At 42.5% G+C, this 57,671-nt stretch carries 55 protein-coding genes and 1 riboswitch (2 of these 56 cut by a window edge); of the genes, 17 read left to right on the forward strand and 38 right to left on the reverse strand.

Annotated elements, in window-relative coordinates:
* The 5 genes from glmM to MST18_RS14845 form a co-directional block, all read right to left on the reverse strand.
* On the reverse strand, positions 1-1,307 hold the 5' portion of the coding sequence (glmM, locus tag MST18_RS14825) for a phosphoglucosamine mutase (protein ID WP_180131185.1). Its footprint begins 25 nt before the window's first position; only the first 1,307 of its 1,332 coding nucleotides appear in the window; it begins with the start codon at positions 1,305-1,307; the stop codon falls past the left edge of the window.
* A 118-nt stretch (positions 1,308-1,425) separates the two neighbouring features.
* Positions 1,426-2,892, reverse strand: a complete 1,467-nt coding sequence (gene guaB / locus MST18_RS14830) for an IMP dehydrogenase (protein ID WP_078190562.1) — start codon at positions 2,890-2,892, stop codon at positions 1,426-1,428.
* 220 nt (positions 2,893-3,112) lie between these two features.
* A complete protein-coding gene (locus MST18_RS14835) occupies positions 3,113-3,478 on the reverse strand; it encodes a YkgJ family cysteine cluster protein (RefSeq protein ID WP_078193208.1) in 366 nt (121 codons plus the stop codon).
* 98 nt (positions 3,479-3,576) lie between these two features.
* Positions 3,577-4,374: an MBL fold metallo-hydrolase gene (locus MST18_RS14840; protein WP_078190564.1), complete on the reverse strand. Its 798-nt coding sequence runs from the start codon at positions 4,372-4,374 to the stop codon at positions 3,577-3,579.
* Positions 4,375-4,569: 195 nt separating this feature from the next.
* A complete protein-coding gene (locus MST18_RS14845; RefSeq protein WP_180132799.1) occupies positions 4,570-5,148 on the reverse strand; it encodes a TMEM165/GDT1 family protein in 579 nt (192 codons plus the stop codon).
* Between the two features lie 74 nt (positions 5,149-5,222).
* Positions 5,223-5,365: riboswitch (yybP-ykoY riboswitch) on the reverse strand.
* Between the two features lie 58 nt (positions 5,366-5,423).
* Between MST18_RS14845 and MST18_RS14850 the strand changes: the two genes are divergently transcribed.
* Entirely contained in the window at positions 5,424-6,134 is a 711-nt protein-coding gene (locus MST18_RS14850) for a methyltransferase type 11 (RefSeq protein WP_180132800.1), read from the forward strand.
* 48 nt (positions 6,135-6,182) lie between these two features.
* Here the strand turns inward: MST18_RS14850 and MST18_RS14855 are convergent, their stop codons facing one another.
* The 3 genes from MST18_RS14855 to MST18_RS14865 all read right to left on the reverse strand — a co-directional run bounded on the left by MST18_RS14855 (position 6,183) and on the right by MST18_RS14865 (position 11,835).
* A complete protein-coding gene (locus MST18_RS14855; RefSeq protein WP_180132801.1) occupies positions 6,183-8,153 on the reverse strand; it encodes a 2-oxo acid dehydrogenase subunit E2 in 1,971 nt (656 codons plus the stop codon).
* Positions 8,154-8,155: 2 nt separating this feature from the next.
* Positions 8,156-10,858, reverse strand: coding sequence for a pyruvate dehydrogenase (acetyl-transferring), homodimeric type (aceE, locus tag MST18_RS14860; protein ID WP_180132802.1), 2,703 nt, complete (start codon positions 10,856-10,858; stop codon positions 8,156-8,158).
* Between the two features lie 281 nt (positions 10,859-11,139).
* Positions 11,140-11,835: a M23 family metallopeptidase gene (locus tag MST18_RS14865; RefSeq protein ID WP_078193213.1), complete on the reverse strand. Its 696-nt coding sequence runs from the start codon at positions 11,833-11,835 to the stop codon at positions 11,140-11,142.
* A gap of 106 nt (positions 11,836-11,941) precedes the next feature.
* Here MST18_RS14865 and MST18_RS14870 point away from each other — a divergent pair, with 106 nt between their 5' ends.
* The gene (locus tag MST18_RS14870; RefSeq protein ID WP_078193214.1) at positions 11,942-12,382 is read left to right on the forward strand and encodes a DciA family protein; all 441 of its coding nucleotides are present in this window, start codon (positions 11,942-11,944) and stop codon (positions 12,380-12,382) included.
* A 97-nt stretch (positions 12,383-12,479) separates the two neighbouring features.
* Here MST18_RS14870 and lpxC read toward each other — a convergent pair whose 3' ends face one another.
* From lpxC to gshB, 8 genes are all read right to left on the reverse strand, one after another.
* A complete protein-coding gene (gene lpxC, locus MST18_RS14875) occupies positions 12,480-13,382 on the reverse strand; it encodes a UDP-3-O-acyl-N-acetylglucosamine deacetylase (RefSeq protein ID WP_078193215.1) in 903 nt (300 codons plus the stop codon).
* Positions 13,383-13,507: 125 nt separating this feature from the next.
* Positions 13,508-14,698, reverse strand: coding sequence for a cell division protein FtsZ (gene ftsZ / locus MST18_RS14880; RefSeq protein ID WP_078193216.1), 1,191 nt, complete (start codon positions 14,696-14,698; stop codon positions 13,508-13,510).
* A 159-nt stretch (positions 14,699-14,857) separates the two neighbouring features.
* Complete coding sequence (gene ftsA, locus MST18_RS14885; RefSeq protein ID WP_180132803.1) at positions 14,858-16,120, reverse strand: cell division protein FtsA; 1,263 nt, start codon at positions 16,118-16,120, stop codon at positions 14,858-14,860.
* A 68-nt stretch (positions 16,121-16,188) separates the two neighbouring features.
* Positions 16,189-17,043, reverse strand: a complete 855-nt coding sequence (locus MST18_RS14890; RefSeq protein ID WP_078193218.1) for a cell division protein FtsQ/DivIB — start codon at positions 17,041-17,043, stop codon at positions 16,189-16,191.
* Between the two features lie 3 nt (positions 17,044-17,046).
* Positions 17,047-17,976, reverse strand: a complete 930-nt coding sequence (locus MST18_RS14895; protein ID WP_180131195.1) for a D-alanine--D-alanine ligase — start codon at positions 17,974-17,976, stop codon at positions 17,047-17,049.
* 59 nt (positions 17,977-18,035) lie between these two features.
* Positions 18,036-19,484: a UDP-N-acetylmuramate--L-alanine ligase gene (murC, locus tag MST18_RS14900; protein WP_078190576.1), complete on the reverse strand. Its 1,449-nt coding sequence runs from the start codon at positions 19,482-19,484 to the stop codon at positions 18,036-18,038.
* Positions 19,485-19,498: 14 nt separating this feature from the next.
* Complete coding sequence (gene murG, locus MST18_RS14905) at positions 19,499-20,560, reverse strand: undecaprenyldiphospho-muramoylpentapeptide beta-N-acetylglucosaminyltransferase (protein ID WP_218952688.1); 1,062 nt, start codon at positions 20,558-20,560, stop codon at positions 19,499-19,501.
* A gap of 338 nt (positions 20,561-20,898) precedes the next feature.
* A complete protein-coding gene (gshB, locus tag MST18_RS14910) occupies positions 20,899-21,843 on the reverse strand; it encodes a glutathione synthase (protein ID WP_180132805.1) in 945 nt (314 codons plus the stop codon).
* Between the two features lie 326 nt (positions 21,844-22,169).
* Here gshB and MST18_RS14915 point away from each other — a divergent pair, with 326 nt between their 5' ends.
* Together MST18_RS14915 and MST18_RS14920 are read left to right on the forward strand one after the other, a co-directional pair.
* Positions 22,170-23,072: a GGDEF domain-containing protein gene (locus tag MST18_RS14915; protein WP_180132806.1), complete on the forward strand. Its 903-nt coding sequence runs from the start codon at positions 22,170-22,172 to the stop codon at positions 23,070-23,072.
* 125 nt (positions 23,073-23,197) lie between these two features.
* On the forward strand, positions 23,198-23,395 hold the full coding sequence (locus tag MST18_RS14920; protein WP_180132807.1) for a DUF3565 domain-containing protein: 198 nt from the start codon (positions 23,198-23,200) through the stop codon (positions 23,393-23,395).
* Positions 23,396-23,436: 41 nt separating this feature from the next.
* Here MST18_RS14920 and MST18_RS14925 read toward each other — a convergent pair whose 3' ends face one another.
* The 3 genes from MST18_RS14925 to pyrE form a co-directional block, all read right to left on the reverse strand.
* Positions 23,437-23,901: an SMI1/KNR4 family protein gene (locus tag MST18_RS14925; protein ID WP_076753373.1), complete on the reverse strand. Its 465-nt coding sequence runs from the start codon at positions 23,899-23,901 to the stop codon at positions 23,437-23,439.
* Positions 23,902-23,986: 85 nt separating this feature from the next.
* On the reverse strand, positions 23,987-24,709 hold the full coding sequence (locus MST18_RS14930; RefSeq protein WP_180084441.1) for a hypothetical protein: 723 nt from the start codon (positions 24,707-24,709) through the stop codon (positions 23,987-23,989).
* A gap of 291 nt (positions 24,710-25,000) precedes the next feature.
* Complete coding sequence (gene pyrE / locus MST18_RS14935; RefSeq protein WP_180132808.1) at positions 25,001-25,651, reverse strand: orotate phosphoribosyltransferase; 651 nt, start codon at positions 25,649-25,651, stop codon at positions 25,001-25,003.
* Positions 25,652-25,691: 40 nt separating this feature from the next.
* Between pyrE and MST18_RS14940 the strand changes: the two genes are divergently transcribed.
* Entirely contained in the window at positions 25,692-26,510 is an 819-nt protein-coding gene (locus tag MST18_RS14940; RefSeq protein WP_078193225.1) for an exodeoxyribonuclease III, read from the forward strand.
* A 629-nt stretch (positions 26,511-27,139) separates the two neighbouring features.
* The gene (locus MST18_RS14945) at positions 27,140-27,487 is read left to right on the forward strand and encodes a Spx/MgsR family RNA polymerase-binding regulatory protein (RefSeq protein WP_078193226.1); all 348 of its coding nucleotides are present in this window, start codon (positions 27,140-27,142) and stop codon (positions 27,485-27,487) included.
* 103 nt (positions 27,488-27,590) lie between these two features.
* Here the strand turns inward: MST18_RS14945 and MST18_RS14950 are convergent, their stop codons facing one another.
* Positions 27,591-28,028, reverse strand: coding sequence for a DUF2147 domain-containing protein (locus tag MST18_RS14950; RefSeq protein ID WP_078193227.1), 438 nt, complete (start codon positions 28,026-28,028; stop codon positions 27,591-27,593).
* 155 nt (positions 28,029-28,183) lie between these two features.
* Between MST18_RS14950 and MST18_RS14955 the strand changes: the two genes are divergently transcribed.
* Positions 28,184-29,095, forward strand: coding sequence for an alpha/beta hydrolase (locus tag MST18_RS14955; RefSeq protein ID WP_078193228.1), 912 nt, complete (start codon positions 28,184-28,186; stop codon positions 29,093-29,095).
* Between the two features lie 88 nt (positions 29,096-29,183).
* On the opposite strand, the gene MST18_RS14960 is transcribed toward MST18_RS14955, so the two are convergent.
* Entirely contained in the window at positions 29,184-29,753 is a 570-nt protein-coding gene (locus tag MST18_RS14960) for an FMN-dependent NADH-azoreductase (protein ID WP_180073355.1), read from the reverse strand.
* 254 nt (positions 29,754-30,007) lie between these two features.
* Between MST18_RS14960 and MST18_RS14965 the strand changes: the two genes are divergently transcribed.
* A complete protein-coding gene (locus tag MST18_RS14965) occupies positions 30,008-31,201 on the forward strand; it encodes a GGDEF domain-containing protein (protein ID WP_180024635.1) in 1,194 nt (397 codons plus the stop codon).
* A gap of 34 nt (positions 31,202-31,235) precedes the next feature.
* On the opposite strand, the gene MST18_RS14970 is transcribed toward MST18_RS14965, so the two are convergent.
* From MST18_RS14970 to MST18_RS14990, 5 genes are all read right to left on the reverse strand, one after another.
* A complete protein-coding gene (locus MST18_RS14970) occupies positions 31,236-31,904 on the reverse strand; it encodes a glutathione S-transferase family protein (RefSeq protein ID WP_180121078.1) in 669 nt (222 codons plus the stop codon).
* Between the two features lie 2 nt (positions 31,905-31,906).
* Positions 31,907-33,703, reverse strand: coding sequence for a protein-disulfide reductase DsbD (gene dsbD, locus MST18_RS14975; protein WP_180132809.1), 1,797 nt, complete (start codon positions 33,701-33,703; stop codon positions 31,907-31,909).
* A 54-nt stretch (positions 33,704-33,757) separates the two neighbouring features.
* Positions 33,758-34,528: a transporter gene (locus tag MST18_RS14980; RefSeq protein ID WP_180054175.1), complete on the reverse strand. Its 771-nt coding sequence runs from the start codon at positions 34,526-34,528 to the stop codon at positions 33,758-33,760.
* Positions 34,529-34,542: 14 nt separating this feature from the next.
* Positions 34,543-35,085, reverse strand: coding sequence for an ankyrin repeat domain-containing protein (locus MST18_RS14985; RefSeq protein ID WP_180132810.1), 543 nt, complete (start codon positions 35,083-35,085; stop codon positions 34,543-34,545).
* 128 nt (positions 35,086-35,213) lie between these two features.
* The gene (locus MST18_RS14990; protein ID WP_111885127.1) at positions 35,214-35,579 is read right to left on the reverse strand and encodes an HPF/RaiA family ribosome-associated protein; all 366 of its coding nucleotides are present in this window, start codon (positions 35,577-35,579) and stop codon (positions 35,214-35,216) included.
* 496 nt (positions 35,580-36,075) lie between these two features.
* Between MST18_RS14990 and MST18_RS14995 the strand changes: the two genes are divergently transcribed.
* Together MST18_RS14995 and MST18_RS15000 are read left to right on the forward strand one after the other, a co-directional pair.
* Complete coding sequence (locus tag MST18_RS14995; protein WP_078190594.1) at positions 36,076-36,813, forward strand: outer membrane protein OmpK; 738 nt, start codon at positions 36,076-36,078, stop codon at positions 36,811-36,813.
* A gap of 100 nt (positions 36,814-36,913) precedes the next feature.
* Entirely contained in the window at positions 36,914-37,414 is a 501-nt protein-coding gene (locus tag MST18_RS15000; protein WP_111885126.1) for a GNAT family N-acetyltransferase, read from the forward strand.
* Positions 37,415-37,431: 17 nt separating this feature from the next.
* Here the strand turns inward: MST18_RS15000 and MST18_RS15005 are convergent, their stop codons facing one another.
* From MST18_RS15005 to MST18_RS15040, 8 genes are all read right to left on the reverse strand, one after another.
* Complete coding sequence (locus MST18_RS15005) at positions 37,432-37,911, reverse strand: DUF1877 family protein (RefSeq protein WP_180132811.1); 480 nt, start codon at positions 37,909-37,911, stop codon at positions 37,432-37,434.
* A 355-nt stretch (positions 37,912-38,266) separates the two neighbouring features.
* Complete coding sequence (gene urtE / locus MST18_RS15010; protein WP_180132812.1) at positions 38,267-38,965, reverse strand: urea ABC transporter ATP-binding subunit UrtE; 699 nt, start codon at positions 38,963-38,965, stop codon at positions 38,267-38,269.
* Positions 38,966-38,975: 10 nt separating this feature from the next.
* Complete coding sequence (gene urtD, locus MST18_RS15015) at positions 38,976-39,797, reverse strand: urea ABC transporter ATP-binding protein UrtD (protein WP_180132813.1); 822 nt, start codon at positions 39,795-39,797, stop codon at positions 38,976-38,978.
* Positions 39,794-40,867 (reverse strand): urea ABC transporter permease subunit UrtC, encoded by a 1,074-nt coding sequence (urtC, locus tag MST18_RS15020; RefSeq protein WP_180049715.1) that lies wholly within the window; start codon positions 40,865-40,867, stop codon positions 39,794-39,796. The genes urtD and urtC overlap by 4 nt, the downstream gene beginning before the upstream one ends.
* A 4-nt stretch (positions 40,868-40,871) precedes the next feature.
* Positions 40,872-42,506, reverse strand: coding sequence for an urea ABC transporter permease subunit UrtB (urtB, locus tag MST18_RS15025; RefSeq protein WP_180132814.1), 1,635 nt, complete (start codon positions 42,504-42,506; stop codon positions 40,872-40,874).
* Positions 42,507-42,601: 95 nt separating this feature from the next.
* Positions 42,602-43,888 carry an urea ABC transporter substrate-binding protein gene (urtA, locus tag MST18_RS15030; protein WP_180078537.1) on the reverse strand — a complete coding sequence of 429 codons (1,287 nt, stop codon included), beginning with the start codon at positions 43,886-43,888 and terminating at the stop codon, positions 42,602-42,604.
* Positions 43,889-44,262: 374 nt separating this feature from the next.
* Positions 44,263-46,143: a DNA topoisomerase IV subunit B gene (gene parE / locus MST18_RS15035; protein ID WP_180066486.1), complete on the reverse strand. Its 1,881-nt coding sequence runs from the start codon at positions 46,141-46,143 to the stop codon at positions 44,263-44,265.
* Between the two features lie 188 nt (positions 46,144-46,331).
* On the reverse strand, positions 46,332-46,931 hold the full coding sequence (locus tag MST18_RS15040; RefSeq protein WP_180132855.1) for a YqiA/YcfP family alpha/beta fold hydrolase: 600 nt from the start codon (positions 46,929-46,931) through the stop codon (positions 46,332-46,334).
* Between the two features lie 243 nt (positions 46,932-47,174).
* Between MST18_RS15040 and MST18_RS15045 the strand changes: the two genes are divergently transcribed.
* Positions 47,175-48,506: an alpha/beta hydrolase gene (locus MST18_RS15045; protein ID WP_078193243.1), complete on the forward strand. Its 1,332-nt coding sequence runs from the start codon at positions 47,175-47,177 to the stop codon at positions 48,504-48,506.
* Between the two features lie 65 nt (positions 48,507-48,571).
* Here the strand turns inward: MST18_RS15045 and MST18_RS15050 are convergent, their stop codons facing one another.
* Together MST18_RS15050 and gshA are read right to left on the reverse strand one after the other, a co-directional pair.
* On the reverse strand, positions 48,572-49,099 hold the full coding sequence (locus MST18_RS15050) for a disulfide bond formation protein B (protein ID WP_078190602.1): 528 nt from the start codon (positions 49,097-49,099) through the stop codon (positions 48,572-48,574).
* Positions 49,100-49,120: 21 nt separating this feature from the next.
* Positions 49,121-50,698, reverse strand: a complete 1,578-nt coding sequence (gene gshA, locus MST18_RS15055; protein ID WP_180008631.1) for a glutamate--cysteine ligase — start codon at positions 50,696-50,698, stop codon at positions 49,121-49,123.
* Between the two features lie 210 nt (positions 50,699-50,908).
* Here gshA and MST18_RS15060 point away from each other — a divergent pair, with 210 nt between their 5' ends.
* From MST18_RS15060 to MST18_RS15075, 4 genes are all read left to right on the forward strand, one after another.
* Complete coding sequence (locus MST18_RS15060; RefSeq protein WP_078190604.1) at positions 50,909-51,448, forward strand: DUF924 family protein; 540 nt, start codon at positions 50,909-50,911, stop codon at positions 51,446-51,448.
* Between the two features lie 59 nt (positions 51,449-51,507).
* Positions 51,508-52,065 (forward strand): hypothetical protein, encoded by a 558-nt coding sequence (locus tag MST18_RS15065; RefSeq protein ID WP_078193246.1) that lies wholly within the window; start codon positions 51,508-51,510, stop codon positions 52,063-52,065.
* A gap of 26 nt (positions 52,066-52,091) precedes the next feature.
* Positions 52,092-53,402: a DUF445 domain-containing protein gene (locus tag MST18_RS15070; RefSeq protein ID WP_180132815.1), complete on the forward strand. Its 1,311-nt coding sequence runs from the start codon at positions 52,092-52,094 to the stop codon at positions 53,400-53,402.
* A gap of 106 nt (positions 53,403-53,508) precedes the next feature.
* On the forward strand, positions 53,509-54,102 hold the full coding sequence (locus MST18_RS15075; RefSeq protein ID WP_180132816.1) for a hypothetical protein: 594 nt from the start codon (positions 53,509-53,511) through the stop codon (positions 54,100-54,102).
* Between the two features lie 59 nt (positions 54,103-54,161).
* Here the strand turns inward: MST18_RS15075 and MST18_RS15080 are convergent, their stop codons facing one another.
* Positions 54,162-54,449, reverse strand: coding sequence for a DUF2798 domain-containing protein (locus MST18_RS15080; protein ID WP_372491143.1), 288 nt, complete (start codon positions 54,447-54,449; stop codon positions 54,162-54,164).
* A 177-nt stretch (positions 54,450-54,626) separates the two neighbouring features.
* Here MST18_RS15080 and argS point away from each other — a divergent pair, with 177 nt between their 5' ends.
* On the forward strand, positions 54,627-56,417 hold the full coding sequence (gene argS / locus MST18_RS15085) for an arginine--tRNA ligase (RefSeq protein WP_078193315.1): 1,791 nt from the start codon (positions 54,627-54,629) through the stop codon (positions 56,415-56,417).
* Positions 56,418-56,661: 244 nt separating this feature from the next.
* Positions 56,662-57,261, forward strand: coding sequence for an SPOR domain-containing protein (locus MST18_RS15090; protein ID WP_078193250.1), 600 nt, complete (start codon positions 56,662-56,664; stop codon positions 57,259-57,261).
* 145 nt (positions 57,262-57,406) lie between these two features.
* Here MST18_RS15090 and asd read toward each other — a convergent pair whose 3' ends face one another.
* Positions 57,407-57,671 carry the 3' end of an archaetidylserine decarboxylase gene (asd, locus tag MST18_RS15095; RefSeq protein ID WP_078193251.1) on the reverse strand. The gene runs 587 nt beyond the window's last position, so the window shows 265 of its 852 coding nt (coding positions 588-852); its start codon lies off the right edge, out of view — the gene reads right to left on this strand; it ends in the stop codon at positions 57,407-57,409.

Below are 57,671 nucleotides of genomic sequence, written 5' to 3' on the forward strand. Positions count from 1 at the left end.
TCGGCCAAATGATTTGCTAACGCTGTGACTTCTTCAAGGTCATTACCTTCAACCATGACACGAATGACCGGCTCTGTGCCTGATTTACGAATCAAGATGCGACCACGCCCTTTAAGCTGAGCTTCAGCTTTTTCAAACTCGCTCACCAGTGCAGGTACAGTGTAGGGATCAAACATCGCAGCCAAGCGAACATTCACCAAGACATTTGGTAATAACTCAAACCCTTCCACCAATTCATGCAAAGCTTTACCTTGCTCAACCATCACCGTTAACACCTGAAGTGAAGCAATGATCGCATCACCTGTGGTGCTCTTGTCCAAAGTCAGAATATGACCTGATGGCTCACCGCCCGTTACCCAACCCTTTTCTTCTAGGCCTTGTAATACATAGCGGTCACCAACTTTGGCACGAAGCAAAGGCACATTGGCTTGATCTAAAGCAATTTCAAGCGCCATATTACTCATCACAGTACCCACGATACCCGCAGGCTTTTGACTCGCTTGAGTGGCTAAAATATACAGAATATGGTCACCAGTAATTTGCTGACCGTTTTTATCCACCATAATCACACGGTCGGCATCACCGTCAAAAGCAATCCCTAAATCCGCCTGATGTTCAACCACTGCTTTTTGTAAAAACTCAGGATGCGTCGAACCACAGTCTTTATTGATGTTTAAACCATCCGGTTCGTTAAACAGCGCAATCACTTTTGCACCCAGTTCACGATACACCGAAGGGCCGACGCTATAGGCTGCACCATTGGCACAGTCCACCACAATTTTTAAGCCTGTCAGGTCAAAATGGTACGGGAAGGTTGATTTACAAAACTCGATATAACGACCATTGGCATCTTTTACACGCACACTTTTACCTAAGTTTGCAGGGTCTTCAATCACCAAGTCATTTTCAAGTTCTTTGTTAATGGCTTCTTGAATTTCATCCGGCAATTTTTTACCTTCGCTCGAGAAGAACTTAATGCCGTTGTCAAAATACGGATTATGCGACGCCGAGATCACGATGCCTAAACTGGCATGTAATGCACGGGTTAAATGGGCAATTGCGGGTGTAGGTAATGGACCCAACAAATGAACATAAACACCTGCTGCGTTTAAACCGGCTTGTAATGCTGACTCTAAAATATAGCCCGATAATCGGGTATCTTTACCTAGTACAACGATGGGCTTTGCTTTTTTACTGTATTGTTTTAATACTTTACCTGCGGCAAATCCTAGTTTTAATGCAAATTCAGGGGTAATAGGCAATTCACCGAATTTGCCACGAATGCCATCTGTACCAAAATAACTCATGTTGTACTCACTTCTTAATGGTGATCTTAATCATCACTTTTTACTGCAAATACTTTACACCAAAAACAAAAAGGCCGTCATATTAATGACGGCCTTTTCGGCTAAAAGCTACTAAATATCAACCAACACGGTAGTTTGGTGCTTCTTTAGTAATAGTCACGTCATGTACGTGAGATTCAGACATACCTGCCGCAGTAATTTTGACAAACTGTGCATTTTTACGTAAGTCATCGATCACCGCAGAACCGGTATAACCCATAGATGAACGTAAACCACCCATCATTTGATGAACGATGTTACCCATTGGGCCTTTGTACGGTACGCGACCTTCAATACCTTCTGGTACAAGTTTTTCAGCGCCTGCTTTTGAGTCTTGGAAATAACGGTCAGCAGAACCTGTAGCACCTGCCATCGCACCCAATGAACCCATACCACGATACGCTTTGTAGTAACGACCTTGGAAGAATTCAACTTCGCCCGGTGCTTCTTCTGTACCAGCCATTAATGAACCTACCATGATGGTACTCGCGCCTGCACCAATCGCTTTTGCCATATCACCAGAGAAACGGATACCACCGTCTGCGATCAATGGAATTTGATCTTTTAGTGCATTGGCAACGCTGTCAATCGCAGAGATTTGCGGCATACCAATACCAGCCACAATACGTGTAGTACAGATTGAACCTGGGCCAATACCCACTTTCACTGCATCTGCGCCAGCATCTAATAATGCAAGTGCTGCATCACCAGTCGCGATGTTACCGCCAATCACTTGAACTTGTGGATAGTTGGCTTTTACCCAACGTACACGTTCAATTACACCTGCAGAGTGACCATGTGCTGTATCAACAACAATCGCATCAACACCCGCTTCCACCAATGCTTCTACACGGCTTGGTGTTTCTGCACCTGTACCAACTGCAGCACCAACGCGTAAACGACCTAAGTCATCTTTGCAACTGTTTGGATAGTTTTCAGCTTTACGGAAATCAGTAACCGTGATTAAACCTTTCAGTTCGTTGTTGTCATTTACAACAAGGACTTTTTCAATACGGTGTTTTTGAAGTAATGCTTGGATGTTTTCTTTTGATTCGTTTTCACGAACAGTCACCAAACGATCATGGCCTGTCATGATGTTACTAACAGGTTGCTCAAGATTGGTTTCAAAACGAGTGTCACGACCAGTAACAATACCCACCACTTGACCGTCTTTCACCACTGGTACACCGCTGATGTTATTTGCTTGAGTTAAAGCAATCAGCTCACGTACAGTCGTTTCTGGTGTAACGGTAATTGGGTCTTTCACCATACCTGCTTCAAATTTTTTCACGCGGCGAACTTCTGCAGCTTGTGCAGCAATATCCATGTTTTTATGCAGGATACCGATACCACCGTTTTGCGCCATTGCAATCGCCATACGTGATTCAGTCACAGTATCCATCGCAGCAGAAACAAGTGGAATATTCAAATTGATGCCACGTGTGAAACGTGTCTTAAGAGAGACATCTTTTGGGAGAACAGTAGAATAGGCAGGGAGTAATAAGACATCATCAAAGGTTAGGGCTTCTTGAACGATGGTCAACATAACAGTCTCGCTGGTAATTTCCGTGAGCCATTATATACAAATTTCCGTTCAATTTTCATTTTAATTGCGGCAATTCCTTACGGAGTTTTCAATATTAACCATCGAATATGCTGTTTTCAGCAAGAATACTCTGGGGGTTGGTCAGCATCCAGTGCAATACAGGCAGAATCCGAAGATTCTACCTCTTAGATTTCAATAAATTTATTCTGGAAATAAAGCCTTAACTGACTTGATCGAAATCTTCGTCATTTTCAGCGTCATGCAGTGGAATACTGATCAATGGAATCATTTGATGCGCGATGCGTGCTTTATTACATTGCTCATCGGCGATTTGAACTTCTTTACAAGATGAACTACGTGCCTCATACATGTTACAACTCACCTGTTTGCCTACTTCTCCACCTAAAGCAATACAACGTGGATTTGCCTGATTCGTACCCACCATACATGAATACACCGATGTCACAGGTTCCGTATAATGTTCAGGCATATTTAGCCCTTCTGCCCAATAAAAAGAAACGCGATAGTGAGCACAACATGCTCCACAGGTTAAACATGCATCCTGAGTCGGTATTTGAGACAACATTTTTATCTATTCTCGTCATCTAAAAGCTTATTTTATGGACGAAAAATATTAAAAAATGTTATCTGCAAACTCAATTATTTTTTGAAATTTTCAAGTCATTATACTGGGCAAGTAAAAACTGTCTCATCCATTAAATCGACACCACATTGTAAGGTTTCGATCCAATCTAAGAATTGATTGATCTGTTCTTTACCAATAAACGGCGTGCCGTGCTGCGGTACGATCATTTCCACATCCATCGTCCGTACCATGTTGACCCACAGACGGATCACTTTGTTTGAACACATATAGCGCTGATGGAAGCCTTTCATTTTAGGAATATGAGCGGCAAAATTTTCTAAAGGTTTAGAGGCATCATCCACCATAGATGCGCCCATATCCCCTGAGAATAAAATTTTGGCAATCGGGTCATAAAATTGGAAGTTACCAACTGAATGTAGGAAGTGTGCAGGAACAGCCACCAAATGGCTATTGCCTAATGGAATCACCTGACCATGATCTGGCAGTTCGATCAGACGATCCAACCAGTTGCCTTTCATTCGGTCACTCATAAATGCAGAGTTTAAATGCGGTAAGAAACGCGCCCACAGCTTAGATGCCACCACTTTGGCGTCGGTATAAACCAACCAACGCGGCATCGAGGTAATAATGTCTGGGTCCTGATGCGAAGCCATCACATAGTCAAGATTGGTCAAACGGGTATATTTATTCAGTTCCATAGTCAGTGGGACATAAGTCAAGTCACCACCTGGATCAAGCACCGCTGCGCGCTCATTATCCAAAATCAGGAACTGGTTCGCCTGTACGCCCTCGCCTTTTACCAAACTGGTAAAGCTAATACATTTATGCTTTCCATCATCATAAAGTACCTGTGATGTTGTGCGTTCGAAAGCCATTCCCATTCCCCAAATTTTTTATCAAAAAATATATATTCTATAGGTGAATAACATATATTTATTTAGGGAAACTTACAATAAATATTCAGTCAATATTATCTGAAATATCAGTGAATTGAGTCTCATTTATTGGCAAATAATCCTGAGTTTTTAACTCAGGATTTCATGTATTTTTTAATATGGTGAGGTTAGCATTTAAAATAAATAGTGTTGTGCCAACGCAGCCAAACCAATCACCAAGAATACCAAGACGCCAATTTTATGAATCAGTGAAATCGGTAGTTTTTCTGCTAGTTTGTTGCCAATAAATACCGCAGGCGCATTAACCAACATGATGCCTAGCGTCGTCCCCAATGTCACCCAGCCAATACTGTCAAATCGTGCTGCCAGTGCAACTGTAGCAATTTGGGTTTTATCCCCAATTTCAGCCAAGAAGAACAGAACAAAAGTGGCACCAAAAACCCCATATTTTTGCCATTTATTGATACTTTCAGATTCATCATCCAATTGATCGGGGATCAACATCCACACCGCCATAGCAATAAAGCCCAGAGAAACGATCCACAATAAAACGATTGGGCTTAAAACGGTGGTAATCCATTGACCCAGCACAGCAGAAACCCCGTGGTTCACCACAGTCGCTAGGAAAATTGCAATTAAGATCGGAACGGGTTTACGAAAACGTGCAGCAAGCAGTAAGGCAAGTAATTGTGTTTTATCGCCCATTTCTGACAGGGCAACAACAGCAAGGGAAATGAAGAAAGCGGTTAACATGGTGCATTTCTCTGGCTAGCAATAACATATACCGATGACTTATCCCTCCTGCTAGCCAATGTGCAGAGTGATAAATCAAAGGTCTTGCCAACAAAAGAAAGCTACGAAGAGCTCATTTGGTTCTTTGCTATGATGACCATGCTCGTTTTAGAGCAAATATGTTGACCATCACCTTTTTACTTTGCGTAAAAAGCGGCTACTCCCCAATGAAGTAATGCTATTCTAGCGAGGAATGCATGTTTTCGCAATTTTAATTTTCGATGACTCAATTTGATATGCAAAACAATAATCAAAAATTTCAAGAATTTATTCAACACTATATGCATGTGCAGGATGTATTAATCATTGCAGGCGGCCCGTCTCAGCTCAGTTTTGACTTAACCACCATTCAGCCCTCAAAAAAGCTGCTAATCATTTGCTGTAATCAAAGTTTTCTTCAACTTCCTCAGGCTCAAATTGCCCATCATTCAGATTATGCATGGTGGTTACACTATCAACCCATGCTCAAAGCCTGCTTTCAAGGTGACATCATTAGCGGATGTGGTTTAGGTCACAACCGTCCATATCCTGAACATGAAGTGATTAACTTTAAAACCGTGCGTATCGATACGCAAGCGGAGTTATTTCATTCACCGTACTTTGTTTATGGTAATAATTGCGGCCTTCAAGCCTATTCACTCGCACATCTCTTTCAACCGCAGCGTATTTGGCTGATGGGCTATGACTTTCAGCACCAACACGGTCAAACACATGCATATCAGCATCAACATGTGCAAGAACTGGGGCATTATGAAAAGTTTTGGGGTTTATTTTTAAAAGACTTCCAACGCTTTGAACATTTACGACATAAGCTTTGGTCGACGGCGCAGCCACATCGTACGCTTCCACTCACCTATAACCTCAACGCAAACTCAGCATTAAAGCTCTACCCTTCACCCATTGAACTTCCTGATTGGCTTTGTCAGTCCACCACCACCACGCCATAAAAAAACCCTGCCAAAGCAGGGTTCATTTTGAAACTTAAACAGGTCAGATTAGATCAATAAAGTTCGGATATCTTTGAGCAGCTTCGTCAGTTTATTGGCAAAACGTGCAGCATCCGCTCCATTAATCACACGGTGATCGTATGACAATGACAACGGCAGCATCAAACGTGGATCAAAGCTTTCACCATTCCATACTGGCTGCATGGTTGCAGGTGAAATACCCAAAATCGCCACCTGTGGCCAGTTGACCAACGGTGTAAATGCCGTGCCACCAATTGAACCCAAACTGGTAATGGTAAAATTCGCACCTTGTAGATCTTTTGGCGAAAGTTTTTTGTCACGTGCTTTTTGACTCAGCTCACCCAACTCAATTGCAATCTGCTTAATGGATTTTTGATCTGGATTACGCAGTACAGGCACGGTCAAACCATCAGGCGTGGCAACGGCAATCCCCATATGGATTTCATTACGTAACAATACTGACTTGCCATCATCAGACAAATGACCTGCAAATTCACGCTCTTCTTTCAACAAATAAGCCACTGCTTTGATGATGAAAGCCATAATGGTTAAGCCAATACCTTCTTTCTTAAAGTTAGCTTTTAAATCATTACGCCAAGCTTCAAGATCGGTAATATCCGCTGCATCGAACTGCGTCACTTGCGGGATAAAGTTGTTTAAAGACAATTGCGGGATCGACACTTGTTGTAAACGTGTCAAAAGTTTCTCTTCGACACCACCAAAAGCATCAAAACTTGGCAACTTCGGCAAACCTGAAACCTGTGCCACAGCTTGCGCTGCTGGTGCAGCTTGCGGAGTGGTCAAACGGGTTTTTACATAAGCGAATAAATCTTCTTTCATTAAACGCTCATGCGGGCCAGATGCTTTGACTTCTGCCAAAACCACACCCAATTCACGTGCAAGCTTACGAACGGCCGGACCTGCATACACTTTGGCATTGGCAGCATTTTGCTCTTTGGTGAGCTTATCTGCGCCTTGTGGTTGCGGTGCTGCTGCTTCAACATTGCTTTTAGCTTTAGGTGCAACTGTCGCAGGCTGTGCTACAGCTGGTGCAGGTTTCGCTGCTGGCGCGGGTGCTGCAACAGCTTGACCTTCAGCTTCAATCGTCACTAAAGCGACGCCTTCAGAGACACTTTGCCCTAACTGGACATGAATCGCGGTGATTTTACCAGCTGTAGAGCTTGGCACTTCTACCGTTGCTTTGTCTGATTCCACCACGATGATGCTTTGGTCTTTTTCAACCACATCACCCACAGCGACTAAAATTTCAGCCACTGCTGCTTTATCAACACCTAAGTCAGGCACTGCAATTTCAACAGGTCCAGACGGCGCTGGTGCTGCTTCTGCAACAACAGGTGCAGCAACAGGCTGTGCAGTTTCTTGCACAGGAGCCGATTCAACCGCAGCAGATGAAGCCGCCGTTTTCACCGTTAAAATCACTACACCTTCTTTCACTACATCGCCAGCGCTGATCGTGATCGATTCGACACGGCCTGATACAGTACTTGGGACTTCGACTGTCGCTTTATCTGATTCCACCACGATAATACTTTGATCAACATCAATCTCATCACCAACAGAGACCAAAATATCACTTACCGTAGCTTTTTCTACTCCAATATCAGGGACTTGCACATCGACACTTTGCGACTGAGGAGCATTGGCTGCAACAGGTGCTGCTGCAGCTTGTTCTGCTTCCACAACCGGAGTTGGTTCTGCTGCTTGGTCTTCAGTTGCATTTTGTACTGACTCAACGGTAGCAGTACTTTGACCTTCTGCTTCCAACTCGATCAGCACAGCACCTTCAGCAACACTGTCACCTAGATTGACTGCAATGCTTTTCACCACGCCTGCCGAAGTGCTTGGCACTTCAACAGAGGCTTTGTCAGACTCTAACAACACAATGCTGTCATCAACGCTAATGGTGTCGCCGACTTTCACTAAAATCTCAGCGACCGTTGCTTTATCTACACCAATATCAGGAGTCGTAATTTGCATGATTAGTTCTCCTCTTTGTAGTCAGCCACAGCATGCAGTTCCGGCGTTTCCTGCGGAGCCCATGCCATTGGACGGTCAGTATCTAGCTCAAAGCTTGAGATGGCATCTTTAACCAAACGTGCATCAACTTCGCCTTCATCCGCGAGTTTTTTCAATGTTGCTACCACAATATGTGCGGCATCAACACCAAAATAGCTACGTAAGTTGCCACGTGTATCTGAACGACCATAACCATCTGTACCTAATGCAACGAACGGACGATTGTCTGGAAGATAAGCACGGATTTGTTCGCTATAAGCACGCATGTGATCGGTTGCCGATACCACAATACCGTCTTTTTCACGAAGTAATTGAGAGATCCAAGCTTCTTTCGTATCTTCAGCCAATGGATGTAGGCGGTTGTATTCTTCACACGCCATACCATCACGAGCTAATTCATTAAAGCTAGTGACGCTCCACACATTTGAATGAATTTGATATTCATCACGAAGGATTTTCGCTGCTTTAATCACTTCACGCAGAATCACACCTGAACCCATCAATTGAACCGTTGCTTTCTCATCTTCTTCGAAGAGATACATACCACGTTTAATGCCTTCTTCAGCACCTTCAGGAATAGCTGGATGTTCGTAGTTTTCATTCATTACTGTTAAGTAGTAGAACACACGCTCTTGGTTCACGTACATGCGTTTTAAACCATCATGTACGATTACTGCCAACTCATAACCAAAACATGGGTCATAAGAAATACAGTTTGGAATCGTATTTGCCAAGATATGTGAATGACCATCTTGGTGCTGTAAACCTTCACCGTTCAGTGTTGTACGACCCGCAGTTGCACCGAGCAAGAAACCTTGCGCCTGTGCATCACCTGCAGCCCATGCAATATCGCCAATACGCTGGAAACCGAACATCGAGTAGTACATATACATCGGAATCATTGGCAAGTTATTGGTTGAATAACTGGTTCCTAACGCAGCCCAAGCACTCATCGCACCCGCTTCGTTAATCCCTTCTTGTAACATGTGACCATCTTTAGCTTCACGGTAATGCATCAACTGTTCTTGGTCTTCAGGGGTATATTTTTGACCATGCGCAGCATAGATCCCTAACTGACGGAACATACCTTCCAAACCGAAAGTACGCGCTTCATCTGGCACAATTGGTACGACACGATCTTTAATGGCTTTTTCTTTCAATAATGATGAAATCAAACGTACCATCAACATGGTCGTCGATTGCTCTTTACCGCCACTGCCTTTGAGTACCGCATCAAACACAGACAATTCAGGAATCGCCAGCTGTTCACTTTCTTTACGACGTGCAGGTAAATAACCACCCAATGCCTCACGACGCGCCTTCATGTATTTCAATTCAGGCGAGTTTTCACTCGGACGATAGAATGGCACTTCTTCAAGCTGTTCATCGGTAAATGGCAAGTTGAAACGGTTACGCACGTATTTCAACGACTCAAGCTGCATTTTCTTGATTTGATGCGTCTTATTTACTGCTTCAATCTCTTCCGACAAACCATAACCTTTGACTGTTTTTGCCAAGATAACTGTTGGCTGACCCGTTTCCTTCATCGCTTCGGCATAAGCCGCATACACTTTGAATGGGTCATGACCACCACGGTTCAGGTTATCAATATCTTCATCGCTTAAGTTGCGCACCAACTCTTCAGCTTCAGGATACTTACCAAAGAAATGTGCACGCGTATACGCACCGCCTTTCACTTGATAGCGTTGGAAGTCACCATCGACCGCTTCTTCCATCACCGCTTTTAAGGCACCTGAATCATCTTTTGCCAGTAGCGGATCCCAATGACGACCCCATACCACTTTAATCACACGCCAGCCTGCACCACGGAACAATGATTCAAGTTCTTGAATAATTTTACCGTTACCACGAACTGGGCCATCTAGACGCTGTAAGTTACAGTTCACGACCCAAATCAGGTTGTCGAGCTTTTCACGGCCTGCAAGTGAAATGGCACCTGTACTTTCAGGCTCATCCATCTCACCATCACCGAGGTAAGCCCAAACTTTACGGTTTTCTTCTTTGATCAGGCCACGGTTCATCAAGTACTTTTGGATGTGTGCTTGATAGATCGACATGATTGGGCCTAGACCCATCGATACGGTTGGGAACTGCCAATAATCTGGCATCAAATATGGATGTGGGTATGACGGCAAACCTTTACCCCCCACTTCGCGACGGAAATTATTTAAGTGTTCTTCAGTCAAACGACCTTCTAAGAACGAACGTGCATAGATACCCGGTGCACAGTGACCTTGATAATAGATCATGTCACCGCCAAAGCTGTCGCTATTGGCACGGAAGAAGTGGTTAAAGCCCACGTCATATAAAGTTGCAGATGATGCAAAACTTGCCAAGTGACCACCTAAGTCATCACCTGTTTTATTGGCACGCAGTACCATCGCTAAGGCATTCCAGCGGATCAACGCACGAATACGGCGCTCCATATCCGAATCACCTGGCATAGGTGGCTGTTCTTCAACTGAAATGGTATTTAAGTAAGGAGTATTTAGTCGCTGAATGGGAACGTGCTTAGCAATCGCTTGTTGATAGAGTTTTTCAAGCAAAAATGCAGCGCGGTCAGTTCCCATGTGCTGTAAAACTGAATCAAATGCGTCCTGCCATTCTTGGGTTTCTTGCGCATCTGTATCGCCATAAAACGCCATACTTCACCTATCCTATGTGCTAAATATATGGCTCTATTAGTACCATATTTTGGCTAGGCTCAGTTATCGCCACAAATGAATACGAAATAGCTCTGTTATTTATTTACTAAATACTCATTGATTAACAATTACACAAATTTACATTTTTGGGTCAATTTTCGCCATTTTTCATACAGACAATATTTTTTAAAATGATAATTTTATAGTTATTAGCGATAAATAAAAAAGCCATTGTCTGTAGAGGTTCAGACAATGGCTTCGTATATAGATGTTATATGTGCTTATGGTAACATCGCTAAATACGTTGATGGGTTTTTACGTTGACCATCTTTCACTACTTCGTAATGCAAATGTGGGCCAGTACAACGACCAGTACAACCAACGTTAGCAATATGCTCACCCGCAGCAACACGGTCGCCTACACGTGCAATTAAGCGTGATGCATGTGCATAACGTGTCAGGTAACCATTACCATGGTTAATTTCAACATATTGACCATAACCTGTGCCCCAACCTGACTTTGTTACAATGCCTGGACCCGTTGCATAAATAGGTGTGCCACTAGCCGCAGAAAGATCTAAACCTGAATGATTCTCCGCACGGCCACCCATGGTACGACCACCATAGTTTGAACTTACACGCTTCATGTCTGGAAGTGGGTGGGCAATTAACCATGAATATGGATTATTTGAACTTGCTGAATAGTTTTTAGAGGAATTGCTTGAACCGTATTTTTTTGCGATTGTCGCATTGTTGAGCTCAATTGATTTTTCACGAATTTTAACATTCAACTTAGTTTCTGCTGGAATATCAATATCATTGCTTTCAGAGTAAGCACCTTGAGACAAAGTGCGAGTTAACTGTTCAATACGATCTGATGATGAATCTGCTTGATTTAATTCAACTAAATCTGCAAAAGCGACTGAAGCAGCCGAAGCAGCCAATGAAAACGCCAATAAAATACGTCGTAAATGCATAAAAAACCTCTATAAACTGTTCTCTTTTGTTCCTTGTGTGATTTCGTCCTTGATATCAGCCAAAAGGAGCGCATAAGATTAAGACATAAACATGTAGGAAATATGTATGTCAGAACCTGTCAACGTCTTTCAACCAACAAGAAAACACATAAAAACAGGAAACTTTTCGTTTCTCTCAACGCAAGTTGCTGCATGGCAGAAGCTTACGAAAATTGTCCAACCGCTATTGCCCCAACCGGATCAATGGCAAGTCGTTTGTTATATAAATGGTGTACTTATATTAACTGGAGAAAATCAGGCACTGATAAGTCAGTTGGCCTATTTACAAAAGCAATATATTGCACAGTTATCACAAATATACGAATTCAAGGATTTACACAAGATTCAAGTTCGTCTGAGAACTCCGTCTCCAACGCCCCATTCCCCTGAAAAAATTTCAAGAACCCTCAGTACAGAAACTCAGGATTTACTCCGTAGTGCTGCTGACTTTGTGAGCGACCCTAAGCTTAGCCAAGCAATGCTGCGTTTGGCAAGCAATAAAAAGTAACTACCGAGTTGTAACAGATAAATTTGAATATTCAGAATGTGACAGACTTAACACTTGCAAATGATATAATATAACATCACTATTATAAGACAATGACTTATGTCACATTCACATAACTAATTGGGCAATCTTTAATGTCATCAAATGTTACAATTTCATAGCTGTCTGGATCACTTTTGACATTGCGTAATAACTGATTATTTAATGCATGACCCGACTTATAGGCATCATATTTCGCAATAATTTGATGACCGAGCAAATATAAATCACCCACGGCATCTAATATTTTGTGACGAACAAACTCATCTGAGAAGCGTAAACCTTCTTCATTGACCACACCATTGTCATCTACGCCAATGGCATTTTCGAGACTTGCCCCTAAAGCCAAATTATTGGCTTTGAGGTAATCCAAATCTTTCATAAAGCCAAAAGTCCGCGCTTCACTGACTTCATAAACAAAAGTTTCGGTTGAAAAGTCGATAGTTGCCGACTGAAATTCTTTCTTAAATGCAGGATGGTCAAAATCAATCGTAAAATTTAATTGGAAACCATCATGCGGTTGGAAGGCAGCACGTTTATCATCGATCAGTGCTTCGACAGGTTTGCGTATTTTTATGAATTTTTTAGGTGCATTTTGTTCTTGTAGTTCACCTTGCATAAGCAAATAAATGAACGGGCCGGCACTCCCATCCATAATGGGCACTTCAGACGCCGACACTTCCACGATCAGGTTATCAATCCCTAAACCAGCAATCGCACTCATAATGTGCTCAATTGTGCCCACCTTGGCATTTTCTTGCACCAAGTTAGAACACATGAATGCTTCTTGAATCAGCATAGCATCGGCTGGAATATCAATCGGTGGATTTAAGTCGATACGACGAAACACAATCCCCCCATCGGCATGATGTGGCACAAAGTTTATCATCACTTTTTGCCCACTATGCAGTCCGATGCCACTCGCTTTCACGATGCGTTTCAGGGTACGTTGTTTCAACATGTGTCTTCTATCATCAGTTCACAAAACCGCTATACGTTAGCATATTTAGCCATTGATAAAAAACAAAAAGGTAGCTGATCAGCTACCTTTTGTAATCAACAGACATTTAAGTCATTGAATTTATGTTATTTACGCTGCTGATTTTTCAAATAGTCTTGAATACTCATTGGCGTAGGGCGTGAATTGGATGCTGACGCCGCTGCTGCAGCTGGAGCTGCTGCTTCATTGTGCTGACGTTGAATCGCTGGCACATCATCTTCATCTACAGGTACTTGTGCAGAAGCGACTGTACGCGTTGCTTGTGCGACAGGGCGTTTCACTGGCTCAGCAGAATCGGCAGAATTACGAGTTAAACCCGTTGCGATCACCGTTACACTAATTTCATCACGTGCATCTGGATCAAATACCGTACCGTAGAATACTTGACCTTCATCAAGATCCACAATTTGGTTCACCACATCAGTGATTTCTTCAATTTCACCGAAGGTTACGTCATCGCCACCTGTAACGTTAATCAAAATGCCTTTTGCATTCATGATGGTCACGTTATCTAACAACGGGCTACGGATCGCTTGTTCAGCAGCTTGACGCGCACGGTTTTCACCACGACCAGAACCTGCACCCATCATTGCATAACCACGTGTACTCATCGCAGTCTTCAAATCGGCGAAGTCAAGGTTGATATGACCTGGACGCACGACAAGATCAAAGATACTACGTACAGCATTTAACAGTACGTCGTCTGCTTTTTTGTAAGCATCTTTCATTGAAATATCGCGGAATACTTTAAGTAAACGTTGGTTCGGAATAATAATCAGAGAATCAACATGTTGCTCAAGTGCTTCAATACCTTTCTCAGCAGACTGCTGACGACGTTTACCTTCAAAGTTAAACGGAGTCGTCACCACACCTACAGTTAAGATACCCATTTCTTTGGCAATTTCAGCAACAACTGGCGCAGCACCTGTACCTGTACCACCACCCATACCTGCAGTCACAAACACCATGTCCGTACCTTCAAGGTGTTGGCGAATCAACTCACGGCTTTCTTCAGCAGCAGTTTGACCCACTTGTGGATTTGCACCTGCACCCAAACCACGGGTACTTTGCTCGCCGAGTTGGATTTTAAATTGTGCATTCATGCGGTCGAGTGCCTGTTTGTCTGTATTGGCACAAACAAATTTTACACCTTCGATATCTGATTCCAACATATGTTGCACAGCGTTGCCGCCAGCACCACCTACACCGAATACTGTGAAACGGGCTTGACCGTTGCTGTCGCTTTGATCATCTTCTAAAAATTCAAATGAGGCCATGCCTAAAAAATTCCTAATCCATAATTGGCAGACACTTCAGCCCGTATACTGCCTTGATCTTAATAAAAATTGTTTTTTAGAATGCTGTCCAAGTTCCAGCTTGTCAAGTACAAGCAATAATCCGTACAACTTCCCAACAATATTCCCAAATATTTCAACTTAAAAGATCGACTTCAAGGTGTCATTGAAGCCCCACCATGCACGTTTTACCCGATTCAATACTGAAAGTTTTTCCGTATCTTCTGGCTCAACGATCGTATCTTGTGTTTCACTTTGACTGAAAATTAACAGACCTGCGGCAGTCGCGTATTGTGAACGACGTAAAGCGGCTTGCTGTTGATCATCAGCATACACTTGCATAGGTGGATTACCTAAATGTGCAGAAACACCTAACATCCGACGCGCAAATGTCACCATTCCTTCAATTTGGCAGGCATCACCTGTGAGTACAACACCATGGTATAAACCATGAATCGCACCATGATCGACCAACTCATTACGCACTTGATTAAGAATTTCTTCATAGCGCGCAATAATGATTTCGGTCAGTTCAATACGACTAATGGTTTGTGGACCATCAATACCTTGGAACTGAATCATACTTTCAGGTTTAACCACTTTCAGATCAACACAACCATACAACAGCTTAATACGTTCAGCTTCTTCTGTTGTGGTTTGCAATACAGCAGCAATATCACGCGTTACATGCTCACCGCCACGTTGCAAAGTGTGTGTCATCGCCAAGCGACCATCTAAATACACCGCAATATTGGTCGTACCAGCACCAATATCAACCAAGCACACACCATATTCTTTTTCATCTTTAAGCAAACTAGCTTCAGCAGTTGCTAATGATGAAATGACCATGCGTTCAACACCAATATTGGCACCTTTTAATGCACGATCCAAATTCTGCATGGTGCTGATGGGCAACATCATCAAATGATAATGTCCTGTCATACTCCGTGCTGACATGCGAATCGGGTTTAACACCCATTCGGGTTCATCATCTAGTTCAAAACCTAAAGGTACAGCACTCACCAAATAGTGGTCAGACGTTAAATGACTGGCTTTGGCCAGTTCTAATGCACGCACCACTTCATTGGTGGTAATCGCATGGTCATTATTTTCAATTGGAGTGCGACCAGAGGCATAAAAACTTTTTAGTTCAGCACTTGGAATAGAAATCCACGCAGAATGTACACGACATTCCGCCATATCTTCTGCTTCCTGCACTGCATTTTTAATTGCGGTAACAACTTTATCGAGACTGACAATTTTCCCTTTATTCATGCCGCGGTTACGAGCGGTCGCCATCCCTACCACTTGGATATTGTCTGGCGCGTGTACCTTACCAATCAAAACTGAAACTTTGTGTGTCCCAATGTCAATCGCAACAACCGAGGGAACAGCTTCATTCATTATTTACTACTACCATTCACATGTTTGTTTAATTTATGGCTTAAAGCCTCTACTTATAAAGCCGATCATTATGGCTTTACAGGCGCTGCATTCGCAATGCCTATGTCATCACTGGTTACAACAAACTGACCATTTACCGACTTTGCTGGCACAGAGTTTTTCCATTGAATCGCTAAACCATTTCGGTAGCGCAAATCGATGGCAGAAATTCGTGGCCAAACAGGTTTTAAGTCACTGTGTGCGAGATAACTTAAACGCTGCAACTTACTCATGGTCTGATCTTGATCGACAATCACGCGTAAGCCTGAATCAAACTGCATAAACCAAGTCATTCGTTCGGTTAAATATAATTCTTTTAAACGAATGCCAACAGGTATAAATAGTTGATTAATTTCATTATAGCGACGCATCATCATTTTGGACTGACTCGTCGGCCCATGCAATAACGGTAAATTCTGATGATTGGTCGGAGTTAATTCAGCAAATACATCACCACTGTCGCTTAACAGTCGCCCAGTTCCCCAACGTGCAATCGCTTGACGCGGCATCACCCGTACACGAATTGCATTCGGCCATGCACGCGATACCACCACGCGATCGACCCAAGAGATTTCTAAAGTACGGTCACGAATGACACGTAAATCAGAGGTAAAATAGTTTTCAGTCATCATCGGTGAAACGTATGATATGACTTGTTGTTTTTCTTGGGCGCTCCGCACACCCACCACATCAAGTTCAGCCACACGTGCATCCGTCATGACTTTATATAGCCCCCAAATTCCGGCAATCAAAACCACACATGCAATAAACAACAACAGCCATCCACCCACATTGGTAAGCTTTTCCTTACGTGTCGGTGGTTTGTCATGTATCGATGTCGTTGCTGCACGTTTACGGCGCATAGACGCAGGAAGTTGAGCCATAATTTAGTGTGCCGCACCTGTTAAGGTTTGTTCCAAAATTGCAACACAAAGATCTTCAAAACTATAACCTACAGCATTAGCAGCTTTTGGCACTAGAGAATGACTGGTCATCCCCGGAACAGTATTTACCTCAAGTAACCAAAAGTTTCCTTCTGCATCCTGCATCGCGTCAATACGCCCCCAACCACTCGCACCTACCGCTTGGAAAGCGCGTAAAGATAAAGCTTGTAGACGCTTTTCTTCATCTTCAGTTAAGCCACATGGAATACCATATTGCACATCGTTACGGTTATATTTCGCTTCGTAATCGTAAAAAGCCACATCTGCAGGCGGTTCTAAACGAATCACCGGTAAAGCCTGACCATTTAAAATCACAATGGTAAATTCACGTCCGGTAATCCATTTTTCAGCCATCACGACTGCATCATGCTGGGTCGCTTTTGCAATTGCGGTTGCAAAGTCTTCAATTTTTTCAACTTTGCTCATACCAATGCTTGAACCTTCATGCACGGGCTTGATGATAAATGGCAAACCAATTGAATCTACAATTTCTTGTAAATCTGAATCTTTACTGACAATACGATATGGTGCTGTCGGTAGTTCTGAACCTTGCCAAACTTGTTTAGTTTTGACTTTATCCATACCAATCGCCGAGCCTTGAACGCCCGTTCCAGTGTACGGAATGTTTAACCATTCCAAAGTACCCTGAATTTGACCATCTTCACCACCACGGCCATGAAGTACGATAAATGCACGGTCATAAGCCACCAACTCAGTCACACTGCGTTGCTGCGGATCGAATGCTTCGGCATTTACACCCGAATGCACCAATGCTTCAAGTACAGCTTTACCACTATCGAGAGAAACCTCACGTTCGGCAGATTTCCCACCTAATAACACGGCAACTTTGCCGAATTTTGAAGCATTTGACACGTTTATATCCTTAAACTTTTATCTACGGTCTAAACAAACTTTGGATCACCAAGCGGTGATCATTTTACATAGAGATTGTTTTGAGCAAGTTCGATTGAGATTGCTCCAACATTACCTGCGCCCTGTGTTAATAACAAGTCATTTGCTTGTAACACTTTTTTCATTACTGCTTGTAAGTTGCCTTCTACTGGATCGATGAGAATCGGTTCAACTTCACCACGTAGACGAATGCTTCGAGCCAATGCACGACTATCTGCACCCACAATTGGTTTTTCACCCGCAGGATAAACTTCTAATAACAACAGTTGATCGACTTGTGACAAGACATCGACGAAGTCATCAAAACAGTCACGCGTACGGCTAAAACGGTGCGGTTGGAACATCATCACTAAACGACGATCTGGATGACTTGCACGTGCCGCTTTAATGGTCGCTTCGACTTCTTTTGGATGGTGACCATAGTCATCGACCAATTTCACCAAGCCATCTTCAACTTCAAATTCGCCTTGTACTTGGAAACGACGACCTACACCACTGAAGCTTTCTAAGGCACGCGCAATCGCAGCATCAGAAACACCTTCATCCGTTGCAATACCAATCGCTGCCAAGGCATTTAAGATATTATGAAGACCCGGCAAGTTAATGGTTAAACGTAACGGCTCACGGTCTTTACGCAAAACGGTAAAGTGTGATTGCATGCCTTCTTGAGCCACATCAACAGCACGAATATCGTTGTCTTCATTGAAACCATAAGTCACGACAGGACGACCAATACGCGGCATAATTTCACGGATGTTGGCATCATCACCACACATCACAGCTAAACCGTAAAATGGAAGGCGCTGTAAGAATTGTACGAAGGTATCTTTCAATACATCGAAACTACCGCCATAGGTATCCATATGGTCAGCGTCGATATTGGTGACAATCGTTGCCATCGGCTGTAAATGCAGGAATGACGCATCTGATTCGTCCGCTTCAGCCACGATATAACGGCTTGCACCCAATGCAGCATTCACACCTGTACGATTTAACAAACCACCAATGACATAAGTTGGGTCTAGATTTTCTTCTGCCAACATGCAGGTCACAAGACTTGTTGTCGTAGTTTTGCCATGCGTCCCCGCAACAGCAATACCATGACGGTAACGCATTAATTCACCCAACATTTCTGCACGACGCACGACAGGTGTACGAGTTTCAATCGCCGCTTTCACTTCCGGGTTTTCAGAATCAATAGCTGTTGATACCACGATCACATTGGCGCCTTGAATATTTTCAGCAGCATGACCGATGAAAACTTGAATGCCGTTTTCTTCAAGCTGAGCCGTGGTTTTCGACGCTTTAATATCTGAACCTGAAACTTTATAGCCTTGGTTTTTCAATACTTCGGCAATACCGCACATGCCCGCACCACCAATCCCAATAAAATGGATGTGTTTAATACGGCGCATTTCTGGCACTTTAATGAGCTTTTTCGCTTGATCGGCAGGCGTTGATGGAGACATAGATTACTCGAATTTTACAAATCTTGAATTAAACTAACCACGTGCTGTGTCGCATCGGGTTGTGCCTGTTGTCGAGCCTTAACCGCCATTTCCATAAGTCGTTGGCGATTCATCAGCGGCTTCAACAACGCTGTTAAACTTTCTGCGGTCATGTCCGCTTGTGGGCAAATTTTTGCGGCATTGATATTGGCCAAGAATCCGGCATTTGCAGTTTGATGGTCATCCACTGCACTTGGCAGAGGAACAAACACGGCTGCTACACCCGCTGTCGCAATTTCAGTGACGGTTAGCGCACCAGCACGGCAGATAATCAAATCCGCTGCAGAATAGGCTGCTGCCATATCTTCAATAAACGGCTGAACTTCAACTTGTATATGTTCAGGTGCGTTTGCATAACGAGCCAATGTGCTTTCAGCATTATTTTGACCACACTGATGATATACACTCAGGGGCTGTTCTAATTGCTGCAAAGCAGCCGGCACACATTCATTTAAGGCACGTGCCCCCAGTGAGCCCCCTACAATTAAAATCCGTAATGGCAAACCAGCTTTTTCACGCTCTTGGTAACGCCATGACGGATTTAAAATTTCTGTAATTTCTTTACGTACAGGATTACCTGTGGTCACGATTTTATCTTGTGCAGGAAAGGTATTTGGAAATGCCTGACACACCGTTTTCGCCACACGCGATAATTGCGTATTGGTAAAACCTGCCACCGCATTTTGTTCATGGATAATAACCGGAATACCCAATGCACGAGCAGCCAAACCACCCGGTCCAGCCACATACCCCCCAAAACCTGCAACAGCATCGACTTTGAGTTGTTTCATATAACGCATGGCACTCAATGTAGCTTTGAGAATTTTAAACGGTGCCATCAGCTTACGCACGACTCCATTGCCGCGCACGCCTTGGATATCAATTTGATAAATTGGAATATTATGATTTTTAAGCAGGCGATTTTCCATGCCTGTTGGCGTTGCGAGCCAAGAAACTTCACAGCCTTGTTGTTGCAACTCTTTGGCAACAGCGAGCGCTGGAAAGACATGGCCACCGGTTCCGGCAGCCATCATCATGACATGTTTCGGCTTTACTTGCGTTACTTCGGTCACTGTCTAATTCTTCAATTCTAAAAAGAGGCTAATGATATTCGATTTTAAGCAAACAATTGTAATCACAAACGCATGACCGTGAAAGGTAATTTACTTTTTTTCAACAGGCGTATGATTGTTTTTTTCTACTATTTTAAAAGTTTAAACTAGTTTTATTATTAATCTATGAGAATTGAAAAAAAATCCGACAATTTTTCACTTTAATTGCATTCACTTACAGTTTTTTGCTTTTTAAGCTCCCCTCCCCTTAGCGCAGGACAAAAAAAGAGCCCGTGGAGGACTCTTTTAAATCTAGTGCAAAATTAAGCTTTTAAACCTGCCTCAAGGCCATCAAATAAATCATCGGCAATCGAGGTGCCAAATTGCGCATCAATTTCACGTACGCAGGTTGGACTGGTGACATTGATTTCAGTCACGTAATTACCAATCACATCCAGACCGACAAAGACTAAACCTTTTTCACGAAGGAATGGCCCGACTTTGGCTGCAATGGCTTTATCATTTTCGGTCAATGGACGCGCCTCGCCCAAACCACCTGCCGCCAAGTTGCCACGCACTTCACCGTTTTGCGGAATACGCGCCAAACAATACGGCACTGGCTCTCCATTGATCATCAAAATGCGTTTGTCACCATCCACAATTTCAGGGATGTATCTCTGCGCCATAATCGGCTGTGTGCCGTTATTGGTCAGGATTTCAATGGTTGAACCAATATTAACGCCATCTTGGTATAAACGAAAAATGCCCATACCGCCCATGCCATCTAATGGTTTCACGATCACATCGCCATGTTCTTGTAAAAATTCACGAATCAGACTTTGCTGTGAAGTCACCAAGGTCGGTACTTGAAGTTCAGGGAATTGCGTCGCGAACAATTTTTCATTGCAGTCACGTAGGCTTTGTGGCTTGTTAATAATCCATGCGCCTTCGCGTTCAGCCTGTTCCAAAATATAGGTGGTGTAGACAAAGTTCATATCAAACGGCGGATCTTTACGCATCAAAACCACGTCATAAGCTGCAATTGATTCTTTTTGTTTTTCGCCGAGTTCGTAATAGTGGTTGTAGTCTTCAAAAACTTTTAGCGGTGAAATCAAACCAAAGGCTTTGCCTTGATCGATATATAAATCTTGCTGTAATGCATAGCCTAGCTCATGTCCACGACGTGCTGCAGCCCATAGCATCGCCATTGAGGTATCTTTTTTTAGGTTTACATTTTCGATGGGATCCATCACAACAAGTACACGCATTATTCAGTGCTCTGTTCATTATCAATTTATGAACGAGTATAGCCGAGATTTTTCTTTTGTTTATTCTGATTTTGCATGTGTATGTATGGATTCGTGTGATGCAGGCGATAATTCAAAACATTTCTATCATCGGCTTTATCTCAATAATGGAAATAAGCCATGAAAGCATTATGGCGTTAGGCCTGTGTAAATCGACGCCAAGCAATTGAGACAGATATTCATCACATCTACATCTCGCCCATCACTATTTTTGGTGAAAAAACACGTGCTTTTTATTTCTTTAGCTATTGTGTTAATTATTGTAAATAAAAAAATAGAATTCATTGATGATCAACATTGAGCAGATGGCTATCATTCTTGATGCTTTACCAGACCCTGCATTTGTCATATCACGTAGTGGAAAATACGTTGCAGTTTTTGGCGGGCGCGATAATCGTTATTATCACAATGGTTCCGGTCTTGTTGGTACCTATATTTCAGATGTGATCAAGCCAGATAAAGCCAACTTGTTTATGCAACTGATCGACCAAGCTCTAGCGTCAGGAAATCTACTCATCGAAGAGTACGAATTGAGCAATAGGGATGTAAAAGGTCTGCCCGATTATGGTCCTGAAGAGTCCATTTGGTTTGAGGTGCGCATCCAAGCTCTCAGTTTTTCGGTAGATGAAGAAGACGTTGTACTTTGGGTCGCAAGTAATATTTCAGCGCGTCACAACCTGGAAATCAAGCTGAAAGAACTCAGCCATACAGATCAGTTAACCGGTCTTTTCAACCGAAGAAAATTAGAGCATGACTTAGCATTACATTATGAATCATACCTACGGCATTCCATACAGACCTCGATCTTGATGTTCGATCTTGATAACCTCAAAAAGATCAACGACAGCAATGGCCATCATGTTGGTGATGAGGCAATCCGAGCAGTCGCAGATATTCTTCGTTTAACGCTGCGTAAGACCGATTGCGCCTGCCGCTTAGGTGGAGATGAGTTTGTGGTCGCCTTGCCCAACACGGGCTGCGAGCAGGCCATCCAGTTTGCCAAACGGATTCATGAACATTCCAGAAAAGAATTAAGTCGGTTTTCAATAGATAACGCGCATGTCACCGTGAGCATAGGAGTGACAACCATCATGCCTGAAGATTGCACCTACGAAGATACAATTCAACGTGCTGATCTAGCGCTGTATAAAGCTAAACATGGCGGGAAAAATAGAATTGTCGCGGCCTAAGTGTGCGCCAGAAATAAACCAAATTTCACAGTCTATTTTGCAATTCGATATTCAAGCCGTTGTGATTGCTCAACATGAAACCTTTTCCCTTTTCAGCATCATTTTAATTTAGATAGGTGTTTAATATGCAGCAAGCCATTGTTGATTTTGCCTTGGATGATAAAAATCATTGGTATGCCATTTTAGCTTGTGGTCATACACAGCATGTCCGCCATGATCCTCCATGGCAAAACCGTCCTTGGGTTATCACTGAGCAAGGACGGAAAGAAAAGTTAGGGGTAATGTTGGAATGTAAGAAGTGTGATGAAGAGAGTTTCGTATAAGAGATTTTATGTTAAATATAGTCTCAGGCTAATAATTTAAGCTATCTTAGTAAGTTCAAAAAATTATCAAAACTATCACATACTTCTATCAATTCTAATTTAGGCTGTCCATGTTGATCCTTGATATATTGATCATGGTACATAAGAACTACTTTCGGATTATTAACGTCAGATCTGTAGTCAAATCCGATATAGTCACCACAACCATTTAGTCCAAAGACGACTATCTTATCATGGCCATATATATCCTGATCTTGACAGTTTTCAATATGATCACCTCCTACCCCTTGTCCAAAACAACAAAAGGCTATGCTAGATTCTCCAACTTCATTGTTAGAATCAGAATATTCAAAGCTATTCTCAATAAATTGCACCCCATTGTGGGAAGCAATCAGCTTTTTATAACTTAAAGGAAAATTAATTTTATTATCTTGCTCAAAAATTTCTATGACCTTTACGTCGATTGGTCCGAAGTCATACATAATATTTAAGTTCTGATAAGGCATATGATTGTTTTACCTGCTAGGAATAACGAAATTTCGTATAATCGCCATTATGTTAAATAAGAAAATTAGTAATTTATTTCTTATATTATTTATAGGCAGTATTATTAACCCACAATCCTAGCTTCGTAATAAAGCAAGTATAATCATCCTCAACGTCAAAGCTGTAAGTTTTTAATCGGAATGCCTCTGAGAGAACGTGAACACTTTCACCATTAACACATATTGGACTAGGTACATTATCATCACCTATACATTCGATAGGTCCTTCTAAGCCATATTTGATAAAAGTAAAATATTCAACATTTTCAATATCAAAACCTTTTTTATCCGCATTAAATATATTGCTAGGATGGTAACTTCCAGCCACATTTTCCATACTTGTTTTTCGTAATGGATTCACCATAAAAACAAGACCAATGATTTCTTGATCAGATGTTTCTATAGCTTGACCGTTCTTCAACTCATCCAAGCGCGTCCATCCAATATTCTTAACCCAGAATGTCTGATTAGACCTCAGCATATTACTGACCATTTTTCCTTTGCGAGAAAGTTGCAATAATTTGCTTTTATTTAATTTGGATAAATCTGTATTTGCTTTAATTTGGAAATAGGTTAGCTCCCAAATCTCACTATTCTCACAAGTAGATATTCTTATAACAGGTTTATAGCATAACTCTCCGTCACCATTTTTTGGCTTTGACAGTACTAAATCTCCGACTTTAATGTTCTGAATGGCGATTAAACCTTTGTCTGTATTTATACGTGTTCCAGCAGGAAAACCAGCCCCTGAATTAAGATATGAGTCCATAAGTCTCTCTTATATTTTTAATTTGATGATTAGTGAGCTTTCCTAAAATTAACATAATACACGTTATACGAAATTCTATTTTTATTTATTATAAATCATAGTGTTATAAAATAGAGAAAAACCCAATCATCTCGGGTTGGGCTTTTTTAATGATTTTTCACGTTTCATGAATACCAACCAATCAATTTTTCCACATTTTTGATTAGCTAAATTCAACAATCCTAATCTCAAAACTACACAAAAAAAGGAAGCTTCCGCTTCCTTTTTTATAACCCTAAAATCTAAAAAATCTTAGATCCCATACTTCACACGGTACGCTTCCATTTTCGCTAAAGCTTCAGTTTCACCTTTAGCCTCTAAGAAAGTCATCAAATCTTTCATGGTAATTAAGGCATGAACTGGGATTTCGAGTTCTTTTTGTACTTCTTGAATCGCAGAAAAATCGCCCTGACCTTTTTCTTGACGGTCTAGCGCCACCAATACGCCCGCAATTTGTGCACCGGCATTTTTCAGAATAGTCACTACTTCACGAATCGCTGTACCCGCAGTGATCACATCATCAATGATCCAGACTTTTTTACCTTCAACAGACGCACCAACCAATACACCGCCTTCCCCATGGTCTTTCGCTTCTTTACGGTTAAAGCCCCAAGGTACGCTCACACCATGGTTCTGTGACAGTGCGACAGCCGTTGCTGCTACAAATGGAATACCTTTATAAGCTGGGCCAAAGACCACTTCCACATTATCGCATTGTGTTAATTTAGCTGCATAGCCAGAAGCCAATAATGATAAGGCTTCACCATCGTTCAGTAGACCTGCATTAAAAAAATAAGGACTCACACGACCCGATTTTAAAGTAAACTCACCAAATTTAAGCACACCACGTGATAATGCCAGTTCGATAAAAGCTTGTGGATTAAATGCCGCTTGCGCTGTCATGAGGTGCTCCATTTTTTTAAGTTTGAGGTTAAACCTGAGCATGATACCAAAGAGTAGCTATCCAAGTGATCAAAAAATTTTACGTGTCGTTTCAATTAATGTGAATGGTCTGCGTTCCGCTGAAAAAAAAGGTATTTTTGACTGGATGGCAACTTCAGATGCCGATGTCATCTGCATGCAAGAAAGCCGCATTACCCATGAACAATGGACCGATAAATTTAAACCCGAAGGTTGGTTTACACATCTTTTCCCTGCAGAACGCCCAGGCTATGCCGGTACTGCGATTTATAGCCGCCTACCTTTTGTTTCAGTGACAGATGGTTTAGGTTTTGAATTGGCAGACACTCAAGGCCGCTTTATTTCTGCTGAGTTCGATTTAGGACTTGGACAAACTGCACATATTTGCTCGCTCTACCTGCCTTCTGGTTCATCGGGTGAAGAAGCTCAGGCGCGCAAAGACCTATTTTTAGGCGAATATCAACAAATTTTGAAGCAATGGCGTGCTGAAAATAAGTCAGTGATTGTTTGCGGTGACTACAACATCGTACACAAACGTATTGATATTAAAAATTGGTCTGGGAACCAAAAGGCTTCAGGCTGCTTACCACATGAACGTGCATGGCTCGATCATATTTATGATGAGCTTGGCTATGTCGACACCTTCCGTGAGGTACGTAAAGAAGCCGAGCTTTACTCTTGGTGGTCTAACCGAGGACAAGCGCGTGCCAAAAATGTGGGTTGGCGTATCGACTACCATGCATGTTCACCAGACTGGAAAGAACGTACAGTCAATGCTTGGATATTTAAAGATGAATGGTTTAGCGACCACGCCCCTGTGATTATTGATTATAAAATTTAAGCTTCCAACAATTAATTGAGTAAACAATTGTTTACTCAATTAGAGCTTATTTCTCACATTACATGACGAATTTGTGGATTTATCTCATAACTTGAACATAGCATTATGGTCGCACGGCAAAGGGACATGTCAGGATGACATAAAAGGATTGGACGCCGAAGGAAGTATAAAAACAAACTAAATGATTTAGCTTGTTTTCAAGGATGTGACAATGGACGTTGGATTGAGACCCGCATGATCAGGATGATTAAATGCGGGTTTTCTCTTATCTAGCCCTTATATCTCTAGACTCAAAACTCCCCCAACTAAAACAGCTAAAAATTCGATCTGCACAGCATTTTCTTATTCTCGCTTTCTTTCTACTTTTAACTGTGCAACCTTAAGCTGAATTTTCTAGTTATCGCAGCGCTTTCTTTTCTGAGCATCATTTTGTTCTGTAGGCTATTCTAAAAGACCAAAATGTCGTTTTGATGACAATACCCAATATTTATTACATGCGACTTTTACAGCAAAATATTTATTTCTCAATCCACATCACGATCGAGCTTTGAGCATTAATGAATTAGCCTGTAGGATAATGCTGAAGTGTATTTTTATCTTATTGTTTGAATAATTGAGGACACCTGTTCATGCTTAAAATTTATGGCATCAAAAACTGTAATACCATGAAAAAAGCTTTCGACTTGCTCAACGAATTAGGCCTAAGCTACGAATTTCATGACTATAAAAAACAAGCGATTGATGCTAAAACCGTAAAAAAATGGCTTAATGCCAAAGGCGCTGATGTGATTCTCAACAAAAAAGGCACCACATGGAAAAAACTCAGTGAAGAAGAGCAACAGACAGCCTTAGCTAGTGAAGAAAATTTGATTCAGTGTTTAACAGCGCATAGCAGCATGATTAAACGTCCTGTACTCGATACAGGTAGCGATTTATTGGTTGGCTTTGATGAAAGCGCTTACCGTGCATTGAAATAAATTTTTTATCACACTCATGCACGGCTCTAGTTCAATTGTGGCTGAAAATAGGCTATAAAAAAGCCTGACATTGTCAGGCTTTTTTTGTTTGAATCATGTCAAATTAGTTGGCACGAATCCATGTTTGATTACGACCTAAAGCAGCAACGCCAATAAAGCCGCGAAGCTCTAGTTTTTTGCCACCATCAGCCAATTGACCTTTTAACTTGTAAGTTTTACCTGATTGAGGATCCAAAATTGAACCATCTTCATAGCTTGTACCACCTACATTTTTAAGACCTGTCACAATACGTAAGCCTTTTAATGATTTATTGTGATATGGGCCTTCACATTTTTTACAAGCGTTCTCTTCACCTGGTGTCAAAACTGACTGAATGCTCGCAGAAAGCGTACCATTTTTTTGCTCGGTGAATTTTACAATCGCTTTTGGTTGCTTGGTTTTATCATCAATGGTTTTCCAAGTTGTACCATTTAGCGGATCTGCAGCATTTGCAAATGCGGCTAAACTCATCAATCCTAATGCTAGTGCAATTTTTTTCATTTTTGTTTATTTCCCTGGTCTGATATAGACGACATTAGTATCCAAAAGTCACAACAATTTATCAATTTTTGTATGTGACCGTTTAGTGTAACCTTGTAATTTGTGTTGGTAAATATGCTCACACGATTCCAAAAATAGAAAAAGATGGAAAGACAATGAAGATATCGCCACTGACGAAACAACTGATTACAGAAAGCATTTTAAAAACCACAATTCGTGGGCCGAGCCAATTCAATTTACCGCCCAATACTTTAAGGTTTGCTTTGGAACAAATGTGTCGTGCATTTCCCCAAAACCCCGATGTACAAATTCGTCCTATTCGCTTAGCCGGCTTAAAAGCCGAAGAAATCAAACCACAACAGGCATCGACCCAACTCATTTTTCATATTCATGGGGGCGCATTTTTCTTGGGTTCGATGAACACGCATCGGGCGTTTCTGACTCAAGTTGCGGCACGCACGCAAATGCAAGTGTTACATTTGGATTATCCTTTATCCCCTGAAGCACAGTTCCCTGAAGCACTCGATGCCCTTTTTGATGTGTATGCGGTGTTATTAGATCAAGGGGTTCAAGCCAAAGATATTATTTTGTCAGGCGACTCTTGTGGTGCAAACTTGGCGCTTGCCTTAGCCCTTAAAATTCAACAGGACCAACTTCCACAAGTCAGTGGTTTGGTGTTAATGTCACCGTTTTTAGACTTGACGCTGAGCAGTGAATCCCTACGCTATAACCGTAAGCATGATGCGCTGTTAAGCATAGAAGCCCTCGAAACAGGTATTGATTATTATGTACCCCGCTCGGTCGATCGAGCTGATCCATTGGTCTCGCCTTTTTTTGCAGAGCTCAAAGGACTACCTCCGATTCATATTCAAGTGGGTTCTAAAGAAATTTTATTAGATGATGCGCAGCGTTTTAAAGTCAAAGCAGAAGAAGCCGGCCTAGATGTCGAATTCAAGTTATACACTGGCATGTGGCATAACTTCCAAATGTTTAGCCCATGGTTTGAAGAAGGACAGCGTGCGCTGAGTGATTTAGCCGATTTTGCACACCGACTAGATCAGGACTAATCCCTGAAAACTAATTCCCTAAGAACAGATCAAAGTCACCATAAAAAAAGGTCAGCAGATGCTGACCTAAGAGGGAAATGTCAATCTATTAAATGGCTTGAATTTGAGTCTGAGCTGTCGCCATTGCCTGTGCTTTCATATCTGGTCCCATATTGACACCTTCGGCACGAATCACATCAATATCGCTGACACCTGTGAAATTAAACACGGCTTTTAATAAACCTTCTTGATAATCTACAGGGCTGTTATCGCCATACACACCGCCACGACTGCTGGCAATGTAGACTTTTTTGTCACCTGCCAAGCCCACGGGACCTTGTTCTGTATATTTAAAAGTACGACCTGCAACACTGATACGGTCGATCCATGCTTTCAAAGTTGATGGTAAACCGAAGTTGTACATAGCAGCACCAACCACAACCACATCAGCATCTAAATACTGTTGTAACAGTTGCTCGCCTAAAGCCGATTGTTCTGCATTTTGACCCATCAAAATTTCACTGCTGAGATGTGGAATCTGCTGTACTGCTAAATCGAGATATTGAACCTGTGCCGCATCACCATGTTTTTGCTGTAGCTGTTGTACAATTTCAGCGCTGAGTTGACGTGAAACTGAAGCGTCGCCCATGATGCTTGAATCAATATGCAAAATTTTCATGACTAAAACCTAAAGCTGTTGTTATTAACTTGAGCCTAGTGTAATCACTTTTCATAAATAGAATAATCCCGATCCTTATGACACTATGTTTTATTTTTAGAACAATCTTTTTGAACTCGTAAAAAATTTAAAATTACTGAGCGGTTCTTGACCGTTATCAAGTGTAAATTTTCATGCTAATGTAAGCCTATAAAATGATATCTATATAAACTTTAAGAAAAAAACTGATAACTCGAACAGGGCAAAGACACAGGATGACGGTGAAATCAAGCATACGTGACATGATCCTTCGCAATAGAATCGCCCAGTATTTACTGGAAGATGAAGTGGTCATGAATTGGAGCATCCTGAAAAAGTGTATGCTCATGCTGATGCTTGGCTCAGCCATTCATCTGCTTTGGATTATTTGGAAATTATATATTTCTTTTACACCTGAACTTTGGCAGTGGGTTAACCTTGATCTAATCCATTCTCAATTGTGGACCAACATCGTCTTTTTTAGCTTAATGGTGCTATTGATTTGGCCTTGCTATGCTGGAAAAGAAAACCCAAAAATTCAGCTTGTTTTACCTTATCTTTCGGTCGGCTTATTCGTCATTTCTTTATGTCGTGATGGTTATTTAATTGGTGTCATGAGCCCAGCCACCATGATCTCCTATGTGAGCCTGGTGACCGTTGGATTAGTGCTATTTACACGAAAAATCGTCTATAGCATGCTGATTCCAGCCACGATTTTTTTATCTATTTGCATGTATTTAAGTATTCGCGGCATTATCCCCTATGCCCCGATTTTTCAACCTCATGCCTATGGCTATCAAAATAGTTTTTGGCTCTTCTCAATGATCTTTTTCATTGTTCCTATTTTATTAACCTGTTTGGCTTTATTTGAAATCTTACTCAGCCAATGGCGTCACAGAGAGCATTTGATTCAAAAACTTAGTCAAGTCGACCCACTGACCAATTTATTTAATCGACGCAGTATCAATCAGTGTTTGGAACAGCTCGATAGTGCTAAAACAGATACATATGCACTGGTCTTGTTGGACTTAGACCATTTTAAACGCATCAATGATGAATATGGACACGATAAAGGCGATGAAACCTTGATTCTCGTCAGCCAAGTATTAAACCAACATTTACGCGGTAGTGATGTGGTTGGGCGTTTTGGCGGGGAAGAGTTTATTTTGGTGTTAAAAAATTCTAACTTGGAACAAGCAATATTCATTGCAGAGCGCTGTCGAAAAGCCATTGAGCAGCTTGAAATTTGGGGACATGACGGTCAGTCAATTCATGTGACAGCCAGTTTTGGCATTGCGATTTCTACGCCAGAATTGGTACCGCAACAATTGCTGACCCATGCAGATCAGGCGCTATATGCAGCTAAAGCTGGCGGCCGTAACATGGTCATGGCTTACACCGAACAACAAAGCTTTAGCCATTTGGTTTAAAACTTTTCTACAAGTCAGACGTGGCATTAAGCTTTTAACGAAGATACTGTTCCATACGGCGGACTGGCTGTTCCAGTTGAGCAGCCGTGATCCATGCCACCACAGAAGGATGCTGCAAAATCTTTTGCATATAACGCTGTGTGTTGTCACTAACAGGTAGCTGGAAGGTCTGTAAACGTGTCACCACGGGTGCAAAAAATGCATCGGCAATACTAAATTCACCGCATAGAAAGCCATCCACCGCAGGACGACTCGACCAAATCTGCTCGATTCGAGTCACTTCAGCACGCAATTCAGCATGTTCAGACCATAATCTCTGACCATGACGACCATAATCCGCCTGCAGATTCATACTACATAAGCTACGCAATTGCATAAAACTACTGTGCATTTCCGCGCAAATACTACGTGCCCATGCGCGTTGCGCGGGATCTTTAGGCCACAGTGGAAGATCTTGAAACTGCTCTGCCAAATATTCACAAATTGCCAATGAGTCCCAAATCATCACACCGTCATGTTGCAGTAGGGGCACTTTACCATTGGCATGTAGGGCTAACATTTGCTGCTTGAATGCTCCGCCATCTGCTTCTTCAGAAAAAGGAATCAAGATCTCTTGAAAGGGTAAATTAAACGCGTGTAACACCAACCACGGTCGCATAGACCACGTCGAATAGTTTTTATTGGCAATATATAATTGCATCATTTTTATTCTCCACGCGATTTAAATTTTTCCAATTGCGCTAGCAATTCTTTCTCGCTAAAAGCACCCGTCAAACGCAGTCCACGTATCTCTTGATGCGCTGTATCTAAAAATAAATAGGTCGGTGGCCCTAAAATATCCCATTGATTGAGCAGTACTTGATGGGTTGCATCATACTGACTCAAATCTAACTTAATTAAGTAATACGGTGCCAAAGCCTGTTGTACCGCAGCCGATTTTAAAACTTTATGTTCAATCGGCTGGCAGGCCACACACCAATCGGCATAGACATCAATAATCGCGGATTGACCTTGAGGAATTTCACTTAACAAACGTTGAAACTCTTCCGCTGTATGCGCCACATGCCAAGCACTTTGTTGTTGACTTTCTTCGACTAAAAAACGTTGGCTGTGTTGATATTGACTGTACACAATATAAGGTACAGCTGCACAGAACACCAAGATATATAACCATTTGAGCTGAGTACTGCGCCATAAAATGCGCCAAAGCACATAAGCGCTAAACACCAGCCCCAGAGCAAGGGATAACCACTGTAACCAAGCTTCATTGATCAATGGTCGAATAAAATACAAAGCCAATGCCAACATGATGAAAGCAAAAAGCACCTTGATTTGATTCATCCACAATCCCGCTTTAGGCAATACCCGTGAGCCAAGGACACTGGCCAACAATAGTGGGGTCCCCATGCCAAAGCCGAGGGTGAATAACAATAATGCACCTTGCCACTGACTTTGGGTTTGGGAAATGAATAATAATGCACCTGCCAACGGTGCTGTCATACAAGGACCGACCAGCAATGCTGAAATCATCCCCATGACTCCAGTGCCAACGAGACTACCGCCCTTTTGCATCGACTGCGCTTGGTCTAAGCGATTGACCCAACTGCGTGGCAATTTCAGTTCAAATAAACCAAATAAATTCAGGGCAAAAACTACAAAGAGCACGCTAAAGGCAATTAAAGTCGAGGGTTGTTGCAACCAACGCTGGAAATTCAAACCTGCAGACGATGCCACCAAGCCGAGAATGGCATACACCATCGCCATACTGGTGACAAAAGTCAGTGCAATCATCCATGCTTTTAAACCTCGGCTGTCGCGGACAATCAGTGAGGTTAAAATCGGCAGCATTGGCAATGAACATGGGGTAAAAGCCAGCAAAAAACCCAGTCCAAAAAACAGTAAAAGTCCATAAAATATAGAGCTTTGTGCTAATTTTTCAGACCACATTTGGTCACTTGCGGTATAGTGGTCAGAAGCGAATGCGGCATTATCTGCCCGCTGCTGATCTAAACGATTCGCCATAGGCTGTTCGGCAGTATTTTCTGCTGCAAAGTCGAGTAAGCGTTTATTTGGACTGGCAAGATTTTGCTGTGTGACCAAGCCAGAAGCATCCGTTTCAAAGCTGATGCTCTGTGGTGGATAACACACCCGATCCTTGGCACAGCCTTGCCAACTGACTTGATAGGTCTGCAGTTTTTGAGTCGGAATTTTAAAACTCAACTGTTGGTAATACACCTGCGTATGACCATAGTTATCATCTTTTAAATCCTCAGCAGCAGGCAAATCCAAAGCTAAAACTTGATTGCCCTGCTTCACCTCTATTTTGTGCTGATACAGATAATAATGCGCTGGAATATCCCAACTCAGCTCCGCCTGATCTGCACGTTCAGAGACGACCGAGAAAGGAAAAGCATCTTCAGCTGAAAGTAATGCATCCTGAGCAGAGACGCCCATACTGAACGACAGCACAGCCGCTGCCGCAACATAAGTCCATTGTTTCATTCAGCTGAATTCATCCTCAGTCTGTATTTATACGTTTTAAAATTTAGGATTCTTTTAGAACAGGTAAGATACACCTAAACCTGACTGATAATTTTTATGACCGCCAGTGAGTTCTAGACCAACGCTCGCATCCAACTGCATACGATCTGAAACGGCATACGTCAAACCTGATGCTAATGACACTTCCTGATCGGTACTCTCTGCTTTGCGATAAACCAGCTCAGAAAAACCCGATAAATTACCCGCTATTTGATATTCCAATCCAGGAATAGCACTCACAGCCCAATCACCATCTTGAACTTCATAACGCATGGTCATTGAAGTCCCAATTGTATCGCTATAATCATAAGCCACAGCGGAAGTCAGACTATAAATGTCATCTTCAGCACTAAAGCCTTCATTGCCTGTTGCAATAATGGCTTCTGCAAGAATGGCCATCGACAATTTCTCATCATTCAAATCAATGGCTTTTTTCAGGCCAATGCTGACATCACCCAAACCATCTTCTTCAACTGAGCGACCCGCAACTTTGGTTTTAGACCATGCAGGACCTTGCCAACCCAATTGCAATTCCAAATCTTTTGCCAAACCAGTACGGAATAACATGTCTGCATTTAAAGTGGTGTTTTTTACTTTTTCACCATTGTCATCACGACTTTCACTATAGCTCGCTGCTGGCAAACTTTGTTCCCATGCCAAACGACCTACAGGGGTAATGCCTGTGCCCATACCCGCGCCCGGACGGTCAAATGAAAAATCCGCCGCAAATGCAGACAGGCTCAAACTGGATAATGTTGCAATGCTTAAAACTTTAAATACAGTCATGTTTTTACTCACAATTATGCTAATTCTTTGGTCATTTTTGCGCCATGGCTACGCAAAAGCTCCAAGGTTTGTTTTTCTTCTTCCAATGCTTCCGACCAATTTACCGCGTCAAAATCACAGTCAAAAAATAATTCACTAATCGACGATAAAATGGTTAAACCATCGCTATCAATCATATTTGGATTCACTTTTTCATCCAATAAGCGCTGTACCGCAGGGACACATGCTGCACTCGCGGCGTCCCATAATGGACCATAAATTTCTTCAGCATCCCATAAATGCACATTGGCTTTGGCTTGAATCAGCGCTTCCAAGATTTGCATATGTACGTCTAAATGTTGTGTTTTCTGTTCAGCTGTTAAGGGTTCACCTGCTTCATACGCTTCGCAAACCATTTCCCACCATTTAAACAAACCATCAGACCATACAGAAACCGCAGGTCCTTTTTCAAAATCGATAAAATTTGGATTTAGACCATCTGCCAACAGGCGTTGCACCTGTGCAAGATCTTGTTCTTCTAACGCTTGCACAAAAAGCTGTTGTTGCGCTGTTAACATCGGGAAAGCTCACTTCAATTTATTTTGATCTATTATGCCGAATAAAGCTGCGTTTGTTTGAATTTCATGTAAAACAAAATACAAAACACACAAAAAAAGCCCCGCAGGGCTTTTTTAAATTTTGAGACTTATTCGTCGTCTACGCTGTCATCTGCTTCAGCAAAAGCAGGTTGTGTACTGCGTGGGTTCTCTTTCTTTTCGAACACATGTTCAAGACTACGTTTAAGTCGATCAATTGCACCGTGAATAGCTGTATCTACATTATGACCACGATGGTTGACCACGACAGGCTTCAAACCAGCAGGACGCGCTTCAATCATACATTTAATGTCGTCGCTACCGCCCTTGTCCCCATTTTCATCACTTAAATGCACCGAAAAGTGAGTAATGCGTTCACTATGGCGCTGAAATTCTTCATTAAGTTCTGCACGAACGTATGTAATTAATCGATCACTATTAGGAATGTTTTTATCTGTACGGATTTCTATGTTCATAATATCATCCTCATATCTATCTGTAATATCTATAAATATTTGTGCAAAACTTATTATCTTGGCACGTTACATTTGCTGTAAATGTTACAGCAATGACCATCTTCAACTTTGTATGGAACGTCGTCCTCCACCTTGAATGATGAACACTTTAGAGTCTGCAGATCCGTGTCCTTATACTTCGAATATCGGTCTTAAGTTAGAATTTTGCAAGTGCTATTTTGATATTTTTTTAATATCCATACAAAAAGTAAGACTTTATTGTAGATTTGCATTGTTTTAATTGATTTGGGTCATATTTTTGTGCATTTCCTCGACGTCCACCTTCTATTTGTACAATTCCACTCCAACTCAAAATCTCGCTTTTACCGTCATTGATCATTCACGGCATATTTCCCCTTCAAATTACAAAACAATTTTGCCGTTGAGTAAAATTTGGCTTTATTTTTGCTTAATAATCTGTATGCTTTCAGTGCTTCTCGGGGGGAGATATTTTTTAATGAAACTTACACAAATCGTTGCATCATGTGCATTAGCATCTGCTGCTGCTTTCACTCAAGCTTCACCTATCGTATGGCAAGATTTCAGCTTAACTGGCTTATATGGTGAAAACTATGAAGTTGGTACTGAAGACCGTACAACGATCACAGCCGAATATGCAGCTAAACTGAAATATTCAGATGTATTCTTCTTCGTTGACCAACAATTGGATGGTAACGATGATCAATCAACTTATGCAGAATTAGCGCCACGTTTAAGCTTAGGTGAAGTTTCTGGTAAAGACCTTTCTATGGGTCCAATCAAAGACGTTCTTATTGCAACGACTTGGGAACATAATGCCGGTTACGATCACCACAACTCTGAATTTAACAACTTCTTGTACGGTGTAGGTTTCTCTCTCGATATTCCATATACACAATATGCGAATGTGAACTTCTATAAAGCGGCTAACGACAAAACTAAAGATGATTATCAAATGACAATCACTTATGCAGTGCCGTTCAAATTAGGTTCAGAAGAGTTTTTAGCAGATGCCTTCCTAGACTGGTCTACTGCTGAAGCAGACCATGCAAGTGAATTAAACTGGACATCTCAGTACAAATGGAATGTGGGTAAACACATTTCACCAAAAACTAAATTATATGTTGGTATCGAACATTCAGTTTGGAACAACAAATTTGGTATTAAAGGCGTAGACCAAAACGATGTCAGTGCTTTGGTGAAATACCACTTCTAAGTTCGACTCAGAACGCTATGAAGAAAAAGCAAGGTTCATCACCTTGCTTTTTTTATGCCTAAGTTTTTAAATTGACTTTATTTTTATCAGAAATTTGCGCATGTCTTTTCTCATTCGACCTGCAATTCCACAAGACTTAGCGGCCATTCTCGCAATCTATAATCATGAAGTTCTCAACGGCTTTGCGACATGGAATGATCAAGCCTACAGCCTCGACTCTTTTCAACAGAAATTGCTGGAATTCCAAAAGCAAAATTTTCCATTTGTGGTGATTGAAGATCAGGATCAACAGCAAATCGCCGGTTATGCTGACTATGGTTCTTTCCGTCATTTTGCTGGCTATCGACATACTGTTGAGCATTCTGTCTATATTGACCCAAACTATGCTCGACTGGGTCTCGGTCAGCAATTATTAGAGCACCTAATTCAGCATGCCAAAAGCCAAAATATGCATGTCATGATCGCTGGCATTGATCACGGCAATAGCGCCTCGATTGCCCTGCACAAAAAATTAGGCTTTAAGCAAACAGGTTATATGCCTGAAGTGGGACAAAAGTTTGGTGAATGGCGTGATCTCGTCCTGATGCAACTTCAGTTATAACCCGTGTTGAGCTGTGTTTATGGTAATTTATCCAAACGAATACCATCTTGTATCACACTCAGCACCGATAGGTTATGACGCACCGCATCACGATAAAGATCTTGTAACTGTAAAAAAAGCAGTTTTAATTCGGCCAATTTGAGCTCTTGCTCAGGTGCGTTTTCTGCAATCATGACCAAATAACGTTTTTTGATTTCATCCACGCTTAACTGTTGTAATGCCTGATGGATTTCTGCAACGCGAACTACAGTATTGTAATGCACTGCAAGGCTCAGTCCCGGGCGTCGCTCTGACAATGGATGTTCTGCCTGAATGGCATACAGTGCCGCAACTGAATCACTGTTCACGCTTAATAATGGATTCAACTCTTGCCACGCTTCCCCTAAAAATAAGGAGTGTTGTACAAAGGGTGAATCCAAGACATCTTGAGGGGTTTCTGCTTCTAAAATCAGTGTTTCCAAATCATTCGGTGGGATCAAATATAATATCGCGTCCATATTCTTATCTTCTTGTTATGTCGTACATTTAGATTAATATAATCCACATAAAAATAAAGCAGATATTTTGTATATTCGGCCGCATTTGATCGAATACTGATGGATGCCCATTCGCCCTTTACCCAAGTTTCAGTACTGCGCTTAGCATCACTTAAGCACGACATGCTGAAACTTCAAATGACGATGCTGAGAACAACTTAAGCTTATGGCTTAAAACAAATTTTTTTTTGAAGCCCCTCGTTTTTTTGATGCAACTGCCATGACCAGCAACGATTTTTTGAGCGTAGTAAATTGCATTAAAAGCGTAACGAGCTTGATTGATACAAGCCCGCCACACATCGCCGTCAACTAAATGTTAAATCGCCACCAATTCCCGAATGCCTTTTTCAGGCATTTCACTACCGACACCTTGTGCAATCACTTGCCCCCGCGCCATCACGGTATATTCATCAGCCAGTTCTTCTGCAAAATCATAAAACTGTTCAACCAAAACAATCGCCATTTCTCCGCCATCGGCTAACTGACGAATAACACGACCAATATCTTTAATAATCGAGGGCTGAATACCTTCGGTCGGTTCATCTAAAATCAATACCCGTGGTTCGGAAGCAAGCGCACGGGCAATCGCCAATTGTTGCTGCTGACCACCAGATAAATCCCCACCTCGACGATGTTTCATTTCATCCAATACGGGGAAAATCTCATAGAGATGTTCTGGCACTTTTCGGGTCTTAGCGCCTTTAAATTTTGCCATCCCAATCAAAATATTTTCTTCAACGGTCAAGGTTGAAAAAATGTCCCGTCCTTGCGGTACATAAGCCAATCCTTCGCGTACACGTTGCTCTGGACTCAGTTTAGAAATGTCTTTGCCATCCATTAAGATCTGCCCAGACTTGATCGGTAAAATGCCCATTAAACATTTTAAGAGGGTGGTTTTACCCACACCATTTCGCCCAAGCACCACTGAACACGCCCCCACGGGAGCGGCAAATGTCACATCTCTTAAAATATGACTGCCACCATAAAACTGATTGACGTCTTTGACTTCTAACATGGTCTGCTCCTTAACGTCCAAGATATTTTTCAATGACATCTTCATTGGCTTGGACTTCGGCCAATGTACCCTCGGCCAAAATCGCACCTTGCGCCAATACGGTGACTTTTTCACTGATGGTGTCAATAAAGCTCATGTCATGTTCAACCACAACAAGGGTATGGTTCTTTTTCAACTCTAAACACAGCTCTGCGGTACGCTCTGTTTCAGCATCGGTCATCCCTGCTACAGGTTCATCCAGCAGAATCAACTTTGGACGCTGCATCAGTAGCATGCCTATTTCTAACCACTGCTTTTGACCATGTGACAACAGCCCTGCCGGTTTATAGATCAATTCTTCTAAGCGGATTTGTGCTAAAGATTCGTCCAAGGCATTTTGCGCATCTGGATCAAGCTTGCTGAAAAAACTCTTTTTCACCCGTTTATCTTTCGGCGCTGCCAATAACAGGTTTTCCATCACGGTAAAATTTTCAAATACAGTTGGCTTTTGAAACTTACGACCGATCCCAGCTTCTGCAATTTGCTCTGTGCTCATTTTTGCCAAATCATAGGTTTGCCCAAAAAAAGCCGAACCTTCTGTTGGGCGAGTTTTCCCTGTAATCACATCCATCAGCGTGGTTTTTCCTGCACCATTGGGACCAATGATGCAGCGCAGCTCACCTTCTTTGATATATAACGACAAATCATTTAATGCACGGAAAGAATCAAACCAAACGCTGACTTTTTCCAAATACAGGGCTATACCGTGACTGAAATCTGCACCCTGCTCCTTTGGTCGCCCATAGACTTCAGCAGCATGACCGCCATGCGGTTGAACCCATTGATCATTCATTCGCTACGCTCCTTTTTAAACCGCTCTAATAGCCCAATCAAACCTTTTGGCAGGAATATCGTTACCACAATAAACAGCGCACCTAAAATCAATAGCCATGCCTCTGGATAAGCCACCGTAAAATAGGTCTTCACCCCATTGATTAAACCTGCACCCAAAATTGGGCCAATCAGCGTACCGCGCCCCCCTGCAGCCACCCACACCGCCATTTCAATCGAATTGACAGGGTTCATTTCACTCGGGTTAATAATACCGACTTGAGGGACATACAGAGCGCCTGCAATCCCTGCGATCACAGCGGACAAGACCCATGCAGAGAGCTTGTACCATAAGGTGCGATAACCTAAATATTGCAAACGGTTTTCACTGTCACGAATTGCACCAAGTACACGACCATAGGGTTTATTCATCAGGTGGCGTAAACCGACAAAACAGACCAGCAAAGTCAGTGCAGTGAGGAAACACAAGGTTGCGCGCATTGGTGCAGAGGTAATATCTAGACCTAAGATGGTTTTAAAACCGGTAAAGCCGTTGTTACCGCCAAAGCCGGTTTCATTGCGAAAAAACAGTAGCGCCGCAGCAAAGGTCATAGCTTGGGTAATAATTGAAAAATACACGCCTTTAATTTTTGAGCGGAAGGCAAAGAAGCCAAAAATGAAGGCAATCAATCCCGGAACTAAAACCACCAAAGCCAATGCCCACACGATATGTTCAGTACCCATCCAGTACCACGGTAGCTCAGTCCAACTCAAAAAGCGCATAAAGTCGGGTAAGCCATCGCCTGCCGCCTCACGCATGAGATACATACCGAAGGCATAGCCGCCCAAGGCAAAGTACAGACCATGTCCCAAACTTAAAATGCCGGCATAGCCCCAAACCAAATCTAAGGCCAATGCCACCAAGGCGAGACACATAATCTTGCCAATGAGCGTGACCCAATACGCTGATAAATGCAGTGCTGAATCGGCGGGCAATACATGTAACCAAGGCAAAATCAGCAAAATGGCAAAGCACACGGCAATCGCCATACCGCTATAGGGTTTATCCGATAATAACGAAGTGATTTTCATGCGCTTACTCCACAAAACGGCCTTTGATGGCAAACAAACCTTGTGGACGTTTTTGAATAAACAAAATCACAAGAACCAGTAGAATAATTTTCGCTAAGACCGCACCCATGCCGATTTCCAGCACAGTGCCACTGACACCTAGACCTAAGGCAGCCAGTACTGCGCCCCATACTTGGCCAACACCACCCACCACAACCACCAAGAACGCATCGATAATATAGTTTTGTCCTAAATCAGGACCGACATTGCCGACTTGTGCTAAGGCACAGCCTGCTAGACCTGCAAGCCCCGAACCTAAACCAAAAGCCATCATGTCAATGCGGCTAGAACGGATACCTACGGCCTGTGCCATTTGACGGTTTTGCGTCACGGCACGAACAAATAAACCAAAACGGGTTTTATTTAGTAAATAAACCAGCAACAACAGTACCGCAACGGTAAAGCCAATAATGGCAATGCGGTTATAAGGCAGCATCATACTCGGTGTTACAGCGATGCCCCCTGACAGCCATGAAATATTCGACACCTCGACATTCTGCGCACCAAAAACCATGCGCACCAATTGCATCAAAATTAAGCTCACACCAAAGGTGGCTAATAGTGTTTCCAATTGACGGCCATACAAGGGACGAATAACGGCACGTTCAATCAACATGCCAATCAAAGCGCTAACAAAAAACGCAGCAGGAATCGCGGCAATCAAGTACCAATCGACATAGCTACTGAGATAACTCTTAAACAGGCTTTGCACCACATAAGTGGTGTAGGCCCCGATCATGATCAGTTCACCATGCGCCATATTAATCACGCCTAGCAGGCCATACGTAATGGCTAAGCCCAACGCCGCCAGCAGTAAAATACTGGCCGTGCTCAGTCCGGAAAAGACATGTCCAGTCCATTCACTGGCCTGAATACGGGTTTTAATATTGCTCTTGGCTTCTGTCAGTGCGGCTTTTAACTCGGGATGCAGATTGGCTTGTTGTAATTCCTGCTCCACCATTGCCAACACATCGGGACGGTTAGAATCTTGCAGCACTTTAGCCGCCTGTATTTTTTGTAAAACATCAGGGTTTCGATAGTCCAAGCGTGCTTTGAGCTGCGCTAAACGGGCTTTAACTTTGTTATTTTTTTCATTTAAATACAATTGATTAATATTTTTAACATCCAACTCAGCCAAGTTATTTTCTAAAATATCGATCGCATCTAAACGCTGGTTTAAATCATCCGATTGCAGCTTTTCTTTCGCTTGCGCAAAAGTTAAGGCTTTACGAAGGGTATTCACCAAGGTGACTTGAGATAAATCGGCAGGCCAATCCGTCACGGTTTGCAAATCAGGATAGCTCAATAATTTTTCGTCAGTTTCTAAAATATAGGTTTGACCGCTTTGACCACTATATAACTGGTCTTTTTCGACCAATGCGGCCAACTGATCTAAGGATTCAATATCGCCCGGCCACTGATTTAGTAAACTACGTCGCTCGGTAAAACTCCCGCGAACAAACTGCTGAATGGCATCACCTTGCTGCACAGATTGCACCGTAGACACCACATCCGCTGCTGTTTCTGCATGCACGATTTGCAGACAGAATAATTGACTCAGGAATAGAAAAAGGATCGGGAAATTGCGTAATTTTTTCATCTTATAAGCATCCCAATAGAGTAATAGAACAACCCCTTCTAGGGATCACATCAAAAAATGCCTATTACACAATGGCAGTAGGCATTCGGATTGAATTATTTAGGGATGTACGGGCTCCATGGCTCTGCAGCAATGGTTTTTGCGGTTTTGTGTACCACATCAAACTGACCATCGGCACGGATCTGACCAATCATGACTGGTTTATGCAAATGATGGTTCGACGCATCCATTTGCAAGGTATAGCCCGATGGCGCTTTAAATTCTTGGCCGGCCATAGCTTCACGCACTTTATCGACATCTGTGCTTCCTGCTTTTTCTACCGCTTGTTTCCACATATTGATGCCGACATAGGTAGCTTCCATCGGGTCATTGGTCACAAATTTATCGGCATTTGGCAGTTTGTATTCCACGGCATACTGCTTCATTTTGTTGGTGAATTCAGTATTCACTGGATTTTTCACTGACATGAAGTAGTTCCACGATGCCAAGTGTCCGACCAGCGGCTTGGTATCGATACCGCGTAATTCCTCTTCACCCACAGAGAACGCCATCACTGGAATATCCGCAGCTTTGATGCCTTGGTTGCCCAATTCACGATAGAATGGCACATTTGAATCGCCGTTAATGGTCGAGATCACAGCAGTCTTTTTCCCTGCCGCAAACTTCTTCACATTGCCCACAATAGTTTGATAATTGCTATGACCAAATGGGGTATATTCTTCCATGATGTCTGCATCGGCAATGCCTTTCGACTTCAAGAATGCACGTAAGATTTTGTTGGTAGTGCGTGGGTAAACATAGTCCGTGCCCAACAGTACAAAGCGTTCTGCCTTTCCACCCTCTTCACTCATCAGGTATTCAACAGCAGGAATCGCTTGCTGATTCGGTGCAGCGCCTGTGTAGAAAATATTTTTAGACTGTTCCTGACCTTCATACTGAACAGGGTAGAACAATAAGCCATTTAATTCTTCAACCACGGGTAAAACCGACTTACGAGATACCGACGTCCAGCAGCCAAAAATCACGGCCACTTTGTCTTGGGTAATCAACTGACGGGTTTTTTCTGCAAATAATGGCCAGTCCGATGCCGGATCAACCACCACAGGTTCTAGTTTTTTGCCCAATACCCCGCCATTGGCATTAATTTCATTAATCGCCATCAAGGCCGTATCTTTAAGAGAAGTTTCTGAGATCGCCATCGTGCCTGACAGCGAATGTAAGATCCCGACTTTAATAGTATCGCCACTTGCTGCAGCCGCTTTTGGTTCAGATGCAGCACTTTCTGTTTTTTCTTCTGCAGGTTTTGAACAGCCCGTTAAAGCAATCGCCCCAGTCATCGTTGCCGCTAAAATACTTTTAGCAAATACATTGCGTTGAAACATTATTCACACTCCCAACCTAAGCTTGTAAGTCACATTTTTAAAATGCATTTGTTGTCTTTCATCACAACAGAGCAATTCAATAACTGTGCCAAGCCTTATTTTTTATTTTGATTGAGTGCTTTTATTTATTTTTAAATATTATTTTTCATATGGTTATATTCAAAAAACTTGCTTGTAATTTTTTATGGTTCGATCCAAACACCATAAAATCACCGCAAAGATGCATACAAACTTGTATCCAACATTTGACCTATAATTGAACAATTTTGCGACGTTTTTCAAAAAATACGGTGTTTTAGCACACAAATCATGCAGCTTTTCCTAAATTTAAAGCAAAAAAAACCACTTGCGTGGTTTTTTTCCTTATTGCCATTTTAAACCGCCAAATCGGCCAAATTACCCTTCTGCTCTAGCCAGTGTTTACGGTCTGAAGAGCGCTTCTTCGCCAATAATTTGTCGAGTAAACCTGAAGTAAACTGTACGTCATCCAAGTCCAGTTGCACTAAACGACGTGTATCGGGATCCATAGTCGTTTCACGCAACTGACTCGCGTTCATCTCACCCAAACCTTTGAATCGAGTAATTTGTGGATTTTTGGTTTTACATTTCTTTAAGATGCTTTCCAGTTCATCCTCATCCAAAGCATAGTGCACATCTTTATTGTCATCTATACGGAACAGCGGTGGCATCGCCACAAACAGATGTCCTTCCTCAACCAAAGTATGGAAATGTTTGACGAACAGTGCGCAGAGTAAAGTCGCAATGTGCAAACCATCCGAGTCGGCATCGGCCAAGATACAAATCTTTCCATAACGTAGTTCTGACAAATCATCACTGCCCGGATCTACACCAATCGCAATCGCAATATCATGTACTTCTTGCGATGCTAAAACTTCATCAGAAGACACTTCCCAAGTATTTAAAATCTTACCGCGGATCGGCATGATCGCTTGGAAGTTCTTATCACGTGCTTGTTTGGCAGAACCACCTGCAGAATCCCCTTCCACAATAAACAGTTCTGATTCTTCGAGGGTATGCCCCACACAGTCAGCCAGTTTACCCGGTAAAGCTGGACCTGAAACGATTTTCTTACGTTCAACTTTTTTCGCAGCTTTTAAACGGCGACCGGCCTTGGCAATCACCATTTCTGCCAGTTGCATAGCAATATCGGAGTTTTGATTCAGCCACAGTGCAAAGGCATCTTTGGCAATATTTAACACCACACTAGAGGCTTCACGGCTTGAAAGTCGTTCTTTAGTTTGACCCGAAAATTGTGGCTCTTGGAATTTTAAAGACAGAATAAAGTTGACACCATCCCACACATCTTCGGCAGACAGCTTCATATTACGCGGCAACAAGTTACGTAATTCACAGAACTCACGAATCGCATCTGTCACACCCGAACGTAAACCGTTGACATGTGTACCGCCTTGCGCAGTTGGAATCAAATTGACATAACTTTCTTGAATCTGTTCGCCGCCTTCAACGTTCCAGCAAATGGCAAATTCAGCACTAGCACGTTCAGCTTCACCAGTCGCCACAAATGCAGGAACAGGAACGATGTCACGGTCTTGTAGCTCATCCATCAAATAGTCGACCAGACCATTTTCAAATTGCCATTCGATCTTTTCGTTGTTGATTTGATCGATATAAATAATCTGCAAGCCTGCCGCCAAAACAGCCTTGGCTTTTAAGTTGTGTTTTAAGGCTTTCAGCGCAAATTTAGGCGAATCAAAATATTTGGCTTCAGGCCAAAAATGCACGGTAGTACCCGTTGCACGTTTAGCGCATTTACCTTCCAACACCTCAAGCGGTGCCACAGGAACGCCATGTTCAAAGGCCATTTTATATAGATTGCCTTGACGCTGAACTTCCACTTCAACACGATCTGACAGTGCGTTCACCACCGAAATACCCACACCGTGTAAACCACCTGAAAATTGGTAGTTATCGGTACTGAACTTACCACCGGCATGTAATTTGGTCAGAATAATTTCAATCCCGCTTTGGCCATACTCAGGATGAATATCAACAGGCATACCGCGTCCATTGTCTTCTACCGACAAAGAACCATCTTTATAAACCGTCACAGTAATTTTGTTGGCATGACCTGCAAGCGCTTCATCGACGGAGTTATCTATCACTTCCTGCGCCAAATGGTTTGGTCGTGTAGTGTCTGTATACATACCCGGACGACGACGTACCGGATCTAGGCCAGATAAAACTTCAAGTGATTGAGCCGTATATTGCGTCACGTTGCAAAATTCCCTGCTTTTTTGGTTAAAACATTTCTTCAAGCGCTACAGTATATGCTTTTTTATTAAAATGCATATCTCTTGCGATCAGCCGCCATTTTCTTAAACAATTTAAACGTCAAATTATGTCGTAACTGCCCATTTTTTGTATGTTGGATCTAACTTTTCAGCATTTGTATTGGATCATTTTATTTAGGCATATTTTTGACAGCATCTACCAAAAACTGCAAGAGCATGGGTATTTTTTCTGCAAAGTTATCCATGCCATGCGTTCCACCCACCTCAGTGATCAACATGGCCATGCCGGCTTGAGCCGCACTATAAAAACCAGCGGCATATCGATAATCCAAGGTTTCATCACCTTGTTGGAGCAAGACCAACAGTTGATCTGCGTTCTCAACCTTAGATACCGCCAAAGCCTGCATTTGATTGAGCTGTGCATCATCCAAGCACCACGTTTCAGTCACCTGATAAGGCAATGCCGTCTCACCAAATAAATCACGAAATAATTGCCATGGATAGACCGCAGGATTGATGAGCACCGCAGGAATGTGATGACGTGCCATCAACTGCGTCGCATAAAAGCCACCTAAACTGCTACCGACCAAAACCACATTATCCAAACCTTCAATCAGCTCTGACATCTGCTGCATTACCTGTAGCGGTGGCATATTCAAATCTGGCAAATGCACGTGCACCCCATTTAAGTCTGCGCAATGGCGCCGCAGTATCTGTCCTTTCACTGAATTTGAGTTACTTTGAAAACCATGCAAATACACAATATTCATCATTTTGATTCCAAATTGATCTTTAAATTGCTTTAAAAGTGGCATATAAATGCTAACTGCGTCACATTTTCTAAATTTGAATTTTTAGTAAAATTGTCAGACAAAAGGCATTCACCGACAGGTCTGTTATCGGTATTGTAAAAGCTGTTCGTGAGAATTTTATAAAATAAACAATGAAACTTCAGGCTATTCCAGTAATAAATACAATCGAGGGATAGCATTGAATGTAAGGATAGGAACATTATGCCTAGCTTAACACCATTGCATGAAACCTATTGTAAATGGGACCGCACTCCACCCAGTCAAGCAGATGTGCTGGAAGGTTTGGCACAACTCGTGACAATGCGTTTTAGTGATGTCGTGCATGACTTGATCAAAAACATTCAACGTGAAATTTTAATCAGTATTTTTGGAATGAGCGAACAAGGCTCGAAAGCCTTTCATAAGCAGCCGACCATTGCACGGATTTACGAATTTTCTTACAACACTTTTTTCAATTATGGCAATTATTTACTTGCACCAACGCTGCGTAGCATTATTGAAAAATTCCCACGCTTACACGACAAACCCCTCACCCCGTCTTTACATTTTTTAGTGGGCGCACTGAATGGGGTCTTGGGCGACTATTTACTGAAATATCACAACCCGATGGCCTTACCGATGGTGGTTTACGACCATTATGGTGCGGTACAAAAAGGCGAATTAAACGGTCGTATTACCCTGTTAATTCATGGGCTGTGCATGAATCATCTGTCATGGTCGACAGCCAAATATGGCGGCATTGGTGAAAAATTACTGTCACAACGTGACCACAACACCATGCTGTATTTAAATTACAACACGGGTCGTCGTATCTCGACCAATGGTCGCAGCCTTGCCAATACATTAGAAGATTTGGTCCGTCGCAACCCGGGTATTACCAGTATCGACTTAATTGGTCATAGTATGGGGGGCTTAGTGTCCCGTAGTGCCATTTTTTATGGCAAACAAAATATGTATCAATGGATTCATCAAGTCGAAAATCTAGTCTGCTTAGGCTCACCGCATCATGGTGCTGTGCTTGAACGTATCGGATTTCATCTGCAAGATCAATTGGGGCGTTTCCCTTTGGTCAAAATCGTGGGCCACGTGGTGAATATTCGCAGTAACGGCATTTTAGATTTGCGCTATGGCAGCGTGCGTGATGATGATTGGGAACATAATGATGTCCGTATTGGACTCATGGACGACAACCGTAAACCAGCCCCGATTCCATCGCATATCAATACCTACCTCGTGGCAGGGACCATCGAATATGAACATCGTCGCAATAAAACGCGACATGTGATTGGAGATTACTTGGTCAGTGTAAAAAGTGCATTGGGGGAACACCCAAATGCACGGTATCAACTGAAAGTGCCAGATTCACATAAAGCGATTTTTTATGGCTTGAACCATTTCGAAATTCAGCATCATCCGCAAGTGGCTGAGCAAATCGTGCATTGGTTCTATCCAAACAATGACGATAAAGCTTGTGATCATATCTATGAATTTATGATGGACTTGGAAAGTGTGGAAGGCATTGCCCTAACCTAACGTACCCCCCATTGAGACTCATAAAAAAAAGCCCTCAACTGAGGGCTTTTTTATGTATCACTAAATTAAAATTTATCACGTAAACGTGGGACTGGTTTGCTTGGATATTTACGCAATAACTGCCAAAGACTGAGCAAGGTTAATACCGCAAAAAACACCAATGACCAAACCGGTAAGGATTGTCCCAAGAACGTCCAATCCACTTTGGCACACTCACCAGAGCCTGTCAGCACTTGCTCAAAGACCGATTTTAACGGCAGCGTTTCTACCCAATAATCCAGTCCTGGGCCACAGCTCGGTACTTTGTCTGGCGGTAAGTTTTGCAGCCAAATATGACGCGCAGCCACCCCAGCAGACCAAAGAATTGATAGTGTCCCCAACAATGCGTAAATGCGTTTACCCCAATTCGATGCTGGATTGTGAATCAACGCAATCAATGAAATGATGCCGAGTCCAATCAAACCAATACGTTGGAATACGCACAACGGACAAGGCTCTAAGCCTTGTACATGTTCTAAAAACAGCGCAAAAGACATACCGATCACGCTGGCTAAAAACAACAAACCACTCACGAAGCGGAAACTCCATTTCATGGTAAATCCTCTTAAAATTTTTTATCTAAAGTTTTTCAAATATTCTTCAAAACTCAAGGTGCAGTCTTGCTCAAGTTCAGCCTGTTTTTCTAAAGACTGCTCAGCAGCTTGTGCAAAATATGCTGCAGTTTCAGGGCTCAAGACATGCTGCTCATACACTTCAGCATGTTGTAAGGCCATAAAGCTACCAAAGCCCCAAGTTCCACCTTGTTCTAAAGTATCGCTAATCATACGTGCCGACAATGTTTCATCGACTTCATCGATGCGTGATTGCATCACAGCCATTGCCTGAGTGTAAATATCTGTATTGTAAGAATCATCCAGCAATTCAGCCAACGGTTGCATCGCTGCAACATGTGTACGACACCATGTTTCAATTGGAATTGCCTGACCTTGCTGTAAAATCACCGCATTTGGCGCACGACCACGGTTCACTACTTCCGCCTGATTTTTCTCAATTTCATTTTGTTCGGCATCTAACAACGCTGGACTGTCTTGCAATAAACAGTACAAAGCCACCACTTCGAGCAAGCCTGCCGTGTCTTCATTGATTCCAATCGGGCTATAAGGATTGACATCTACCGCGCGTAATTCAACATAACCTACGCCACGATTTTGCAGGGCTTCAGACGGTGTTTCACCATCCTGCGGCACTTGTTTCGGACGAACCAAACTGTAGTACTCATTTTCAATTTGCAACACATGGTCATTAATTTGAATCGGTTCACCCTGTTCATCATTTAAACCTAAATGACTAAATGCGGCATACGGGGTATGCACCGCTTTTTGCAAACCTTCCAAATACGCCTGAATGTCGTTGTAGTGAATCCCTAACTGTTTTTGTGCTGAATTTTGATAGCCAAAATTTCCCATACGCAGCGCCGTTGCATAGGGTAAAAATAGCGTGCCTTTTAAGAGCGGTAACAGCTGATGTTCACGTCCAGTCATAAAACATTTACACACCGACGGACTCGCCCCAACCAAAAACATCACCAATGGCGTTAAACGAATAAAATTACGGATCAGGCCGAAATAACGATGACTGCGATAATCCTGTAAGCTCAATGCCTTGAGGGCGTCGTCAGTTTCATGCTGTTGAAGTGCTTCAAAGAAATGATCTGGGAAGGATAAATTATAATGCACCCCTGAAATGGTCTGCATCCGGCGACCATAACGCACCCCTAAACCACGACGGTACAAGGTTTTAAAACGTCCTATATTCGAGCTGCCATATTGCGCTAAACGAATACTGTCTTCGTCTTTATCCAACATGCACGGCATCGACAACGGCCAAAGTTTCTCACCATGTTCCAAATGCGTATGCGCAACAGCATGAATATCTTGCAGATAGTTCAACGCCTCGGTAATGGTTTCTTTTGGCGGTGTGATAAATTCCATTAAAGCTTCAGAATAGTCTGTCGTAATATGCGGATGAGTCAAAGCCGCACCCAAGGCTTGGGGGTGGTCGGCCTGAGACAAGAAACCGTTGCTTTGCATACGTAAGCTTTCGCGCTCAATACCGCGCAACATTCCTTTAATCAGCGAAGAATCTACCCAAGTCGGTAAAATGTCTTGAGAGGTCGATTCGGGTTGACTCATTGCTATCTCGCTTAAATGGAAGAAACTACTAAAATAAAATCATCAGTTTATATCAGTATAACGCGATTTGAAGTGGGCATATGACCCACTGTATAGTTTTGAGACAAACCGTGATTTTATTTTGGCAATTTTTTATCACAAACTTACTCTATATGACATTTGAAATTTGTGATTTTATAAACAAATATATGCTAATAATGCTTAAAACTTATGAATTATCAAGATATTCTCGAATTTTGGTTTAACCCAGAAAATCAGCCCAATTGGTTCGCTAAAAGCAATAATTTTGATGTTTTAATCGAAAAAAAGTTTAAAGACATCCATCAAGCGGCCAGTCAAGCAGAACTGTGGCAATGGCGCACCACAGCCGAAGGTCGCTTGGCTGAAATTATTGTTTTAGATCAGTTTTCGCGAAATTTATTCCGTGACTCTGGCTTGGCTTTTGCCCAAGATGCACTGGCTTTGGCGCTTGCACAAGAAGCCATCGCGCAGGGTTTAGATCTACAATTAAGCCCTGAACAGCGCTCATTTTTATATATGCCCTTTATGCATAGCGAATCGACAAAAATCCATCAAAGCGCGTTAAAATTATTTGAGCAACTGGGCAATCCGATCAACTTAGAATTTGAAAAAAAGCATAAAGTGATTATCGATCGATTTGGACGTTACCCGCATCGCAATGCGGTATTGGGCAGAACATCTACAGCAGAGGAATTGGAATTTTTAACCCAGCCCAATTCTAGCTTTTAATTGACGGCTTTTGGCCAGTATCTCCCCTTGCCATGAACCGATTAAACAGGAGTATGCGCATGAACAAACTCATTATCGCAGCAGCCATAACCGCAGCACTCGGTTTAACTGGCTGTGCCACAACCCCATCAAAACCTTTGACCTTTGAACAACTCGGTCAATATTCTGCGACACCATTAAATGCTCAAAGCTATCGGATTAGCTTCCAAGCTAGACCCAATATGAGCTATGGTACTGCCGAAGAAATCACCTTGGTTAAAGCCGCTCAAACCACCCTACACAATGGCTTTCAATATTTTAAAGTCATGGATGACCCGAGTAATCGGAGTCAAAAACCGCCGCGCCAAGCGGTGATTTACCCAGACCCAATGCCTTATCCATATGGCTATTACCGTCGCCATCCTGGTTTTTGGCCAGGCCCGTTTTATGACGTTCCACAGGTGGTCACACTCGATCCAACTCAAGTTTCCTACAGTATTACTTGCTATAAAGATCGTGCCAAAGCCCCTCAGGATGCCTTTGATGCTCGCTTGATTTTGCAGTCACTCGGAGCTAAATATGGTTTAGACAGCCAAGGAAATCCTTTGCCTGTAGCCGCTGAGCCCACCTCTAAATAAGTCAACCCATAGAGACCCGATCATTGATGAGCCCAACTGAACAGCCCGCTGTTTCATCTAGTCTGCAACGCAGTAAACGCTTCGCCACCATTGCTTTGGTGGTGGCGGTGCTGGCGTGGATTGCATTGATGATCGCAGCTAAATTACTGCCCGAATATGTTTGGCTCATTCATATTTTGATGCTTTCAGCAGAAGCTGGCGTGGTTGGTGGTTTGGCAGACTGGTATGCGATAACCGTTTTATTTCGCAATCCCTTTGGTCGTATTCCGATTCCTAAATTTTTACGTGACCACACAGAAATTATTCCACGCAATAAAGCGCGCATTGCTGAGTCCATGGGCCGCTTTGTTCAGGAAAATTTTCTTTCACCACAAGTGGTTGAAAAAAGTTTAGCGGAGACGGATCTCTCTCTTGCCGTCGGGAAATGGTTGGCCAATCCGCACAATAATGCGCAAGTGACTCAAGTCATTCAGCAAACGGTACCGAAAATTTTCGAATTTGTCGGTCAGGAACAAATTGGACGATTTATCCAAAATAACAGCGTGCAATGGGTACGCAATACGCAAGTCAACCATCTTGCCAGTGAAATGCTGCGAGCAGTTTTAGAAAATGATTTCCATCAAGATGTCCTGCAACGTGGATTAGATTTAGCCCATGACTGGATGTTACAGCACCCTGAACAAACCCGTGATTTATCACGTCAGTTGTTTAAAGAACTCGGGGTTTGGAAGCTCGCCAAAGGTGCAAGCTGGATCGGCATTGATGTACAACAACGCACCATTGATTCATTGGTGAGCCGTGTCGAATCTATGTTGGCCGATCCAGAACATCCTTGGCGTCGAAAAATTGAAGAAATGGCACAGCAACTCATGCATGAGTTGGCAGACAATCAAAGTGTAGCCAGCCAACGTTTGAATAGCACCAAGGACGCTTTATTAGACAGCCCACAAATGCTTAACTTTTTAAGCGGCGCTGTTGTGATTTTATGTGATGCGATTAAATCTGATCTACAAAAGCCGGACTCAGGTATTGCACAAAACCTACGTGTCGCCATTCAACAAGTGGGCGAAAATATTGTCTCTAATGTCGCTGTACGCCAATTGCTGAATGAAAAAATGAGTGATATTGCCATCAATCTCTCCGATCAATATAGCGAAAAAGTCATTCGGTTTATCAGTGAACGTATACACGAATGGGACTCACGTGAAATGATCGATAAGATCGAAAACGAAGTCGGTGGCGACTTGCATATGATTCGAGTCAATGGTGTCGTGGTCGGTGGTTTTATTGGCCTCGCACTAGGGATTATTCGTGCCTGTGTAGAATGGCTGCTTTAGCCGCCTGCAGCAGTCCTCCTCAAAGGAGATTGGCCGCAGGTTTGAGCTTTATGCGTAGAACCGTTAAACTTTGCCGATCCGAAAATTTAATAGAACAATAAAATCTATGCATTTACCTGCCATCTATACACTACCATTCATTCTAATCATCAGTAGCTTAAGCGCTTGCCAGACCATTTCCAAAACCAGTAGCACAGTCAGCGACAAAGTGATGGGCATGCTCGGTAAAGAAAAAGCCCCTGAAATCGATAAAAAAGGCACTGTCGATATCAGCAAAAGTACCCAACAACAGTTAGAAACCCTACTGACCAATATGCCGAAAAATCAGTGGATCTATATTGAAAATGATCAACAAGGCACATCTACCCTCAAAAATAAATCGGCAGATAATTTCACCTTGAGCCTCAAATTGAATTGCAAAATCAGCACTCAGCGCCCAACTTTCAGTATAAGCAACGCGGATGGCCAAGAGATCCTAAAAGCACATGATACAAATGTGGGGCAAATTCAAATTCTGCTCGACAATAAAAACTTTGGAAATCCGTTTGAGACAGCCCATCAGCAAAAGTTCCAAAGCTTTAAAACCGCTGTCGCTCAGGCCAAAGTCATTAAAGTGTTTAATTCCTCAAAACTCTATACCTTCCAAAACAACAAAGCCGAATTACTCTCTAAAGCAGTAAGTTGTCGCGATAGCCTATAAATATTTAAAGCGAAATGCAGTAAGTCACCGTTTTACTCAACTGTGACTTACATGCAGGCTTATTTTGCAGGTGGCTGTGGCCCTGACATATCAACCAGCAGGCCTGTAAACTTTCGAACAAATGGCAATAAAATCAGTACAATGGGAAAAGCAATAGCCCAAGAAATCATCCAATTATGCAGCCATAGGGTAAGAAAACCCTCAAACCACCCTAAATTTCTGAGCATATTAATAAACGAAATAATGCCGCTCATGAGACAAGACAAAATAAACGGCACGATAATCAGCGCCCAGCGTGCAGCTAACTTCGGCACATTGCCAAAAATTTTAGGGGTGGGTTGTGACATGTCCATATACTCAAGCAGTGATCCTGAATCGCTAAACCACTTATATCGTTTTACTTCGATATAAGCAATGCTTCACTTTTATCGAATATTTTTTATTCGCAACAAATGGGTTCACCTAAAGAGTCTGAAATTTGCTATATTTACCGTTTTTCTGCGACATTTATTTTTCGACTGATTATGAATACGGCAATACAAGCAGCGCTCGATCATGCAGTGCAATCCCTTCAAGCTGAAGGTGTACTCCCAACTGACTGGAACAATACTAGCAATTTGACCCGAACCAAAGACCGAAGCCACGGTGACTTTGCGTCAAACATTGCCATGATTGCCTCTAAAGCTGCAGGTATGAAGCCGCGTGATTTAGCCGAAAAAATTCTGGCAAATCTTCCAGAAGTCGCAGATATCAGCAAAGCAGAAATTGCAGGTCCTGGCTTTATTAACTTCTTTTTAAATGCTGACCAACGTTTTGCTGTCTTAGACCAAATTCAAGCTCAGAAAGATCAGTTCGGTCGCACACAGGCCAATGCTGAAAAACGTGTTCAAGTGGAATTCGTTTCAGCCAACCCAACGTCTAGCCTACACGTGGGTCATGGTCGTGGCGCAGCTTACGGTATGACCGTTGCCAATCTTCTTGAAGCAACAGGTGCTAAAGTTGACCGTGAATACTATGTCAACGATGCTGGCCGTCAAATGGATATCTTGGCGACATCGACTTACTTGCGTTATTTAGAATTGACCGGTCAACAACTGGTCTTCCCTAAAAATGCATACCAAGGCGACTACGTTAAAGAAATCGCACAAAGCATTATCGACAAAGATGGCGATGCTTATGTACGCCCTGTTGCCGACATCTACAAAGATGTTCCAGAAGATGTGCAATATGCCGCTGAACTCGATAGCGAAGGCAATAAAGTCGTTGTTTCAGGCGATAAAGAAAAACACATTGATGGCCTAATTCATAATTCACAAAACCATTTGGCTGCGGGTTACCGTGTGTTCCATCAAGCTGCGCTGAAAGCCATTCTCGATGACATTAAAGATGACCTCGGTGAATTTGGCGTGACTTTCAATCAATGGTTCAGCGAAGCAACCTTGACTGAAAAAATTGATGAAGCATTACAAATGCTCGATCAACGTGGTTTCTTATACGAAAAAGATGGCAACATCTGGTTCAAATCAACTGATTTTGGTGATGAAAAAGACCGTGTTGTGAAACGTCGTAATGGTCAAACTACATACTTCGCATCCGACATTGCTTATCACTTAAATAAACTACAACGCGGATATACCGATATCATTGATATCTGGGGTTCAGACCACCACGGTTATATTGCACGTGTGAAAGCAGCGATTGATGCGCTTGGCTATGATTCTAAAAAATTGACGGTGCTTTTGGTTCAATTTGTGAGCCTATGGCGTGGCGGCGAGATGGTTCAAATGTCATCTCGTTCAGGTCAATTCGTGACTTTACGCGACTTACGTAAAGAAGTAGGCAACGATGCTGCTCGTTTCTACTATGTCATGCGTAAATCAGAACAACACATTGACTTCGACTTAGACCTTGCTGTGTCTCAAAGCAAAGACAATGCGGTGTACTACATCCAATACGCACACGCACGTATCTGCCGTATGCTCGAAAAAGCCGCTGCGACAGACGTTCAATTCTCTGCTGAAGCTGCACGTCAATTTGCAGCTAAACTTGAGTTAGAAGCTGAAACTGAAGTTCTTGCTAAACTTGCGGCTTACCCTGAAATTGTGGTTCGTGCAGCAAACAGCTATGAACCACACCAAGTGGGTAACTACTTGAAAGAATTAGCGGCGTTGTTCCATGGTTGGTACAACGAAAATAAAGTCTTGGGTGATGATGCAGAACTGACTCAAGCGCGCTTATTACTGTCTGTAAACGTACAGCAAGTTTTACGCAATGGTCTTGAATTATTGGGTGTGAGTGCGCCTGAATCAATGTAAGCAATTCTTAGCATACGTTAGAATCCGTCCATGTATGACCATATACATTGACGCCTATACAGGCTCTTTATGAGCCTGTATTTTCATGGATATTCAGTCATCTTTTTATGAAAAATTGAAGATGTTGAAATTGTGAAAATTAAACATAAACAGCATGACAGTCATGTAATATATAATAATCAGAACTTGGTTTTGGGTCAGTTCCCACTAGGTTCGTAACAATTACAATTAAAGAGGTTTCCTCGTGTTTGGAAAAACGCAACGCGGTGTATCAGAGCGGCCAAATCAGCCTAAAAAACCATTGATTCCTGCATGGTTAGGTACACTTGTGATCATTTTAATCGTGTTGAGTTTCTTGGTGGCCTTGATGTTATGGAAACCATGGGAGCCGGTAAAACCGAAAGGTCAAATTACCTCTGAACACTACCAAGAAGAAACCAATAAAGATTACCGTTTTTATGATCTGTTGCCTCAGCAACAAGTCACCCCGATTCCAGATCAAGCTGTGCCTGAAACAGATACCAAAGAAACCGTGGTGATCGTTGAAGCACCTGAAACGGATACCACTACACCGACTGAGCCGGGTATTGAAGCCACAGAAACAACACCTGCCCCTGCAAGCTATATTTTGCAAGTGCGTAGCTATGATGACCCTGACCAAGCTGATGCCCGTCGTGCAGAAATTATTTTAAATGGCTTATCTGCCGATGTGATCCAAAGTAATGAAAATGGCAAAGTTTGGTATCGCGTTGTGTCTGGCCCCTATGATTCACAAGAAGCTGCCGTGATTGCACAGCAAACTTTGCGTCATAGCAGTATCGACTCGATTGTCGTAAAACGCTAAATTTTGAATTTAAAAAAAGCGCCTGATGGCGCTTTTTTTTATTCATTCCTTCAATAAAGGGAGGTTAGAAGGGATTCTTTTTTGAATACATCAGCTTAGCTCAAAAACCTCTCCCTAACCCTCTCCTAAAAGGACAGGGAATTCATTAAATGGTATGCCCTAAAGCTTCGCCCATCACCACAGTCGAGTTGGCTTTAAAGGTCGCATCCCATTGCATTTTGTTTTCTTCAAACAACACAACCGCTGTTGAACCTAAATAGAAACGGCCCAATTCTGCACCTTTTTCTAAGAATAAATCGTGTTGATTCAGTTCCAAACGCCCTGTCGGTTTAACTTTACCTGTAGCCACGGTTTCAATACCTGCCACGATCATTGCACCTACCAGTACGACCGCCATACGACCAACTTCT

Source organism: Acinetobacter sp. YH12068_T (assembly GCF_024606005.1).
Taxonomy (GTDB): Bacteria; Pseudomonadota; Gammaproteobacteria; order Pseudomonadales; family Moraxellaceae; genus Acinetobacter; species Acinetobacter amyesii.

Coding starts and splice junctions, on each gene's coding strand:
- guaB (WP_078190562.1), bottom strand. CDS start 2,892: ATGTTGACCATCGTTCAAGAAGCCCTAACCTTTGATGATGTCTTATTA.
- MST18_RS14835 (WP_078193208.1), bottom strand. CDS start 3,478: ATGTTGTCTCAAATACCGACTCAGGATGCATGTTTAACCTGTGGAGCA.
- MST18_RS14840 (WP_078190564.1), bottom strand. CDS start 4,374: ATGGCTTTCGAACGCACAACATCACAGGTACTTTATGATGATGGAAAG.
- MST18_RS14845 (WP_180132799.1), bottom strand. CDS start 5,148: ATGTTAACCGCTTTCTTCATTTCCCTTGCTGTTGTTGCCCTGTCAGAA.
- MST18_RS14850 (WP_180132800.1), top strand. CDS start 5,424: ATGCAAAACAATAATCAAAAATTTCAAGAATTTATTCAACACTATATG.
- MST18_RS14855 (WP_180132801.1), bottom strand. CDS start 8,153: ATGCAAATTACGACTCCTGATATTGGTGTAGATAAAGCAACGGTCGCT.
- aceE (WP_180132802.1), bottom strand. CDS start 10,858: ATGGCGTTTTATGGCGATACAGATGCGCAAGAAACCCAAGAATGGCAG.
- MST18_RS14865 (WP_078193213.1), bottom strand. CDS start 11,835: ATGCATTTACGACGTATTTTATTGGCGTTTTCATTGGCTGCTTCGGCT.
- MST18_RS14870 (WP_078193214.1), top strand. CDS start 11,942: ATGTCAGAACCTGTCAACGTCTTTCAACCAACAAGAAAACACATAAAA.
- lpxC (WP_078193215.1), bottom strand. CDS start 13,382: ATGTTGAAACAACGTACCCTGAAACGCATCGTGAAAGCGAGTGGCATC.
- ftsZ (WP_078193216.1), bottom strand. CDS start 14,698: ATGGCCTCATTTGAATTTTTAGAAGATGATCAAAGCGACAGCAACGGT.
- ftsA (WP_180132803.1), bottom strand. CDS start 16,120: ATGAATGAAGCTGTTCCCTCGGTTGTTGCGATTGACATTGGGACACAC.
- MST18_RS14890 (WP_078193218.1), bottom strand. CDS start 17,043: ATGGCTCAACTTCCTGCGTCTATGCGCCGTAAACGTGCAGCAACGACA.
- murC (WP_078190576.1), bottom strand. CDS start 19,484: ATGTCTCCATCAACGCCTGCCGATCAAGCGAAAAAGCTCATTAAAGTG.
- murG (WP_218952688.1), bottom strand. CDS start 20,560: ATGATGATGGCTGCCGGAACCGGTGGCCATGTCTTTCCAGCGCTCGCT.
- gshB (WP_180132805.1), bottom strand. CDS start 21,843: ATGCGTGTACTTGTTGTGATGGATCCCATCGAAAATGTAAACCTAAAA.
- MST18_RS14915 (WP_180132806.1), top strand. CDS start 22,170: ATGATCAACATTGAGCAGATGGCTATCATTCTTGATGCTTTACCAGAC.
- MST18_RS14920 (WP_180132807.1), top strand. CDS start 23,198: ATGCAGCAAGCCATTGTTGATTTTGCCTTGGATGATAAAAATCATTGG.
- MST18_RS14925 (WP_076753373.1), bottom strand. CDS start 23,901: ATGCCTTATCAGAACTTAAATATTATGTATGACTTCGGACCAATCGAC.
- MST18_RS14930 (WP_180084441.1), bottom strand. CDS start 24,709: ATGGACTCATATCTTAATTCAGGGGCTGGTTTTCCTGCTGGAACACGT.
- pyrE (WP_180132808.1), bottom strand. CDS start 25,651: ATGACAGCGCAAGCGGCATTTAATCCACAAGCTTTTATCGAACTGGCA.
- MST18_RS14940 (WP_078193225.1), top strand. CDS start 25,692: ATGATACCAAAGAGTAGCTATCCAAGTGATCAAAAAATTTTACGTGTC.
- MST18_RS14945 (WP_078193226.1), top strand. CDS start 27,140: ATGCTTAAAATTTATGGCATCAAAAACTGTAATACCATGAAAAAAGCT.
- MST18_RS14950 (WP_078193227.1), bottom strand. CDS start 28,028: ATGAAAAAAATTGCACTAGCATTAGGATTGATGAGTTTAGCCGCATTT.
- MST18_RS14955 (WP_078193228.1), top strand. CDS start 28,184: ATGAAGATATCGCCACTGACGAAACAACTGATTACAGAAAGCATTTTA.
- MST18_RS14960 (WP_180073355.1), bottom strand. CDS start 29,753: ATGAAAATTTTGCATATTGATTCAAGCATCATGGGCGACGCTTCAGTT.
- MST18_RS14965 (WP_180024635.1), top strand. CDS start 30,008: ATGACGGTGAAATCAAGCATACGTGACATGATCCTTCGCAATAGAATC.
- MST18_RS14970 (WP_180121078.1), bottom strand. CDS start 31,904: ATGATGCAATTATATATTGCCAATAAAAACTATTCGACGTGGTCTATG.
- dsbD (WP_180132809.1), bottom strand. CDS start 33,703: ATGAAACAATGGACTTATGTTGCGGCAGCGGCTGTGCTGTCGTTCAGT.
- MST18_RS14980 (WP_180054175.1), bottom strand. CDS start 34,528: ATGACTGTATTTAAAGTTTTAAGCATTGCAACATTATCCAGTTTGAGC.
- MST18_RS14985 (WP_180132810.1), bottom strand. CDS start 35,085: ATGTTAACAGCGCAACAACAGCTTTTTGTGCAAGCGTTAGAAGAACAA.
- MST18_RS14990 (WP_111885127.1), bottom strand. CDS start 35,579: ATGAACATAGAAATCCGTACAGATAAAAACATTCCTAATAGTGATCGA.
- MST18_RS14995 (WP_078190594.1), top strand. CDS start 36,076: ATGAAACTTACACAAATCGTTGCATCATGTGCATTAGCATCTGCTGCT.
- MST18_RS15000 (WP_111885126.1), top strand. CDS start 36,914: ATGTCTTTTCTCATTCGACCTGCAATTCCACAAGACTTAGCGGCCATT.
- MST18_RS15005 (WP_180132811.1), bottom strand. CDS start 37,911: ATGGACGCGATATTATATTTGATCCCACCGAATGATTTGGAAACACTG.
- urtE (WP_180132812.1), bottom strand. CDS start 38,965: ATGTTAGAAGTCAAAGACGTCAATCAGTTTTATGGTGGCAGTCATATT.
- urtD (WP_180132813.1), bottom strand. CDS start 39,797: ATGAATGATCAATGGGTTCAACCGCATGGCGGTCATGCTGCTGAAGTC.
- urtC (WP_180049715.1), bottom strand. CDS start 40,867: ATGAAAATCACTTCGTTATTATCGGATAAACCCTATAGCGGTATGGCG.
- urtB (WP_180132814.1), bottom strand. CDS start 42,506: ATGAAAAAATTACGCAATTTCCCGATCCTTTTTCTATTCCTGAGTCAA.
- urtA (WP_180078537.1), bottom strand. CDS start 43,888: ATGTTTCAACGCAATGTATTTGCTAAAAGTATTTTAGCGGCAACGATG.
- MST18_RS15040 (WP_180132855.1), bottom strand. CDS start 46,931: ATGAATATTGTGTATTTGCATGGTTTTCAAAGTAACTCAAATTCAGTG.
- MST18_RS15045 (WP_078193243.1), top strand. CDS start 47,175: ATGCCTAGCTTAACACCATTGCATGAAACCTATTGTAAATGGGACCGC.
- MST18_RS15050 (WP_078190602.1), bottom strand. CDS start 49,099: ATGAAATGGAGTTTCCGCTTCGTGAGTGGTTTGTTGTTTTTAGCCAGC.
- gshA (WP_180008631.1), bottom strand. CDS start 50,698: ATGAGTCAACCCGAATCGACCTCTCAAGACATTTTACCGACTTGGGTA.
- MST18_RS15060 (WP_078190604.1), top strand. CDS start 50,909: ATGAATTATCAAGATATTCTCGAATTTTGGTTTAACCCAGAAAATCAG.
- MST18_RS15065 (WP_078193246.1), top strand. CDS start 51,508: ATGAACAAACTCATTATCGCAGCAGCCATAACCGCAGCACTCGGTTTA.
- MST18_RS15070 (WP_180132815.1), top strand. CDS start 52,092: ATGAGCCCAACTGAACAGCCCGCTGTTTCATCTAGTCTGCAACGCAGT.
- MST18_RS15075 (WP_180132816.1), top strand. CDS start 53,509: ATGCATTTACCTGCCATCTATACACTACCATTCATTCTAATCATCAGT.
- MST18_RS15080 (WP_372491143.1), bottom strand. CDS start 54,449: ATGTCACAACCCACCCCTAAAATTTTTGGCAATGTGCCGAAGTTAGCT.
- argS (WP_078193315.1), top strand. CDS start 54,627: ATGAATACGGCAATACAAGCAGCGCTCGATCATGCAGTGCAATCCCTT.